Annotated in this window: 44 protein-coding genes and 1 pseudogene (1 of these 45 running past the window's edge); 15 read left to right on the forward strand and 30 right to left on the reverse strand. The window is 71.8% G+C overall.

Going from position 1 to position 57671, the window contains the following annotated elements:
* Positions 1–251 precede the first annotated feature (251 nt).
* The 7 genes from ACK4UM_RS08575 to acnA all read right to left on the reverse strand — a co-directional run bounded on the left by ACK4UM_RS08575 (position 252) and on the right by acnA (position 10327).
* A complete protein-coding gene (locus tag ACK4UM_RS08575) occupies positions 252–1643 on the reverse strand; it encodes an amidase (protein ID WP_409797799.1) in 1392 nt (463 codons plus the stop codon).
* A complete protein-coding gene (locus ACK4UM_RS08580) occupies positions 1640–2494 on the reverse strand; it encodes an ATP-binding cassette domain-containing protein (protein ID WP_409797801.1) in 855 nt (284 codons plus the stop codon). Before ACK4UM_RS08580 ends, ACK4UM_RS08575 begins: the two co-directional genes overlap by 4 nt.
* Positions 2491–3534 carry an ABC transporter ATP-binding protein gene (locus ACK4UM_RS08585; protein WP_409797803.1) on the reverse strand — a complete coding sequence of 348 codons (1044 nt, stop codon included), beginning with the start codon at positions 3532–3534 and terminating at the stop codon, positions 2491–2493. Before ACK4UM_RS08585 ends, ACK4UM_RS08580 begins: the two co-directional genes overlap by 4 nt.
* The gene (locus tag ACK4UM_RS08590) at positions 3531–4391 is read right to left on the reverse strand and encodes an ABC transporter permease (RefSeq protein ID WP_409797805.1); all 861 of its coding nucleotides are present in this window, start codon (positions 4389–4391) and stop codon (positions 3531–3533) included. Before ACK4UM_RS08590 ends, ACK4UM_RS08585 begins: the two co-directional genes overlap by 4 nt.
* The gene (locus ACK4UM_RS08595) at positions 4388–5341 is read right to left on the reverse strand and encodes an ABC transporter permease (RefSeq protein WP_409797807.1); all 954 of its coding nucleotides are present in this window, start codon (positions 5339–5341) and stop codon (positions 4388–4390) included. Before ACK4UM_RS08595 ends, ACK4UM_RS08590 begins: the two co-directional genes overlap by 4 nt.
* Positions 5342–5515: 174 nt before the next feature.
* Positions 5516–7036, reverse strand: coding sequence for an ABC transporter substrate-binding protein (locus ACK4UM_RS08600; RefSeq protein WP_409797809.1), 1521 nt, complete (start codon positions 7034–7036; stop codon positions 5516–5518).
* Positions 7037–7624: 588 nt separating this feature from the next.
* Complete coding sequence (gene acnA / locus ACK4UM_RS08605; protein ID WP_409797811.1) at positions 7625–10327, reverse strand: aconitate hydratase AcnA; 2703 nt, start codon at positions 10325–10327, stop codon at positions 7625–7627.
* A gap of 219 nt (positions 10328–10546) precedes the next feature.
* Here acnA and ccmA point away from each other — a divergent pair, with 219 nt between their 5' ends.
* Positions 10547–11179, forward strand: coding sequence for a heme ABC exporter ATP-binding protein CcmA (gene ccmA, locus ACK4UM_RS08610; RefSeq protein ID WP_409797813.1), 633 nt, complete (start codon positions 10547–10549; stop codon positions 11177–11179).
* Positions 11176–11841 (forward strand): heme exporter protein CcmB, encoded by a 666-nt coding sequence (gene ccmB / locus ACK4UM_RS08615; protein WP_409797815.1) that lies wholly within the window; start codon positions 11176–11178, stop codon positions 11839–11841. Before ccmA ends, ccmB begins: the two co-directional genes overlap by 4 nt.
* Positions 11842–11845: 4 nt before the next feature.
* Here the strand turns inward: ccmB and ACK4UM_RS08620 are convergent, their stop codons facing one another.
* From ACK4UM_RS08620 to ACK4UM_RS08640, 5 genes are all read right to left on the reverse strand, one after another.
* The gene (locus tag ACK4UM_RS08620; RefSeq protein ID WP_409797817.1) at positions 11846–12877 is read right to left on the reverse strand and encodes a trans-3-hydroxy-L-proline dehydratase; all 1032 of its coding nucleotides are present in this window, start codon (positions 12875–12877) and stop codon (positions 11846–11848) included.
* A 34-nt stretch (positions 12878–12911) separates the two neighbouring features.
* Positions 12912–13931, reverse strand: a complete 1020-nt coding sequence (locus ACK4UM_RS08625; protein ID WP_409797819.1) for a 4-hydroxyproline epimerase — start codon at positions 13929–13931, stop codon at positions 12912–12914.
* Positions 13932–13951: 20 nt separating this feature from the next.
* Entirely contained in the window at positions 13952–14893 is a 942-nt protein-coding gene (locus ACK4UM_RS08630) for a dihydrodipicolinate synthase family protein (RefSeq protein WP_409797821.1), read from the reverse strand.
* Between the two features lie 103 nt (positions 14894–14996).
* Entirely contained in the window at positions 14997–16625 is a 1629-nt protein-coding gene (locus tag ACK4UM_RS08635) for a hypothetical protein (protein WP_409797823.1), read from the reverse strand.
* 129 nt (positions 16626–16754) lie between these two features.
* Positions 16755–17258 (reverse strand): DUF2269 family protein, encoded by a 504-nt coding sequence (locus ACK4UM_RS08640; protein ID WP_409797825.1) that lies wholly within the window; start codon positions 17256–17258, stop codon positions 16755–16757.
* A gap of 143 nt (positions 17259–17401) precedes the next feature.
* Here ACK4UM_RS08640 and ACK4UM_RS08645 point away from each other — a divergent pair, with 143 nt between their 5' ends.
* Positions 17402–18268 carry a YgfZ/GcvT domain-containing protein gene (locus tag ACK4UM_RS08645; RefSeq protein ID WP_409797827.1) on the forward strand — a complete coding sequence of 289 codons (867 nt, stop codon included), beginning with the start codon at positions 17402–17404 and terminating at the stop codon, positions 18266–18268.
* A 69-nt stretch (positions 18269–18337) separates the two neighbouring features.
* Positions 18338–19180: a MipA/OmpV family protein gene (locus ACK4UM_RS08650; protein ID WP_409797829.1), complete on the forward strand. Its 843-nt coding sequence runs from the start codon at positions 18338–18340 to the stop codon at positions 19178–19180.
* A gap of 249 nt (positions 19181–19429) precedes the next feature.
* Here ACK4UM_RS08650 and ACK4UM_RS08655 read toward each other — a convergent pair whose 3' ends face one another.
* Both ACK4UM_RS08655 and hydA read right to left on the reverse strand, forming a co-directional pair.
* A complete protein-coding gene (locus ACK4UM_RS08655; protein ID WP_409797831.1) occupies positions 19430–21625 on the reverse strand; it encodes a RelA/SpoT family protein in 2196 nt (731 codons plus the stop codon).
* 120 nt (positions 21626–21745) lie between these two features.
* On the reverse strand, positions 21746–23221 hold the full coding sequence (gene hydA / locus ACK4UM_RS08660) for a dihydropyrimidinase (protein WP_409797833.1): 1476 nt from the start codon (positions 23219–23221) through the stop codon (positions 21746–21748).
* 89 nt (positions 23222–23310) lie between these two features.
* On the opposite strand from hydA, the gene ACK4UM_RS08665 reads away from it, so the two are divergent.
* The gene (locus ACK4UM_RS08665; protein ID WP_409797835.1) at positions 23311–23967 is read left to right on the forward strand and encodes an aspartate/glutamate racemase family protein; all 657 of its coding nucleotides are present in this window, start codon (positions 23311–23313) and stop codon (positions 23965–23967) included.
* Between the two features lie 24 nt (positions 23968–23991).
* Here ACK4UM_RS08665 and ACK4UM_RS08670 read toward each other — a convergent pair whose 3' ends face one another.
* Positions 23992–24900, reverse strand: coding sequence for a LysR family transcriptional regulator (locus tag ACK4UM_RS08670; protein ID WP_409797837.1), 909 nt, complete (start codon positions 24898–24900; stop codon positions 23992–23994).
* A 189-nt stretch (positions 24901–25089) separates the two neighbouring features.
* Between ACK4UM_RS08670 and ACK4UM_RS08675 the strand changes: the two genes are divergently transcribed.
* The 3 genes from ACK4UM_RS08675 (at position 25090) to glcF (ending at position 29329) form a co-directional block, all read left to right on the forward strand.
* Positions 25090–26523: an FAD-linked oxidase C-terminal domain-containing protein gene (locus ACK4UM_RS08675; protein ID WP_409797839.1), complete on the forward strand. Its 1434-nt coding sequence runs from the start codon at positions 25090–25092 to the stop codon at positions 26521–26523.
* Positions 26524–26542: 19 nt separating this feature from the next.
* Positions 26543–27724, forward strand: a complete 1182-nt coding sequence (gene glcE, locus ACK4UM_RS08680; RefSeq protein ID WP_409797840.1) for a glycolate oxidase subunit GlcE — start codon at positions 26543–26545, stop codon at positions 27722–27724.
* 246 nt (positions 27725–27970) lie between these two features.
* Entirely contained in the window at positions 27971–29329 is a 1359-nt protein-coding gene (glcF, locus tag ACK4UM_RS08685) for a glycolate oxidase subunit GlcF (RefSeq protein WP_409797841.1), read from the forward strand.
* 49 nt (positions 29330–29378) lie between these two features.
* On the opposite strand, the gene ACK4UM_RS08690 is transcribed toward glcF, so the two are convergent.
* The 7 genes from ACK4UM_RS08690 to ACK4UM_RS08720 all read right to left on the reverse strand — a co-directional run bounded on the left by ACK4UM_RS08690 (position 29379) and on the right by ACK4UM_RS08720 (position 40344).
* Positions 29379–31091: a heparinase II/III family protein gene (locus tag ACK4UM_RS08690; protein WP_409797843.1), complete on the reverse strand. Its 1713-nt coding sequence runs from the start codon at positions 31089–31091 to the stop codon at positions 29379–29381.
* Between the two features lie 108 nt (positions 31092–31199).
* A complete protein-coding gene (locus ACK4UM_RS08695; protein WP_409797845.1) occupies positions 31200–32519 on the reverse strand; it encodes an RsmB/NOP family class I SAM-dependent RNA methyltransferase in 1320 nt (439 codons plus the stop codon).
* Between the two features lie 117 nt (positions 32520–32636).
* On the reverse strand, positions 32637–34355 hold the full coding sequence (locus tag ACK4UM_RS08700; protein ID WP_409797847.1) for a CHAD domain-containing protein: 1719 nt from the start codon (positions 34353–34355) through the stop codon (positions 32637–32639).
* A gap of 131 nt (positions 34356–34486) precedes the next feature.
* Complete coding sequence (locus tag ACK4UM_RS08705) at positions 34487–35398, reverse strand: diguanylate cyclase domain-containing protein (RefSeq protein WP_409797849.1); 912 nt, start codon at positions 35396–35398, stop codon at positions 34487–34489.
* A 95-nt stretch (positions 35399–35493) separates the two neighbouring features.
* Positions 35494–36192 (reverse strand): nucleotidyltransferase family protein, encoded by a 699-nt coding sequence (locus tag ACK4UM_RS08710; RefSeq protein WP_409797925.1) that lies wholly within the window; start codon positions 36190–36192, stop codon positions 35494–35496.
* Between the two features lie 20 nt (positions 36193–36212).
* Positions 36213–37811, reverse strand: a complete 1599-nt coding sequence (gene tsaE, locus ACK4UM_RS08715) for a tRNA (adenosine(37)-N6)-threonylcarbamoyltransferase complex ATPase subunit type 1 TsaE (protein ID WP_409797851.1) — start codon at positions 37809–37811, stop codon at positions 36213–36215.
* A gap of 16 nt (positions 37812–37827) precedes the next feature.
* Positions 37828–40344: an ATP-binding protein gene (locus tag ACK4UM_RS08720; protein ID WP_409797853.1), complete on the reverse strand. Its 2517-nt coding sequence runs from the start codon at positions 40342–40344 to the stop codon at positions 37828–37830.
* Between the two features lie 240 nt (positions 40345–40584).
* Between ACK4UM_RS08720 and ACK4UM_RS08725 the strand changes: the two genes are divergently transcribed.
* On the forward strand, positions 40585–41328 hold the full coding sequence (locus tag ACK4UM_RS08725; protein ID WP_409797855.1) for an SIMPL domain-containing protein: 744 nt from the start codon (positions 40585–40587) through the stop codon (positions 41326–41328).
* 9 nt (positions 41329–41337) lie between these two features.
* Here the strand turns inward: ACK4UM_RS08725 and ACK4UM_RS08730 are convergent, their stop codons facing one another.
* Positions 41338–41964, reverse strand: a complete 627-nt coding sequence (locus ACK4UM_RS08730; RefSeq protein WP_409797857.1) for an AraC family transcriptional regulator — start codon at positions 41962–41964, stop codon at positions 41338–41340.
* A 139-nt stretch (positions 41965–42103) separates the two neighbouring features.
* On the opposite strand from ACK4UM_RS08730, the gene ACK4UM_RS08735 reads away from it, so the two are divergent.
* Positions 42104–42991 carry a DMT family transporter gene (locus ACK4UM_RS08735; RefSeq protein ID WP_409797859.1) on the forward strand — a complete coding sequence of 296 codons (888 nt, stop codon included), beginning with the start codon at positions 42104–42106 and terminating at the stop codon, positions 42989–42991.
* Positions 42992–43108: 117 nt separating this feature from the next.
* Here the strand turns inward: ACK4UM_RS08735 and ACK4UM_RS08740 are convergent, their stop codons facing one another.
* The 6 genes from ACK4UM_RS08740 to ACK4UM_RS08765 all read right to left on the reverse strand — a co-directional run bounded on the left by ACK4UM_RS08740 (position 43109) and on the right by ACK4UM_RS08765 (position 46024).
* A complete protein-coding gene (locus ACK4UM_RS08740; protein WP_409797861.1) occupies positions 43109–43738 on the reverse strand; it encodes an HD domain-containing protein in 630 nt (209 codons plus the stop codon).
* Positions 43738–44349 (reverse strand): DNA-3-methyladenine glycosylase I, encoded by a 612-nt coding sequence (locus ACK4UM_RS08745; protein WP_409797927.1) that lies wholly within the window; start codon positions 44347–44349, stop codon positions 43738–43740. Before ACK4UM_RS08745 ends, ACK4UM_RS08740 begins: the two co-directional genes overlap by 1 nt.
* Before the next feature lie 89 nt (positions 44350–44438).
* Positions 44439–44819 (reverse strand): hypothetical protein, encoded by a 381-nt coding sequence (locus ACK4UM_RS08750; protein ID WP_409797862.1) that lies wholly within the window; start codon positions 44817–44819, stop codon positions 44439–44441.
* Between the two features lie 10 nt (positions 44820–44829).
* Positions 44830–45006: a hypothetical protein gene (locus tag ACK4UM_RS08755; RefSeq protein WP_409797864.1), complete on the reverse strand. Its 177-nt coding sequence runs from the start codon at positions 45004–45006 to the stop codon at positions 44830–44832.
* 87 nt (positions 45007–45093) lie between these two features.
* On the reverse strand, positions 45094–45405 hold the full coding sequence (locus ACK4UM_RS08760; protein ID WP_409797866.1) for a phage tail protein: 312 nt from the start codon (positions 45403–45405) through the stop codon (positions 45094–45096).
* A 124-nt stretch (positions 45406–45529) separates the two neighbouring features.
* Positions 45530–46024 carry a hypothetical protein gene (locus ACK4UM_RS08765; protein WP_409797933.1) on the reverse strand — a complete coding sequence of 165 codons (495 nt, stop codon included), beginning with the start codon at positions 46022–46024 and terminating at the stop codon, positions 45530–45532.
* Here ACK4UM_RS08765 and ACK4UM_RS08770 point away from each other — a divergent pair.
* Positions 45911–46303: pseudogene (locus ACK4UM_RS08770) on the forward strand (DUF4347 domain-containing protein); the annotation flags it as partial. The gene ACK4UM_RS08765 and the pseudogene ACK4UM_RS08770 overlap by 114 nt on opposite strands.
* Before the next feature lie 243 nt (positions 46304–46546).
* Here the strand turns inward: ACK4UM_RS08770 and ACK4UM_RS08775 are convergent.
* Complete coding sequence (locus tag ACK4UM_RS08775) at positions 46547–46876, reverse strand: hypothetical protein (protein WP_409797935.1); 330 nt, start codon at positions 46874–46876, stop codon at positions 46547–46549.
* An 87-nt stretch (positions 46877–46963) separates the two neighbouring features.
* Here ACK4UM_RS08775 and ACK4UM_RS08780 point away from each other — a divergent pair, with 87 nt between their 5' ends.
* The 4 genes from ACK4UM_RS08780 to ACK4UM_RS08795 form a co-directional block, all read left to right on the forward strand.
* Complete coding sequence (locus ACK4UM_RS08780; RefSeq protein WP_409797929.1) at positions 46964–53650, forward strand: cadherin-like domain-containing protein; 6687 nt, start codon at positions 46964–46966, stop codon at positions 53648–53650.
* A 158-nt stretch (positions 53651–53808) separates the two neighbouring features.
* Complete coding sequence (locus ACK4UM_RS08785; protein ID WP_409797868.1) at positions 53809–55434, forward strand: TolC family protein; 1626 nt, start codon at positions 53809–53811, stop codon at positions 55432–55434.
* Between the two features lie 88 nt (positions 55435–55522).
* Complete coding sequence (locus ACK4UM_RS08790) at positions 55523–56389, forward strand: efflux RND transporter periplasmic adaptor subunit (protein ID WP_409797869.1); 867 nt, start codon at positions 55523–55525, stop codon at positions 56387–56389.
* Positions 56386–57671: the 5' portion of an efflux RND transporter periplasmic adaptor subunit gene (locus tag ACK4UM_RS08795; protein ID WP_409797871.1), read on the forward strand. Its footprint extends 76 nt past the window's final position; 1286 of the gene's 1362 nt are visible here — the first part of the coding sequence; its start codon is at positions 56386–56388; its stop codon lies off the right edge, out of view. The genes ACK4UM_RS08790 and ACK4UM_RS08795 overlap by 4 nt, the downstream gene beginning before the upstream one ends.

The following is a 57671-nucleotide window of genomic DNA, read 5'->3' on the forward strand; positions in this document are numbered from 1 at the left end:
CATCCCCGGCCGGAGCACGCGTAGCGTGCGCAGGGGAAGGGGACCCAGCACCAAGACGTGTGCGAAGCACACGATCGCGCCGCCGACCAGGCGGCTCGACGCCGCCGCAAGTGCTTGCTTCGCAAGCGATTTTCGTGCTGGGTCCCCTTCCCCTCCGGTCGCAAGCGACCTCCGGCCGGGGATGACACCGGTGGAGCACTCACCCTGTCGGCGCGACTGACTTGATGACAGCTGCCGCTTTGTAGATCCCTTTACCCCACGCGCGGCCACGGCCTCTGCGGCGGGCGCAGGCGCTCGTAGGCGTGGGCGGCGCGCAGCACGCCGATGTCGTCGAAGCGTCGGCCGACGATCTGCAGGCCGATCGGGCGCCCGTCGGCGGTGTGCCCGCAATCGACCGAGATCGCCGGCTGCTCCGACATGTTGAAGGCGACCGTGAAGCCGATATGCTCGAAGGGCCGCGTCGGGTCGTTCAAGGGCGAGGCCCAATGCGCCGGATAGGTCGCCATAGGGGCGACGGGCGAGATCAGGAGATCGCAATCGCCGAGCGCCGAGAGGCCGGCGCGGCGCATGGCGTCGATCTGCGAAAAACCGCGATAGACGCTCGCCCCGTCGAGATCGCGCCCGCTCCGCGCCCAGGCGGCGATGTAGGGCAGGATCCTCGCGCGCTTCTCCTCCGAGAGCCTCTCGTAATCGCACCAGGCCCGCGCGCGCCAGAAGCGGTCGAGCCCGTCGAGCATCTCGCGCGCGAGGAAGGGGCCGCGCTCCTCGACGCGCGCCCCCGCCGCGGCGAAGGCGTCGGCGGCCGCGCGCACGGCGGCCGCCACCTCCGGGTCGACGGGCTCGCCGACGCCGCAATCCATCACGAGCGCGATGCGCAGGCCCGCGAGGTCGCGATCGAGGTCCATCCAGGGCAGATCGGCGGGCGGGAGCGCCATCGGGTCGCGCGGATCGGGACGGGCGAGCACGCTCATGGCGAGCGCCGTGTCGGCGACCGTTCGCGTCATCGGCCCGGCGACGCGGCCGAGGAAGGGCGGATCGATCGGAATGCGCCCGAAACTCGGCTTGAAGCCGACCACCCCGCACCAGCCCGCGGGCAGCCGGATCGAGCCGCCGATATCGGTGCCGACATGGATCGGGCCGTAGCCCGCCGCCGCCGCCGTCCCGGCCCCCGCGCTCGATCCGCCGGGATTGAGATCGGGGTTCCAGGGGTTGCGCGCGAGTTCGTGGAAGCTCGAGAGGCCAGACGACAGCATGCCCCAGTCGGGCATCGTGGTCTTGGCGAGGATCACCGCGCCCGTTTCGCGCAGCCGCGCGGCCGGCGGCGCGTCGGCGGGGGCGGGGACGAGATCGGTCGCCGCGGTGCCGAGCGGGCAGGGCACGCCCTTCGTCGCGATGTTCTCCTTCACCGTCACCGGCACCCCGTCGAGCGGCCCGGCCGGCTCGCCCGCGAGGAAGCGCCGCTCGGCGGCCTGCGCCTCTTCGAGCGCGCCTTGCGGATCGAAGGCGTAGAGGGCGTGGAGATGCGGCTCGGCGGCCTCGATCCGCGCGATCACGGCGCGCGTCGCCGCGACGGGGGAGAGGTCGCGCGCGCGATAGGCACGGGCGAGGTCGACGGCCGTGAGGTCGGCGAGGTCGGTGGTCATGACGGGGTTTCCTGTTCTCTCGGCTCGCCTGCCCGCGCGCGCCGGCGCCCGCTGCCGGGCACCGCGTCGAGGAGGCTCTTCGTGTAGTCGTGGCGCGGGGCGGTCAGCACGGCCTCGGTCGACCCCTCCTCGACGATCCGGCCCGCCTGCATCACGCAGACCCGGTCCGTGATGCAGCGCACGACCGACAGATCGTGGCTGATGAAGAGGTAGGCGAGGCCGAATTCCTCCTGCAGGTCCATCATCAGGTTGAGGACCTGCGCCTGCACCGACACGTCGAGCGCCGAGACCGGCTCGTCGGCGACGATCAGGGCGGGGCGCGTGACGAGCGCGCGGGCGATCGCGATGCGCTGGCGCTGGCCGCCGGAGAATTCGTGCGGATAGCGCTCGGCCGCCGCCCGCGGCAGCCCGACCGCGTCGAGCGCCTCGTGGATGCGCCGCGCGCGCGCTGCCGCATCGACTTCCGGTTCGAGCGAGCGGATCGGTTCGGCGACGATGCGGGAGACCGTATGCCGCGGGTCGAGCGAGCCGTAGGGGTCCTGGAAGATCGCCTGAAACCCCTTTCGCGCGGCGCGCAGATCGCGGCGCGAGAGGGCGAACACGTCGCGGCCCTCGATCAGGACCCGGCCGCCCTGCGGGCGCTCGAGCGCCATCACGCAGCGCGCGAGCGTCGACTTCCCGCAGCCCGATTCGCCGACGATGCCGAGGCTCTCCCCGCGCGCCAGCGTCAGCGAGACGCCCGCGAGCGCGGTCAGGACCGGTGCCTTCTCGAACAGCCCGCGCCGCGGCAGCGTGTATTCGCGCACGAGATCCCGGACCTCGAGCAGCGGCGGGCGCGCATGCGCGTTCATCGGAGGGCCTCCCCGGACGACGGCGCGGCGGCGGGCTCCGCCCCGGGCGGCATCGGATGGAGGCAGGCGGCGGCATGCGCCGCGCGCGTGGCGATGCCGAGCGGGCGCAAGGGCGGGGGCGCGGGCAGGCAATCGGCCTGCGCGTTGGGGCAGCGCGGGGCGAAGGCGCAGCCGGCGGGGCGCTCCAGCGGATCGGGAACCTGGCCGGGGATCGCCGAAAGCCGGATCTTGCGCCCGCCCGCCCGCCTGTCGAGCGCCCGGCGCGGCGAGGCGGAGAACAGGCCGTGGGTATAGGGATGCGCCATGTGGGCGAAGACGTCCGCCGTCGCGCCGGTCTCGACCACGCGGCCGGAATACATCACCACCATGCGCTGCGTCATCTCCTCGACGACCCCGAGATCGTGGGTGATGAGGAGGAGCGCCATGTTCCGCTCCGCGACGAGATCGGCGAGGAGATCGAGGATCTGGGCCTGGATCGTCACGTCGAGCGCGGTCGTCGGCTCGTCGGCGATCAGGATGTCGGGCGCGCAGGCGAGCGCGATCGCGATGACGACGCGCTGGCGCTGCCCGCCTGAGAGCTGGTGGGGGTAGAGGTCGAGCGAGAAGCGGGGCCCCGGCAGCCCGACGCGATCGAGGAGCGCGCGCGCGCGATCCTCCGCCTCGCGTTTAGACAGGCGCAGATGCAGGATCATGCCCTCCGCGATCTGCGCGCCGATGGTGCGCACCGGGTTGAGCGCCGTCATCGGCTCCTGGAAGACCATGGCGATGCGCCGCCCGCGCACGCGCTGCATCGCCCGATCGTCGAGCGCGAGGAGATCCTCCCCGTCGAGCCGGATCGTGCCCGTCGCGCGCGCGCCGACGGGGAGGAGGCCCATGAGCGCGAGCGCCGTGATCGACTTGCCGCAACCCGATTCGCCGACGAGCCCCACCCGCTCGCCGCGCGCGAGCGTGAGGTCGACGCCCTCGACGAGGGTCGCGATCGCGCCGGACGGCGTCGGCACGGTGACGGCGAGCCCTTCGATCTCGAGAAGCCGGCTCATCGCGCGCGCCTGATCTTTGGGTCGAGCGCGTCGCGCAAGCCGTCGCCGAGGAGATTGAGGCCGAGCACGGCGATCATGATGGCGAGCCCGGGGAAGATCGCGAGCCAGGGGGCGGAGAAGACGAAGGTCTGCGCGTCGAACAGCATCTTGCCCCAGGAGGGCTGGGGCGGCTGCACGCCGAGCCCGACATAGGAGAGCCCCGCCTCCGCCACGATCGCAAGCGCGAACTGGATCGTCGCCTGGACGACGAGGACGGCCGTGCAATTGGGCAGGACGTGCTCGATCGTGATCGAGAGATCGCTCTTTCCGGCGCAGCGCGCGGCGAGCACGAAGTCGCGCTTCCACAGGGAGAGAGCCGCGCCGCGGGTGAGCCGCGCGAAGACGGGAATGTTGAAGATCCCGATCGCCACGATGGCGTTGATCGCGCCAGGGCCGGCGAGCGCGGTGATGATCACGGCGGTGAGGAGCGCGGGGAAGGCGAAGGCGAGATCGGTCGAGCGCATCACGAGATCGTCGACGAGCCCGCCGCGGGCGGCAGCCAGCGCGCCGAGCGGCACGCCGAGCCCGGCGCCGACGAGCACCGCGACGACCGCCACCGCGATCGAGACCTGCGCGCCCGCCATCACCTGCGAGAGCACGTCGCGGCCGAGGAAATCCGTGCCGAAAGGATGCGGCGGCGAGGGTGGGCGCAGCCGGTTGAGCATGTCGAGCCCCGTCGGCGGATGCGGCGTCCAGACGAGCGAGAGGAGGGCGATCGCGACGAAGACGATGGTGATCGCCCCGCCGATCAGGAGCGAGGGCGTCGTGAGGCGGCGGGGGATGCGCCGGCTCTTCGCCGGGTGCGTGGGCGCGCTCATCGGGTGCCCCCGCGGGACAGTCGCGGATCGAGCGCCGCATAGGCGACGTCGACGAGGAAGTTCACGAGGATGACGGTGATCGCGACGAGGGTGACGAGGCTCTGGACCACGACGAGATCGCGCTGGGCGATCGCCTGGAAGATCAGCCGGCCGAGGCCCGGCAGCGTGAAGACGTTCTCGATGATGATCGTGCCCGCGATCAGAAAGGAGAATTGCAGGCCCATGATGGTGACGACGGGGATGAGCGCGTTCGGCACCGCATGGCGCCAGAGCGCCGCCTCGCCCGAGAGCCCCTTGGCGCGGGCGGTGCGCACGAAATCCTCGCCGAGCGTCTCGAGCACCGAGGAGCGGGTGACGCGCGCGAGGATCGCCGCCTGCGGCAGCGCGAGCGCGAATGCGGGCAGGAGCAGCGAGCGCAGGCCCGGCCAGATCCCCTGGTCCCAGCCGGGGAAGCCCGAGGCCGGCAGCCAGCCGAGCTGGAGCGAGAACAGGATGACGAGCATCAGCCCGAGCCAGAAATTCGGCACCGAGACGCCGATCTGGGCGAGCCCCATCGCGACCACGTCCCCCGCCCGCCCGCGCCGGGAGGCCGCGAAGACGCCGACCGGGATCGCGATGAGCGTCGAGAGCTTCATCGCGAGGAGCGCGAGGGGCACGGAGAGGCCGATGCGCTGCACGACGAGGTCCGCCACCGGCACGCCGTAGGTGTAGCTGATGCCGAAATCGCCGACGACGAAGCCGCCGATCCAGCGGACATATTGCAGGAGGATCGGCTGATCGAGGCCCATCTGCGCGCGAAGCGCCGCGAGCGTGTCGGGCCGCGCGCCGACGCCGAGCATGATCGCCGCGGGGTCGCCCGGCAGGACCGCCATCGCCACGAACACGACGATCGAGGCCGCGAGCGCGGTCAGGATCAGCGCGATCGTGCGGCCGACGAGGAAACGGGCCAAGGTCTCTCACCTATCGGAAGAAGAAAGCGGCCGGGCGCGATAGAACCTTTCGACCTGATGAGATCAGATCGAAAGGCTCTAGGTCTTCGTTCTCGAGCATCATCTTGTCCACCAACCGGCATCCACTTGGTGGGATGATACTCTAGCACGCCCGGCTCGGGATCGCCTGCGCGATCACTGCGTCCAGCGCACGCGGGTGACGTCGTTCGCCGGGATCGGCTGGTTCGTCCACATGCCTTCGAGGCCCGCGCGCCAGACGCCGAGCTTCGGCAGAACGTAGAGGAACACCGCCGGCTGATCGCGCGAGAGGATGCGCTGCAGCTCGCCGAGGAGTTCGAGCTGCTCCGCCTCGTCGGTCGATTCGACCCAACGCTGGAACGTCTCGCGGTATTCCTCGCTCTCGTAATTGAAGTAGTAGTCCTCGCGCGCGAAGATGTCGAAGTCGCGCGGCTCGACGTGGGCGATGATGGTCGCGTCGAAATCGGTGTTGCGGAACACCTGCTCGAGCCATTGCGCCCATTCCATCGGAATGAGCTCCACGCGCAAGCCCACATTCTGCAGGAGCGCGGCGATCACCTCGCCGCCGCGGCGCGCGTAAGCGGGCGGCGGCAGCGTGATGCGGATCGTCGCGCCCTCCGCCCCCGCCTCCGCGAGGAGCGCGCGGGCGCGGTCCGGATCGAAGGGGAAGGCGTCGGCGAGATCGACGAAGCCGGGGTCGTTCGGCGTGAAATGCGAGCCGATCGGCGTGCCGATCCCCTCGTGCACGGCGTCGATCAGCACCTGCGCGTCGATGGCGTGGGCGAGCGCGTGGCGCACGCGCACGTCGTCGAAGGGCGCGCGGGCATTGTTGAGCGAGAGCAGCACCTCGCCCTGCGTGTCGCCGATCTCCACGACGAAGCGATCGTCGGCGCGGAATTGCGGCAGGGCTTCGGCCGCGGGGAAGTTCGGGAAGGCGTCGAGGTCGCCCGCGAGCATGGCGGAGGTCGCCGCCGCCGGATCGGAGACGAAGCGGAACGTCACCCGCGAGAGCGCGGCGGGCTCGCCCCAATAATCCTCGTTGCGCTCGAGCTCGATCCGGTCGCCCTGCACCCGGCTCGCGAAGCGGAAGGGGCCGGTGCCGACGGGGTTCGTGCGGTTGTCGGCGGCGGTATCGGGGTGGACCATGACCGCGTCGCCCCAGCCCATGTTGAAGAGGAAACGGGCGGTCGGGCGCGCGAGCGTGATCACGGCCGTGTGCTCGTCCGGGCACTCGGTCGAGACGATCGGCTCGAACAGGCCCTTCTGCGCGTTGGTCGAGTCGGGCGCGACCGCACGCTCGAAGGAGAATTGCACCACCGAGCAGTCGAAGGCCGCGCCGTCGTGGAAGCGCACGCCCTCCGCGAGCGCGAAGGTATAGACGGTCCCGTCCTCCGAAATCTCCCAGCTGCGCGCGAGCGCCGGCTGGATGGACCCGTCGGCGGCGATGCGCACGAGGCCCTCGAAGATGTTGGCGTAGGTGACCTCGCGGATCGCGGCCGCGGCGCCCGCCGTCGGATCGAGCATCGGCGGCTCGAGCGCCATGCCGATGACGAGCGTGTCGCGCGCTTGCGCGGCGGCGCTGCCCGGCGCGAGCGGCGCCGCGAGCGCGAGCGCGGCTGCCGCGACGAGCGGGGCCGCGGCTTTCGCGCGGCTCGTATCCGTTGACCCTGGCCTCATAGGCCTCCTCCTTCCCTGTTCCGACACCCGGTCGATCGCTCCCGTCGACCGCTTCGCGCGCGCGGACCCCGCCATCCTGGCGCAGCTCGGCCGTGACGGCCAGCCGGGAGGGGGTGCGCGCACGCGAGAGCATCCTGCGCGTCGCGCCACGCGGGTCAACCGCGACGTAGGGGCAGGGACGAATCGGGGGCAGGGGGCGGGGCTACGGCGAGCACGTGTCGGCGTTCGTGCATGCATTCGACGTCGATGAAGGCCGCTCTCGTCCTTCCCCCTTGGGGGAAGGTGGCCCGGCGGCGTAGCCGACGGGTCGGATGGGGGTCGTCGAGGAGGCACTCGATCGCTTTATTCTGCACATCGTGATCCCTGCACGCCTTCGACGCAAACAGGACGCGCCCTCTCCTTCCCCTGAGGGGAAGGAGAAGGTCGGCGCCTTGTCCTTTGTCTTGCGACCCGCAGATCGCGACGTGTGACTCTTGTTGGAACCGGGGCGGAAAGGGCACGGTCTTAGCAAGCGAAAAGCCCCGGCGTTCGGCACGCCGGGGCTTCGCGTCTTCGACGCTGTCGCGTTCTCGTCGCGTCGCGCGCCGATCAGGCGGCGAGCGAGCGCAGCACGTAGTGCAGGATGCCGCCGTGCTTGTAGTACTCGAGCTCGTCGAGCGTATCGATGCGGCAGACGAGCGGCACCTCGCGGGTGGCCCCGTCGGCGCCCGTGATCTTCGCGATCAGCTTCTGGCGCGGCTTGACGTCGGTCAGGCCCTCGATCGAGACGGTCTCGGCACCCGTGAGCCCGAGCGACTGCCAGGAGGTCCCCTCCTCGAACACGAGCGGCATCACGCCCATGCCGACGAGATTCGAGCGGTGGATGCGCTCGAAGCTCTGCGCGATGACCGCGCGCACCCCGAGCAGCTTCGTGCCCTTGGCCGCCCAGTCGCGCGAGGAGCCGGTGCCGTACTCCTTGCCGGCGAAGATGACGAGCGGCACGCCCTCTTCCTGGTAGCGCATCGCCGCGTCGTAGATGAACATCTTCTCGCCCGACGGCTGGTGGATGGCCCAGCCGCCCTCGACCACCGAGCCCGTCTCGTCGCGGACCATCTGGTTCTTGATGCGGATATTGGCGAAGGTGCCGCGCATCATGATCTCGTGGTTGCCGCGACGGGTGCCGTACTGGTTGAAGTCGGCGACCGCGACCTGACGCTCCTGGAGATACTTGCCCGCGGGCGAGGCGACGCGGATGTTGCCCGCCGGCGAGATGTGGTCCGTCGTGATCGAATCGAGGAAGAGGCCGAGCACGCGGGCGCCGACGATGTCCTCGATCGGGGTCGGATCCTTGGTGATCCCCTCGAAATAGGGCGGGTTCTGCACGTAGGTGGAGCCCATGTCCCATTCGTAGGTGAGACCGCCCTCGACCTCGACCTTGCGCCAATTGTCGTCGCCGGTGAAGACGTCGGCATAGCGCGAGCGGAACAGCTCCTTCGTCACCGTGCGCTCGATGAAGTCCTGGATCTCGCTCGTGGAGGGCCAGATGTCCTTCAGGAACACGGGCTTGCCGTCCTGATCATGGCCGAGCGGCTCGTTGACGATGTCGACGAGCATCGAGCCGGCGATCGCGTAGGCGACGACGAGCGGGGGCGAGGCGAGGTAGTTCGCGCGCACGTCCGGGTTGACGCGGCCCTCGAAATTGCGGTTGCCCGAGAGCACGGAGACCGCGATGAGGTCGTTGTCGTTGATCGCCTTCGAGATCTCGGCCGGCAGCGGGCCCGAATTGCCGATGCAGGTCGTGCAGCCGAAGCCGACGAGGTTGAAGCCGAGCGCGTCGAGGGAGGTCTGCAGGCCGGCATTCTCGAGATATTCGGCGACGACCTGCGATCCGGGCGCGAGCGAGGTCTTCACCCAGGGCTTCGCCTTGAGGCCCTTGGCGACGGCGTTGCGGGCGAGCAGCCCCGCGCCGATCATGACGCTCGGGTTCGAGGTGTTGGTGCAGGACGTGATCGCCGCGATGACGACGTCGCCGTGGCCGAGGTCGAAGTTCTTGCCCTCGACCTTGACGCGCTTGCCCATCTCGGCGGCCTTCTTGAACTCGCTCTCCATCGCGCCCTCGAAGGCGGGCTTCGAATTGGTGAGGAGCACGCGGTCCTGCGGGCGCTTCGGCCCGGCCATGGAGGGCACGACGTCGCCGAGATCGAGCGCGAGCGTGTCGGTGAAGACTGGATCGGGCGTGCTCGCATCGCGCCACATGCCCTGCGCCTTTGCGAAGGCCTCGACGAGCGCGATCCGGTCGTCCTTGCGGCCCGACACGGAGAGGTAGTTGATAGTGCGGGTGTCGATCGGGAAGAAGCCGCAGGTGGCGCCGTATTCGGGAGCCATGTTGCCGATCGTCGAGCGGTCGGCGACCGGCATGTCGGCGAGGCCCGGGCCGTAGAACTCGACGAACTTGCCGACCACGCCCTTCTTGCGCAGCATCTCGGTGACGGTGAGCACGAGGTCGGTCGCGGTCACGCCTTCCTTGAGCTTGCCGGTGAGCTTGAAGCCGATCACCTCGGGAATGAGCATCGACACCGGCTGGCCGAGCATGGCCGCCTCCGCCTCGATGCCGCCGACGCCCCAGCCGAGCACGGCGAGGCCGTTGACCATGGTCGTGTGCGAATCGGTGCCGACCAGCGTGTCCGGATAGGCGACGATCTCGCCGGTCTTCTCGTCCTTGCGGGTCCAGACCGTCTGCGAGAGGTATTCGAGGTTCACCTGGTGGCAGATGCCGGTGCCGGGCGGCACGACCGAGAAATTGTCGAAGGCCGACTGGCCCCACTTGAGGAAGCGGTAGCGCTCGCCGTTGCGCTGGTATTCCAGCTCGACGTTCTGCGCCTGGGCCCTGGGGGTGCCGAACTCGTCGACGATGACCGAATGGTCGATGACGAGGTCGACCGGCACGAGCGGGTTGATCCGGGCCGGATCGCCGCCGAGCGCCGCGAGGCCGTCGCGCATGGCGGCGAGGTCGACGACCGCCGGCACGCCGGTGAAGTCCTGCATCAGGACGCGGGCGGGGCGATAGGCGATCTCGCGCTCCGCCTTGCCGCGATTGTCGAGCCAGGCGGCGACGGCGGCGATGTCGTCCTTCGTGACCGTGCGCCCGTCCTCGTGACGAAGCAGGTTCTCGAGCAGGACCTTCAGCGAGAAGGGCAGGCGGGAGGCGCCCTCGAGGCCGTTCTTCTCGGCCTCGACGAGCGAGTAGATGGTGTAGGACTGGTCCCCGACCTGAAGGGTGCGGCGGGCCTTGAAGCTATCGAGCGACGTCACGGGCGAATCCTCGCGTGCGTGTTGAACGAACGGTTGGTTTCGGCCTAATGCGCGGATGCGCGCGCCGCTCCGGGAGCGCCCGGACTTCTCATGCGCGCGAAAACGGTTAGGACGTCGTTCACGCGACACGGCGCAGCCGAGCCGCATATAGTCGATTTCCTCGGGCTGCGCTACACGCTTCCGTCCAGTCCGGATTCAAACTGAAGTGGAATGCCGCGCGTGCGCCTAGAGGTCGACGAGCTCGCCTGTCGGAGATCCGGACGGCGCATCTTCGAGGGGCTGTCCTTCCGCCTCGGGGCGGGAGAGGCGCTGATCGTCACGGGCCGCAACGGTGCCGGCAAGTCGACGCTGCTCACGATTCTCGCCGGGCGCCTCGCGCCGGCGAGCGGCACCATCCGGGTGGAGGGGGTCGGCGAGAAGACGCTGCCCGAGACGCTCCACCTCGTCGGCCATCGCGACGGCCTGAAGAGCGCGCTCACCGCGAGCGAGAACCTCGCCTTCGCGCGCGACATCCTCGGCGATCCGGGGCTCGATCCGCGCGACGCGATGGAGGCGGTGGGGCTCGGCCACGCGGCGGACCTGCCGGTCGCCTATCTCTCGGCGGGCCAAAGGCGGCGCACCGCGCTCGCGCGCCTCCTCGTCGCCCGCCGCCCGCTCTGGCTCCTCGACGAGCCGACCTCAGCGCTCGACGTCGGCTCGCAGGACATGCTGCACGGGCTCATGCGCGCCCACCTCACCGAGGGCGGGATGATCGTCGTGGCGACGCATCAGCCGCTCGATCTGCCGGGAGCCCAGAGGCTCGCCATCGCGCCGGTCGCGAGCGCGGCGAGCGTGGAGGAGACGATCTGGTGAGCGCGTTCCTCTCCCTCCTGCGTCGCGACCTGAAGCTCGCCGCCCGCGTCGGCGGCTCGGGCGCGCTCTCGCTCATCTTCTTCCTGATGATCGTGACCCTCGTGCCCTTCGGGCTCGGGCCCGATCTCAACCTCCTCTCGCGGATCGGCCCGGCCATCCTCTGGATCGCGGCCGTGCTCGCGACGCTCATCGGTCTCGACCGGCTGTTCCAGGCCGACGAGGAAGACGGTTCGCTCGATCTGATGATCGCCTCGCCGCTGCCGCTCGAGGCGGTGGTGATCGCCAAGGTGACGGCGCATTGGCTGACGACGGGGCTGCCGCTCGCGATCGCCACCCCGCTCTTCGGCCTCCTCGTCGCGCTCGACGCGGTGGGCATGGCGGCGGTGAGCGCGACGCTCCTCGTCGGCACGCCGGCGCTCGCCTTCATCGGCGCGGTCGGCGCGGCGCTCACCGCCTCGATCCGCCGCGGCGGGCTGATCCTCGCGATCCTGGTGCTGCCGTTGATGATCCCCACCCTCATCTTCGGCGTCTCGGCCGCGAACGCCGCGCTCGGCGGGGACATCCCCTTCGTCACGCCGCTCGCGATCCTGTTCGCGCTCACCCTGATCTTCGGCGTGATCGGCACCTTCGCCGCAGCGATCGCGCTGCGGGCAGGGGAGTGAGGATCTAGCCGATCCGCGGCCAGGTGTCGGAGAGGCGGTAGCCCTCCGGGAAGGGGTCGTCGGGGTCGAGCATCAGCTGCGAGGTGCCGGTGATCCAGGCCCGGCCCGCGATCGAGGGCACGATCGCCGGGCGCCCGTCGACGCGCGTCTCCTCCTCGATCCGGCACGCGAAGCGCGAGCCGACGATGGAGAGGCCGACGAAGGGCTCGCCCGAAGCGAGGAGCCCGCGGGCGTGGAGCGCCGCCATCCGCGCCGAGCAGCCCGTGCCGCAGGGCGAACGGTCGATCTTGCCCGGCATGATCGCGACCGCGTTCGCCCCCGTCAGGACGCCGTCCACGCGCGCGACGGGGGCCGCGATCTGGCAGAAGGAGACGTGGTCCCAGCCCGTCGCGCCCGGATGGCGGAAGCCGAGCTGCTCGTTCGCCGCGCGCGTGATCCGGATGCCGATCTCGGCGAGGTCGCGCGCCTCGTCGGGCGCGATGGCGAAACCGAGGGCGCTGGCGTCCGCGATGACGAAGCTGTCGCCGCCATAGGCGATGTCGACGGCGAGCGTGCCGAGGCCTGCGACCTCGAGCGGGGCGTCGAGCCGATCGACGAAGGAGGGCAGGTTGCGGATGCGCACGCGCTCGGCCTTGCCGTCGCGGCACTGCGCCTCGACCGCGACGACCCCGCCGGGCGCTTCGAGCAGGAGCCGGGTGACCGGCTCCTCCATCGGCACGAGACCGGTGTCGAGGAGCACGGTCGCGACGCACATCGCGTTCGAGCCCGACATCGGCGGCGTGTCCTCGGGCTCCATCACGATGAAACCGGCGGCGGCGCGGGGATCCTTCGGCGGCACGAGGAGGCTCACGTGCCGAAACACGCCCCCGCGCGGCTCGTTCAGGAGAAAACGCCGCAGCGCCCCGTCGCGCGCGAGAAAACGCGACTGCTCCCACACGCTCTCCCCCGGAGGCGGCGCCACTCCGCCCACCACCACGTCCCCGACCTCGCCCTCCGCATGGGCGTGGACGACGTGGACGAGCCTGTGCGTGCGCATGAAGACGGCCTCCCCCGATCCCTCCCGACCCCCCTCACCCCCGCGCCTCGTCCGCCACCTGGAACCCCTTCACGAAGGGGTCGCGGTCGTCGAGGGTGATGACGTTCTGGCCGGTCACGCGGGCCCAGCCTTCGATCGAGGGGACGATCGCGTCGCGATCGCCCACGCGGGTGCGGGCCTCGATGCGGCCGGTGAAGGTCGAGCCGATGATGCTCTCGTGGACGAAGGCCTCGCCCTCGGCGAGGCGCCCCGTCGCGGCGAGCTGGGCCATGCGGGCGGAGGTGCCGGTGCCGCAGGGCGAGCGGTCGATCGCCTTGTCGCCGTAGAAGACCGCGTTGCGGGCGCTCGATCCGGGCCGGCGCGGCCGCCCCGTCCAGAGGACGTGGGTGAGCCGGTCGATGCCGGGATTCTCCGGATGCACGATCGCATGGGCGGCGTTGAAGGCCGCGCGCAGGCGCGGGCTTAAGCGAAGGACGTCGGAGGGCTGCAGATCGGCGAGGTCGGCATAGCCCGGCTGCGGCTCGACGATCGCGTAGAAGTTCCCGCCATAGGCGACGTCCACGGACAGGGTGCCGAACCCCTCCACCGCGACCTCGTAGCCGCGGCCGAGGAGGAAGGACGGCACGTTCGTCAGCCGCACGGAGGCGACGTAGGGTCCCTCCATCACGTAGCGCGCCTCGACGAGGCCCGCCGGCGTGTCGAGCCGCAAGAGGCCCGGCTCGCGGGGCGTGACGAGGCCGTGCTCGACGATCGTCGTCACCGTGCCGATGGTGCCGTGGCCGCACATCGGCAGGCAGCCCGAGGTCTCGATGAACAGGATGCCGACGTCGCAATCCGCCCGCGTCGGCGGATAGAGGATCGCGCCCGACATCATGTCGTGCCCGCGCGGCTCGAACATCAGGCCGGTGCGGACGAAATCGAACTCGGCGAGGAAGTGCCGGCGCCGCTCGAACATGCTCGCGCCGTCGAGGCGCGGCACGCTGCCGCCGGCGACGACGCGCACCGGATTGCCGCAGGTATGCCCGTCGATGCAGTAGAAGGTGTGGCGCGCCATCTGAGGCCCCCTCCTCCGGCTCAGGCCGGCTCCTCGCGCCAACGCGCGTACCAGGTGCGGAACAGGTGCCATTGCGCGGTCGCGTAATGGCGCTGGCTGTCGGAGAGGGCGTCGCTCGCGTTGAAATGGAGCGCATACGCCTCGTCCCCCGCGAGCGTCGCGAGATGTTTGTAATAGAGGACGAGGTCTGGCCCCTCGTCGAAGGAGGAGAGGACGGCGAGCGCCTCGTCGAGCGCCTTGGCGCGCGCCCGCGCCGTCACGTCGCCCGCGGCCGCCTCCCGGCACAGGGCGACGAGGTGGAGCACTTCCGCCGGCAGCACGTTGCCGATCCCGGTGATCGCCCCGCGCGCCCCGCAATTCACGAAGCCGTGGTAGACGGCGGTGTCGACGCCCACGACGAGCAGCACCTGCGGATCGCGGCTCGTGATGAACTCGGCCGCGTAGCGCATGTCGGCGGGCCCGCCGAATTCCTTGAAGCCGACGAGGTTGCGGTGCTCGGCGCGCAGCGCGAAGAACAGGTCGGCGCGGGTGGCGAAGCCGTAATAGGGGCTGTTGTAGATGATCGCCGGCAGATCCGGCGCCGCCTCGAGGATCGCGGAGAAATGCGCCCGCTGGGCGCTCGCCGAGGTGCCGCGCGAGAGCACGCGCGGGATCACCATCAGCCCCTTCGCGCCGACGCGCGCCGCATGCGCCGCGTGCGCCACCGCGCTCGCCGTGTTGACGGCGCCCGTCCCGACGATGACCGGCACCCCCGCCTCGACGAGCCGCGCGACGCCCTCCATGCGCTCGGCATCCGTGAGGAGCGGCCAATCGCCCATCGAGCCGCAATAGACGACGCCCGCCATCCCCGCCTCGACGAGGGCGCGGCCCTTGGCGACGAGGGCGTCGTAATCGGGCTTCCGATCGCCGGTGCAGGGGGTCATCAGAGCGGGGACGCAGCCCTCGAAGATCGTGGTGTCCATGGCGTGCCAGCCTCGCGATCGCCTCGTCGGTCTCCTTTCAGACCATGCCGGAGGGGCGGCTGGCAAGGCGAGGCCGTGCGCATGCGGGCGGGCGCCGTCTCGCCTAGGGGGTCGGCTCCTCGCGCGCGCGTCGGCTCGCGAGCCCCAGGAGGCGGGCGGCGAGGCGGTTGAAGGCGTGCTCGGTCGCGGTGTCGCGCCCCCCGAGGAGCGGGATGCGCGCGCCGGTGCGGGTGAGCGTGTCGACAACGACGAAGCGGGCGACGTCGTCGCGCTCCCCGCCCGCCGACCACAGCATCTGGGCCGGGTAGGCGAGCGAGCCGAACAGCGGCACGAGCCCGACGAGAAGCGCGACGAAAGGCGGCTTCTGCCCGCGCGCGGCCGCGACGCTCGACCGGTAGAGCGTGTAGAGCGTGCGGTAGATCGGCCCGTCGATCGCGAAGACCAGGGCGAGGATCACGATCGGCACGCCGAGCAGCGAGAGCCCGCCGAGCACCACGATCTCGAGCACGAGGAAGCTCGCCTTCATGCCCAGATGCGAGCCGAAATCGGTGATGTAGGAGGAGCGCTCGCGCACGCTCGCCAGATCGCGCAGGAGCCGCTGCGCATCCGCCTCGCTCATCTGCCCGCGCTTGCGCCATTCGCCGATGCGATCGCGGACGTAGCCCTCGCCGATCTTGGTCCGGTAGCTCTGCGAGCTCACGAAGCGGCGCAGGCGGCGCAGGCGGCGCAGCGCCGCGCCCGGGCGGATCGCGCGCAGGCCTCGCCACAGGAGCCGCGGCAGCTTGACGGCGAGCCCCACCGCGAGCTTGCGCGCGGCCCGCCGCGCCTCGCGCAGGCGCCAGGCGAGGCGGTGGGCGCGATAATGCTCGGCCTCTTGCGGCGAGAGGCGCCCCTTGACGCGCTGATAATCGATCGCCCGGTCGTGGCGGGTCGTCTCCTTCCAGGCGCGCTGGTGCGCATCGAGCCGCGCGACCCGCGCCCGCAGCGCCGCGAGTCCCTCGGCCCCGAGCCGGTCGCGCAGGGCGCCCTCCTGCGCGTCGAGATAGGCGGCGAGCCGGGGCACGTCGACGTCGTCGAAGAGCGGACGACCATAGGCGAGCGCCTTGCGCAGATAGAAGCCGAACAGAGCCTGCGGCGTCACCGCGAAGAGCGCCGGCACTCCCGATTCGGCATCGACGAGCATGAAGCGGCCGGGCTCCGCGGCGCTCACGAGGAAATTGTTGAGCGCCACCGGATTGCCGCGCCCGGCCTGCCAGACGAGCCCGTCGAGCCCCGCTTCCTCGAGCTTCTCCTGGAGGCGCGGCATCAGATGGTCGCGCAGGCGCGGCATCGTCTCGTCGTGCGGGCGGAAGGGGTGGAGGAGCGGCACGAAGCCGCCCGGCACGTATTGCGTCGTGAGGACGAAGACCCGCGCCGCCTCGTCGAAGGAGACGCCGCAGGCATGGGCGATGCCCATCTCGCGGCCGAACCAGAGCGGCAGCAGCGCGGCGACGATCTCGCGGCGCTCGTGCGCGGCGCGCACCGCGTGCTCGTTCCAGATATAGGCGTTCGGCGCGCCGGTGGTGACGTAGTGGATGAGGTTGGCGAGCGTGTCCCCGTAGAACACCTTCACCGCGTAGGTTTCGCCGTCCCGCTCGACGCGCCAGACCTCGCCCGAGCGTCCCCGGCCGAGCCGTTTGCGGGTCTCGCCGTGCTCGGCGGATCTCGTCTCGTCGTCGCGCGTCGCGGTCACGGCCTGCGCTCTCCTCCCTCGTCGGTCGCGAGAAGGGCAAACCCGGCGGACGTGGCCCGCGTTCCGGCTTGCGCGCGCGATCGAGGCGCAGCCCATCCGCGGACGACGTGCCGCATCGACGGGGGCCTCTCACCCCGCGCGGCGCGGGGCGGCGTCGCTCGGGAGCGGGCGCATCAGCTTCGGCCGCCAGATGCCGAGCACGTAATTGGCGATCGCGATCGCGCCGACGGCGAGAAGGGTGCCCCATTCGAGCGCGAGGAGATCGGCGAGCGCGTCCGGGGGCGCCTCGCCCGTCGCCATCCGGGCGGCGACGCCCGCGGCGTAGTCCGCCTTCGCGCCGATGACGGTGAGCACCCCCTTGAACATCAGGATGCCGAGCGCCGCCTTCACCCACACCCAACCCATGTCGATGAAGGGCCGGTGCACCACCATCGCGACGAGGCCCGAGACGAGCGCGATCGCGAGCGAGGGCAGGAGCACGAGATTGCCGAGGAGCGCGATCGACGCGCGCAGATCCGCGTAGGCGGCAGGCGTCTCCTGCGGCGCGACGAGGAGGAGGACCGCGTAGGCCAAAAGCCCGCCGACGAGGCCGCCGGCGGCGATCGAGTGGAGGATCTTCACGGTCTTGCGCATGGGACGAGGCCTCGCGATCGGCGCATCCTCCGTTGTAGGGCGCTCCCGCGCGCGCGAAAAGAGACGCCGACGCGCGCGAGATCTCCCCGAGCGGGAAACCACGCCTTATCTTGGGGGCCCGCGCCGAACGAGGAGCCTCCCCCATGCCCGTCGCCCGTCTCGCCGATCGTGCCGTCATCGAGGTCGCGGGCGCGGACGCCGCGCGCTTCCTCGACGGTCTCGCGACGAGCGCGATCGGCATGACGCCGCCGACGCCGCGCTTCGCGGGGCTGCTGACGCCGCAGGGCAAGATCCTGTTCGACTTCATCGCCTTCCCGCTGGCGGAGACGTCCGAGCCGAGCTTCCTCCTCGATTGCGCCGCGGCCCAGGCGGAGGCGCTCACCAAGCGGCTGACCTTCTACAGGCTGCGCGCCAAGGTCGCGATCGCGCCCCGCGAAGACCTCGCCGTGCTCGCCGGCTGGGACGGCGCGGCGATCCCCGGGAGCGCGCGCGTCGGCGCGACCGATCCGCGGCTCTCCGCCCTCGGCTGGCGGGCGATCGTCGAGGCCAGCGAGGCAGAAGCCCTCGCGGACGCGTCGGCGGAGGCCTATCACGCCCACCGGATCGCGCTCGGCGTGCCCGAGGGCGGGCGCGACTTCCTGTTCGGCGAGGCCTTTCCGCACGAGGCTTTGATGGACCAGCTCGGCGGCGTCGATTTCGGCAAGGGCTGCTATGTCGGCCAGGAGGTCGTCTCGCGCATGCAGCACCGCGGCACCGCCCGCACCCGCATCCTGCCGGCGACCTATGCGGACGCGCTCGCGCCGGAGGTCGGCGTGGACGTGCTCGCGGGGGAGCGCGTGATCGGCCGCACCGGCAGCGCGGCGAACGGTCGCGGGCTCGTGATGGTGAGGCTCGACCGGATCGCCGACGCCCTCGCGGAAGGGCTGCCGATCGTCGCCGGGGGGCGTCCCTTGCGCGTCGCGCGGCCGCCCTTCGCGGCTTTCGAGACGCCCGGGATCGGGGCTGATTAACGAACCCTTGACCGCTCGGGTGCAAAGCTCCGCACGTTGTCGAGAGTTGCGTAACCGGAGCGTACCCCCATGTCCCTGCGTCAGCTGCGCGCGTCGCTCGCGGGCTCTGCCCTCGCGGGCTCGATCGCCGCTTGCGTCCTCGCCGCGAGCCCCGCCGCCGCCTTCCAGGCTCCCTCCGGCGGCTGGACCGTCACGATCGGCGTGATGGGGGCGGCCGTGCCGGTCTTCGAGGGCGCGGATTCGATGCGCTTCCGGCCGCTGCCGATCTTCTCCGTGCGGGCGGCGGGCACGAGCGCCCGCTGGCGCGCCCCCGACGATTCGATCCGCATCGGCTTGCTCGAGCACGACCGCCTGCGCGTCGGCGTCTCGGGCCGTCTGCGCGCCCCGCGCGAGGAGAAGGATTCGCACGCGCTGCAGGGGCTGCGCCGGGTCGGCTGGACGCCGGAGGTCGGCGTGTTCGCCGAGATCTGGGCTTCCGACGTGCTGCGCCTGTCGGTCGACGGGCGCCAGGGGATCGGCGGCCATCAGGGTTTCGTCGTCGATCTGGGCGCCGATTTCGTGGTGCGGCCGGAATCCTCCTACACGCTCTCGATCGGCCCGCGGCTCGCCTGGGCGAGCGAGAGCTACATGCGCTCGTATTTCGGGATCGACGCGGCCCATTCCGCCCTGACGGGGCTCCCGGTCTACCAGCCGTCCTACGGCCTGCGCTCGGTCGGCATCGTCGCCTCCGCCCAGGTGGCTCTGACGCAGGCGGTCACCGTCCACGCCTATGCGCGCTACGACCGGCTCGTCGGCCCGGTCGCCGAGGCGCCGCTCGTGCGCTTCCGCGGCTCGCGCAACCAGTTCGGCATCGGCGCGGGCATCTCCTACACCTTCGACTTCGGCGGCCCCCCGGCCCCGCGCTGGGATTGAGCGTTTGGGATCGTATGGATCGAGGGAGTGGTGTCATCCCCGGCCGGAGCACGCGTAGCGTGCGCAGGGGAAGGGGACCCAGCGATTCAGTTGCGCCGTAGGCGCTCCTGCCGCCGCCGTCCAGGCGGCTAGTCGCCGCCACGAGCGCTTGCTCCGCAAGCATCTTCTCATGCTGGGTCCCCTTCCCCGGGCGCGCCTTCGGCGCCCCGGCCGGGGATGACACAGGTGGTGAAGAAAACCTGCCGACGCTCACCCCATCACGCGCTCGAGGTGGCTCACCACGCGCTTGGCGCGCAGCTCGGCGACGATGCCGTTGAGGTGCTTCAGGTCCCAGACCGAGAGGTCGATCACGATCTCGGTGAAGTCCGGCGTGCGGCGGTTCATCGAGAGGTTGTCGATGTTGCCGTCGTGATCGGCGACGACCTGGGCGACCTGGGCGAGCGAGCCCGGCTCGTTGATGGTCTGGAGCCGGATGCGGGCGGGGAAGCGCTTCGTCGCGATCGCCTCGACGTCCCAGCGCACGTCGACCCAGCGCTCGGGCTCGTTCTCGAAGGCGGCGAGCGCCTGGGACTGGATCGGGTAGATCGTCATGCCCTCCCCGGGCGTGAGGATGCCGACGATCCGATCCCCCGGCACGGCGCCCGATTCGGGGGCGAAGCGCACGGGGAGGTCGGCGTTGAGCCCGCGGATCGGGATGGCGCCTTGCGAGCCGGAGCCGTCGGGGAGCTTCATCTTCAAGGGATCGTCGCCGATCGCCACCCAGCCCGCGCCGTTCGCGGCGGCGCCGGAGCTGGGCCGCGGCGCGTCCTTGAAGTCGGAATAGACGGCGCGCACCACGTCGCCCGAGAACATCTCGCCGCGCCCCACCGCCGCGAGCACGTCCTCGACCGAGCTGCGCGCGAGCCGCGGCAGGGCGGCTTTCAGCTTCTCCTCGGAAAAGGCCTTGCCGGCGCGCTCGAAGGCGCGCTCGAGGATCTGCAGGCCGAGCCCCGCATATTGCTTGCGCACCGCGGTTCGGGTCGCGCGCCGGATCGCCGCGCGCGCCTTCCCGGTCACGACGAGGCTCTCCCAGGCGGCGGGGGGCACCTGGCTGCCGCCGGCGCGGATGATCTCGACCTCGTCGCCATTGGCGAGCTCGGTGAGGAGCGGCGCCATCCGGCCGTTGATCTTGACGCCCACCGCCGTGTTGCCGACGTCGGTGTGGACGGCGTAGGCGAAATCGATCGGCGTCGCCCCGCGCGGCAGCGCGATGAGCCGCCCCTTCGGCGTGAAGCAGAACACCTGGTCGTGGAACAATTCGAGCTTCGTGTGCTCGAGGAAGTCTTCCGGATTGTCCGCCTCGGTGAGGAGGTCGATCGTGCGACGCAGCCATTGATAGGCGCGGCTCTCGGTCACCGAGCGGGAGAAATCGGAATTGTCCTTGTAGAGCGCATGCGCGGCGATGCCGTATTCGGCGATGTCGTGCATCGCCCGCGTGCGGATCTGCAGCTCGACGCGCTGGTGTCCGGGACCGACGACGGTCGTGTGGATCGAGCGGTAGTCGTTCTGCTTGGGCGTCGAGATGTAGTCCTTGTAGCGCCCGGGCACCATCGGCCAGGTCGTGTGCACGACGCCGAGCGCCGCGTAGCAGGCATCGACGTCGTCGACGACGACGCGAAACCCGAAGATGTCGGAGAGCTGCTCGAAGGCGACGGATTTGCGCTCCATCTTTTTCCAGATGGAATAGGGTCGCTTGCGGCGCCCGCTGACCTCCGCCGTGATGCCCTTGGCGGCGAGGCGGGCGGCGAGCTCGCGCTCGATCTCCTCGACGAGCCGCTCCGAGCGCGCCGAGAGCGCCTCGAGCCGCTTGAGGATGGTGTCGAAGGCGTCCGGGCGCAGGTTGTGGAAGGCGAGGTCCTCGAGCTCCTCGCGCATCTCCTGCATGCCCATGCGTCCGGCGAGCGGCGCATAGATGTCGAGCGTCTCCTCGGCGATGCGCGCGCGCTTCTCCTGCGGCATGTGATGCAGGGTTCGCATGTTGTGCAGCCGGTCGGCGAGCTTGACGAGCAGCACCCGCACGTCCTGCGAGATGGCGAGAAGCAGCTTGCGGAAATTCTCCCCCTGCGCCGCGCGCTTCGAGACGAGATCGAGCCGCTTGATCTTGGTGAGCCCGTCGACGAGCGCGGCGATCTCCGGGTTGAAGGTCGAGGCGAGCTCGTCGAGCGTCGCCGCGGTGTCCTCCACCGTGTCGTGCAGGACCGCGGCGACGATCGTCGAATCGTCGAGCTTCAGATCGGTGAGGATCGCGGCGACTTCGAGCGGATGGGCGAAGAACGGATCGCCGGAGGCGCGCTTCTGGGTGCCGTGCGCGCGCATGGCATAGACATAGGCACGGTTGAGGAGCGTCTCGTCCGTGCCGGGATTGTAGCGACGCACCCGCTCGACGAGCTCGTATTGCCGCATCATGGGGGTTGGTGGAACCTCGATCTCACGCCGCGCACCTGTTCATATAGAGATAGCGCGGGAAGACTTCCACGGGGTTACGATCGGGGAGGCACCATGCCTCTCCCCCCCTTTTTCCCCCTCTCACAACACCTCGAACCCGCCGTTTCGCGCCGGGTCGAGCTCCGCCGGCAGCCGTCCCGTCGGGGCCGCGCAGGGGCCGCCCGCGCGCAGCATCAGGCGCCCCGAGCCGGGCTCGGCGAGGAGGCGCTCGCTCTCGACGATCACGGCGCCCCGGCGGATCAATGTCGTCGGCCAGCCGCGGACCTTGCGCCCGGCATAGGGCGTGAAGCCGACCGCGTCGCGCATGCCCTCGTCGGTGAAGGTGACCTCGCGCGAGGGGTCCCAGATCGCGATGTCGGCGTCGCGGCCGATCTCGATCGCGCCCTTGCGCGGCAGATTGTAGATCCGCGCGGGCGCGGTCGCGGTCAGCTCGACGAACGCCTCGAGCCCGAGCGCCCCGGCCGGGCCGTCCTCGCGCGCCATCGCGTCGAACAGGAGCGGCAGGCGCGCTTCGAGCCCCGGCACGCCGTTGGCGATCTCCTTGAAGGTGGGCGAAGCGCCGGCCGCGAGCTTGCCGGTCTCGTCGAAGCGGTAGGGCGCGTGGTCGGAGGAGATCGTCTGCAGATCGCCGAGCGCGAGCGCGCGCCAGAGCGCCTCCTGGTCGGCGGCGGCGCGGGCGGGGGGCGAGAACATCCATTTGGCGCCCTCCAAACCCGGCTTGTCGAGATCGTCGGCCGTGAAGAACAGATATTGCGGGCAGGTCTCGGCGAAGATCTTGGCGCCCTCCCCGCGCAGCCGCCGGATCGTCGCGGCGCCCTCGGCGGTCGAGACGTGGAAGATCATCACCGGCTGGTCGAGCAGCAGCGAGAAGCGCCCGAGCCGCTCGAAGGCCTCCACCTCCGAGAGCCGCGGGTGGGATAGCGCGTGGAAGCGCGGCGCCGTGTGCCCGCGCGCGAGGAGGCGCTTGACCACGAAGGAGATCATCCCGTGGTTCTCGGCGTGCACGCAGACCATCGCCCCGTGCGCCCGCGCGACCGCCATCACCTCCAGCAATTGCTCGTCCGAGAGCCTGATCCGATCGTAGGTCATGAAGGCCTTGATCGAGGAATGCCCGCGCGCGATCAGCCCCGGCAATTGCGCGAGGGCGCGCTCGCTCGGATCGGCGACGATCATGTGGAAGGCGTAGTCGATCATCGCGCCGCGGGCCGCGCGCGCCTCGTAATCGGCGACCACCTCCTCGAGATCGAGGCCGACATGCTGGGCGGCGAAGGCGATCACGCTCGTCGTGCCGCCGAAGGCCGCCGAGCGGGTGGCGCTCTCCCAGGTGTCGGCGTTCATGAGCCCGCCGGCCGAGACCTGCTCGATATGGGCGTGGCTGTCGATGCCGCCGGGCATGACGTAGCGCCCGCGCGCGTCGATCTCGCGCCGCCCGGCGGGCAGGCCGCGGCCGATCGCGACGATGCGCTCGCCCGCGACCGCCACGTCCGCCTCGAAGCGGCCGGAGGACGTGACGACGGTGCCGCCGCGGACGACGAGATCGTGGATCGGCTCGGACATGCGCTTTCCCCTTCGCGTTCGGGCGCTACTGGACAACGACGCGGGACGGGTTTCAATGCCCGCGACGGCGACGAGGGAGACGAAAGCGAATGGGCGCGCGCGCACGCATCCTGGTGATCAACCCCAACAGCAACGACGTGGTCACGCAGGGCCTCGCCGAAGCCGTGGCGCCGCTCGCGAGCCCGGAGGGGCCGGCGATCGACTGCGTCACGCTGGCCGAGGGGCCCTTCGGCATCGAGAGCCAGGCGGACGTGGAGAGCGTCACGCTCCCCCTCGCCCGCCGCGTGGCGCGCGATCCCGCCGACGCCTACGTGATCGCCTGCTATTCCGACCCCGGCCTCGCGGTGTGTCGCGAGGCGACGAGCCGGCCCGTGCTCGGCATCGCCGAATGCGGCATCCTCACCGCGATGGCGCGGGGGGACCGGTTCGGCGTGATCGCGATCCGCACCCGCTCGATCCCCCGCCATCTGCGCGGCCTGCGGCAGATGGGCGTCGTCTCGCGGCTCGCGGGCGAGCGCGCGCTCGAGATGTCGGTCGCCGAGACCGCGTCCGGCGAGGGCACCTTCGCGCGCCTCGTCGAGGTGGGGACGGCGCTTCGCGACGTCGACGGCGCGGACGCGATCGTGCTCGGCTGCGCCGGCATGGCCCGCCACCGCGCGCCGCTCGAGGACGCGCTCGGCATCGCCGTGATCGACCCGACGCAGGCCGCCGTCGCGATGGCCTTGGGGATCTTGGCGCGGGGGTGATCGGCGCGGGGTTGAGGGGGGGGCTCAGCCCATGCCCAACCCCGCGTCCCAATAGGGCGTCTCCCCGTAGAGCTCCACCAGGAACGCCACGAAGGCCCGCGTCTTCTGCTCGAGGTGCCGCCGGCTCGGATAGACCGCGTGGACCGCGACGCGGGGTGAGGAGCGGTAGGCGGGCAGCACGCGGGCGAGCTTGCCCGATTGCAGCTCGGGCCCGACGTCCCAGGTCGAGCGCAGCGCGATGCCCGCGCCCGCGAGCACCGCCTCGCGCACCACCTCGCTCGAATTGGTGCGCAGCGGCGTCGTCACCTTGACGCTCACCGGCCCGTCCGGCCCCTCGAGCCGCCATTCCCCGCCGCCATGGACGAGGAGCGTGTGGCGCGCGAGGTCGTCGAGGGAGGCGGGGAGCCCGTGCGCGGCGAGATAGGACGGGCTCGCGACGAGGATGCGGTGATTGGGCGCGAGCTTGCGCGCGATCAGGCTCGAATCAGTGAGATCGGCGATGCGCACCGCGACGTCGAAGCCTTCGCCGACGATGTCGACGAAGGCGTCGGACAAGACGAGCTCCACCTCGAGCTTCGGATTGGCCTCGAGGAAGCGCACGAGATGGGGCGCGACGTGCATGCGCCCGAACGAGGTCGGCGCCGAGACGCGCAAGAGCCCGCGCACCTCCGCCGAGCCGCTCATCGCCCAGGCCTCCGCCTCCTCCACCGCCGCGAGGATCGCCGCGACGCGCTCGTGGAAGCCGCGGCCGACCTCCGTCAGGGCGAGCTGGCGCGTCGTCCTCTGGAGGAGCCGCACGCCGAGCCGCTCTTCGAGCCGGCGCATGCGCTTCGACACCACCGCCGGCGAGAGCCCCAGCTCCCGCCCCGCCGCCGACATCGAGCGCGCGGCGACGATGCGCGCGAAGACGTCGAGATCTCCCAGCTTGTCCATGAACGAACTCGATTGTTTCCGTGGGAGAAACAATCTACCGCACCCGGCGCGCCTGTTAAGTCTCGAAAAAGCGGCTACATTGGAATTCACGAATGGAAGGGGGCGCCCGCGCTCGTGCGCGCCCGGGCGGAGCCCGCCCGCGCCCGGGCGAAGCCCGCCGCAGAAGACGAGTGACCGAGGAGGACGCCCATGACGATCGCCTTCCCCGTGCCGGACAGGGACATCCTCGCGCGCCGCGAGGCGATCCTCGAGGGGCTGTCGCGCCTCGTCGCGCCCGACGCGCTGATCGCGAGCGAGGACGAGCGCCGCGCCTTCGACACGGACGCGCTGACCGCCTATCGCAAGATGCCGCTCGCGGTGGTGCTCCCCTCCTCGACGCGGGAGGTGGCGGACGTGATGCGCTTCTGCCACGAGAACGGCGTCAAGGTGGTGGCGCGCGGAGCGGGCACCTCGCTCGCCGGCGGCGCCATCCCGCAGGAGGACGCGGTGGTGCTCGGCGTCTCGAAGCTCAACCGGGTGATTTCCGTCGATTACGCCAATCGCGCCATGCGGGTCGAGGCCGGCATCACCAACCTCGCGATCAGCCAGGCGGTGGCCCACGAGGGCTTCTTCTACGCGCCCGACCCGTCGAGCCAGCTCGCCTGCACGATCGCCGGCAACGTCGCCATGAATTCCGGCGGCGCGCATTGCCTGAAATACGGCGTCACCACGAACAACCTCCTCGGCCTCACCGTGGTGCTCGTCGACGGCACCGTCGTCGAGATCGGCGGCGACATGCTCGATGCCGCGGGCTACGACCTCCTCGGCCTCATGACGGGCTCGGAGGGCCAGCTCGGCATCGTGACGGAGGCGACGGTGCGCATCCTGCGCGCGGCCGAGGGCGCGCGCCCGGCGCTGATGGGCTTCGAGACGGTGGAAGCGGCGGGCGCCTGCGTCGCGGCGATCATCGCGGCGGGCATCATCCCCGTCGCGCTCGAATACATGGACCGCCCGGCGATCCGCATCTGCGAGGATTTCGCCAAAGCCGGCTATCCGCTCGACGTCGACGCGCTCCTCATCATCGAGGTCGAGGGCTCGGAGGAGGAGATCGAGGACGCGCTCGCGCGCATCGTGAAGGTCGCCGAGCCCTTCGCGCCGAAGGTGATGAAGGTCGCGCAGTCGGAGGCCGAGGCCGCGGCGATCTGGAAGGGCCGCAAATCCGCCTTCGGCGCGACCGGCCGCGTCGCCGACTACATCTGCATGGACGGCACCATCCCCACGGGCCGGCTGCCGGAGGTGCTCGCGGGCATCGACCGGATCGTGAAATCCTACGGGCTCGGCGTCGCCAACGTCTTCCATGCCGGCGACGGCAATCTCCACCCGCTCGTGATGTTCGACACCGCGAAGCCCGGCGAGATGGAGAAGGCGGAGGCCGCGGGCGCGGACATACTCAAGCTGTGCGTCGAGGTCGGCGGCTGCCTCACCGGCGAGCACGGCGTCGGCATCGAGAAACGCGATCTGATGACGACGCAGTACACGCGCGAGGATCTCCACCAGCAGATGCGCGTGCGCGGCGTCTTCGACCCGCTCTGGCTGCTCAACCCCGCCAAGGTCTTCCCGCTCGACGGGCGGATCGCCGCCTGATCCGCCAGAGGACGCTTCGATGACGCTCCACGTCCCGACGAGCGAAGACGAGGTCGCAGGCCTCGTCGCCGAGGCGGTCGCCTCGCGCACGCTGCTCTGCGTCTGCGGCGGCGACACCAAGGCCGGGATCGGCCGCCCGGCCCAGACGCAAGCGACCCTCTCGACCCGCGCGCTCGCCGGGATCACGCTCTACGAGCCGGCCGAGCTCGTGATCGGCGCGCGCGCCGGCACGCCCGTCGCCGAGGTCGAGGCCGCGCTCGGGGAGAAGGGCCAGCGTCTCGCCTTCGAGCCGCCCGATCTTCGCGCGCTGATGGGGAGCGCGGGGACGCCGACGATCGGCGCGCTCGCCGCCGCGAACCTGTCGGGCCCGCGCCGCATCCAGGCCGGCGCGGCGCGCGACGCGCTGATCGGCGTGCGCTTCGTCAACGGGCGCGGCGAGGCGATCAAGAATGGCGGGCGGGTGATGAAGAACGTCACCGGGCTCGACCTCGTCAAGCTCCAGGCCGGCGCCTACGGCACGTTGGGCGTCCTCACCGAGGTGATCTTCAAGGTGCTGCCGGTGCCGCAGCGCACGGCGACGCTCGTCTATTCCGGCCTCGACGACGTGAGCGGGGTCGCGGCGCTCTGCGCGGCGCTGGGCTCGCCCTTCGAGGCGACAGGCGCGGCGCATCTGCCGGGCGCGGACGGGGAGGGCGCGCGCACGCTCGTGCGCATCGAGGGCTTCGACGCCTCGGTGACCTATCGCCTCGGCGAGCTGCGCCGCCTGCTCGCGGATTACGGCGAGCCGGCAATCGTCGAGGGCGCGGACGGCGAGGGGATTTGGCGCGGCGTGCGCGACGTGGCGCCCCTCGTCACGCCCGCCGATCGCGCCGTGTGGCGGATCTCGACGGCGCCGACCCGCGGCCCCGCTCTGGTCGCCGCGATCGCGGCCGAGACGGACGCGCGCGCGCTCTACGATTGGGGCGGCGGGCTCGTCTGGCTCGCCGTCGAGGCGAGCGCGGCCGCAGCCGACCTCGTGCGCCGCGCGACGCGCGCGCATGGCGGCTACGCGACCCTGATCCGCGCGCCCGCCGACCTGCGCGCCGCGATCGACGTCTTCGAGCCGCTCTCCGAGCCGTTGATGCGGATCACCAAGGGCATCAAGACGAGCATCGACCCGCATGGGATCTTCAATCCCGGGCGGATGTATGCGGGGGTGTGAGGGGATGGATCGTCTCACGTGTGTCATCCCGGACGCCGAAGGCGATCCGGGAACCAGATCCGCGACGGTTCAGTCGCAGCCTGTAGGCTGCGTTTCTCGGGGGTGACCCGCTCATCCGTCGAGACGCGAGCGCGGCATGCGCGCTCGGGCAAACGTCGAGTTGATGGGTCCCGGATCGCCTTCGGCGTCCGGGATGACAGCGGTGGGAATTTCGTAACGGCGTGCAAAAAGGCGAAGGTTCAGGCGATGCAGACCAACTTCACCCCCGAGCAGCTCGCCGATCCCGCCATGCGGGAATCGGAGAAGATCCTGCGCACCTGCGTGCATTGCGGCTTCTGCACCGCGACCTGCCCGACCTATCTCCTGCTCGGCGACGAGCTCGACAGCCCGCGCGGGCGCATCTACCTGATGAAGGACATGCTCGAGAACGGCAAGCCGGCGACGGCGGAAGTCGTCAAGCATGTCGACCGCTGCCTGTCCTGCCTCTCCTGCATGACGACCTGTCCGTCCGGCGTGCATTACATGCACCTCGTCGGCCATGCCCGCGCCTATATCGAGGAGACGCATACCCGCTCCTGGCACGACCGGCTGGTGCGCACGATTCTCGCCAAGGTGCTGCCCTACCCGAACCGCTTCCGCCTCGCTTTGATGGGCGCGACGCTCGGGCGGCCGCTCGCGGGGTTCTTGGCCGCGATTCCCGGCGTGGGCCCGCGGCTTGCCGCGATGCTCTCGCTCGCCCCCTTCCCGCTGCCGGGCCGCGCGGCGAGCGACGGGGCGATGGTTCATGCCGCGCAAGGCGAGCGGCGCGGGCGCGTCGCGATCCTGCAGGGCTGCGCCCAGCGCGTCCTCGATCCCGGCATCAACGAGGCGACCGTGCGCCTCCTCACCCGCGCGGGCATCGAGGTCGTGCAGGCGAAGGACGAGGGCTGCTGCGGCGCCATCGTCCACCATATGGGCCGCGCGCATGACGGCCACGCGCTCGCCAAGCAGGCGATCGAGGCGTGGACGCGCGAGATCGAGGGCGAGGGGCTCGACGCGATCGTGATCACGGCGTCGGGCTGCGGCACCACGATCAAGGATTACGGCTTCATGTTCCGCGACGACCCGGCCTGGGCGGACAAGGCCGCCCGCGTCTCGGCGCTGGCCCGCGACGTGAGCGAATACGTGACGAGCCTGAAGATCGTCGACCCCGCGCGCGACGTCTCGCACCTCACGGTCGCCTATCATTCCGCCTGCTCGATGCAGCACGGCCAGCAGATCCGCACCGAGCCGAAGACGCTCCTCAAGAAGGCGGGCTTCGTCGTCAAGGACGTGCCCGAGGGCCATATCTGCTGCGGCTCGGCCGGGACCTACAACATCCTTCAACCGGAGATCGCGGCGCAGCTGCGCGCCCGCAAGGTCGCCAATATCGAGCGCACGAAGCCCGACCTGATCGCCACCGGCAATATCGGCTGCATGACCCAGATCGGGAAGGGCACCGACATCCCCATCGTCCACACCGCAGAATTGCTCGACTGGGCGACGGGCGGGCCGATCCCGCAGGCGCTCGAGGCGGCGGGGATCGCCGAGCGCGCGCCCCGGCGCGCCCGCGCAGCGGCGGAGTGAGCGCGACCGCGCGCGCCGAGCCGTCGACCGGCGTCGCGCGAGAGGCCCGTCACCGCCCCGACGTCGTGAGCCGCTCGAAGCGCCAGGCGAGGCGGGTGGTCGCGCGCGGGTCGAAGGCGACGACGATCTGGCGGGCGCGGCGGGCGCCGTCCGTCGCGGAGAGGTAGAGGCTGTCTTCGAGGGCTGCCGCGACGCCCGCCTCGGGCTCCTCCAGCACGAATTGCCAGGTCTCTCCGTTGGCGAGCGCGAGCAGGACCACGCGGCCGCCCTGGGCGAGGCTCGCGCGCACCGAGGGGTGCAGATGGAAGCGCGCCTGCGCGCGGCCGGCCTTGCCGTTCCCCACGAGCGTGTCGCTGCCGGCGACGCGGGAGCCGTCCGCCGCCGCGCTCCAGCGCCGCTCGTGGACGAGCCCGAAGGCGCGCGCATAGCCGTCGTGACGGGCTTCGAGCACGTGCGGGCCGGGGCGCGCGACGTGGACCTCGGAGGGCCCGTCGACCACGACCGGACCGAGGCGCCGGACGGCATAGGCGGCGGCGAGCCGGCCGATCGCACCGCGGGCCTGCGTCGCGAAGGTCGCGCTCGAGGCGTCTTCCAGGGTGATCGTCGAATGCGCGGGGGTGGTGCGGGCGGGCTGCGCGAGAGGGTCCGTGAGGTCGCGCGGCAGGCCGATATTGACGACGATCCGCGCCTCCCCGCTCGACAGCTCGAAGGAGAGCGCGCCCGCGGTCGCGTCGGCGGCGAAGACCGGCGGCGGCGGCGCGCCGACATCGGCGACGAGGACGAGCCGCCCCGCCTCCATCCGCTCGTAGCCCGACAGGAGCCCGCGCTGGAGCGGGCTCGCGCGGCCCTCGTCGTAGAACAGGAGCATCGTCAGGTGGTCGACGGGCGTCGAGCCCATGCCGTTGAAATGGCTGAGCGTGCCGTCCCCGTGGCGCAGGAGCCGCAGCATCGGCGGCATCCGGTCGATCGCCTTGATCAGCGCATCGGGGGGCTCGAGGCCGCGGGCGAGGTAGACCTGCTTGAGGGGTAGGAGATCGAGGAGGAGGTCCAGCACCGCACGGGGGTTGCGTCCGACATGACCGCCGTCGGCGAGGATCTGCGCGTCGAGCTCGCGCCGGACGAGCTTCGTCGCCTGCCGCCCCATGGTCGCGCAGCCCTCGCAGGTGAGCCCGGCATAAGCGAGCGCGATCGAGGCCTGCAGCCGCACGATCGGGCGCGGATGGGCCGTCGCGGCGCGCGCGACGATGCGCAGGTCGCGGGCGATCTGGCGCATGAAGCGCTGGTAGAAGGCGTGGTCCGCGCCGTCGAGCACGAGCGGCGACTGGCTGAGGAAGGAGATCACCCGCCGCGCCGCGACCTCCGGCTTGCGCAGCCGCGGCCCCCGCGCGAGGCGCAGGAACTCGTCGACGAGGGCGCGGGCATTGGCGCGCGCCAGGGCGGTGTCGGCGGCGCTCAGATGACGCAGCCAGGAGAAGCCCCACAGCGTGTCCGCCCAGCCGTCGGAGGGCGGCTCGGCGAGAAAGGGCGAGCGCCCGCCGGTCGCGACGGCCCGGCCCGCGAAGACGTAGGAGCCCGCATAGATGTCGTCGGCGATGGTGGCGTCGCTCGTGCGCAGGTCGGGGGGCACGATCAGGAGCCGATCGGGCGTGCGCGGTCGCACCGCCCCGAGCCCGATCAGGCCCGCGGCGCCGATGCGCAGCGTCCGGCCCGCTTCCCCGAGCGCGATCCGGATGAGCCGCCAAACGTCCGGCGTGTTGGTCACGTCGTCCCCTCGTCTGGCCCCGATACGAGAATGAGCGTCCTCAGGGTTAACGGCGGGTCAACGCGAAAGCCTCCATCCTCCGAAATTTCGCGGGAGACGTCCCGTCGATCAGGTCGAGGCGCGTCGGAAGCGGGCGGCGAAGAAGCCGTCGAGCCCCGGCGCCTCGGGCAGGAGCGCATGGCTCGGTAGGATGCGCAGGTCGCCCTTGCGCGTCACGGCGGCGGCGAGGCCGCCGACCTCCTCGGGCCGGATCGGCTCGCGGACGAGACCCGGATGCTGCTCGAGCGCGGTGCGCGCCTGCGCCTCGCCCTCCTCCGGCTCGAGCGAGCAGGTGCAGTACACGATCCGCCCTCCGGGCCGCACGAGCGCGATCGCGGCGTCGATCAGGCGCGTCTGGATCGCCGCGAGCGCCGCGATGTCCGCCTCGCTCTTCGTCCAGGCGACGTCGGGATGCCGGCGCAGCGTGCCGGTCGAGGAGCAGGGCGCGTCGACGAGGACGGCGTCGAAGGCCTCGCGCTCGGGCAGAGCGGTGGCGTCGGCGACGCGGATCTCGGCTTCGAGCCGCAGCCGCGCGAGGTTCTCCTCGAGCCGCGCGAGCCGCTCGCGGGAGCGGTCGACGGCGAGGACCCGCGCGCCGGCGGCGGCGAGCTGCGCCGTCTTGCCGCCGGGCGCGGCGCACAGATCGGCGATCCGCTCGCCCGGCCGCGGCGCGAGCAGCCGCGCGGGCATCGCGGCGGCGGCGTCCTGCACCCACCAGGCGCCCTCCGCATAGCCGGGCAGATCCGGCACCGGCGTGCGTTGGCGCAGGCGCAGGCTCCCCGTCGGCAGGAGGATCGCGTCGAGCGGGGCGACCCATTCGGCGGGGTCCCCGCGGGTCGTGAGGTCGAGATCGGCCTCCGCTCGGCAGGCGCGCGCGATCGCTCCGGCGACGTCCGCGCCGTAGGTCTTGCGCCAGCGCGCGGCGAGCCAATCGGGAGTATCGCGCATCGGATCGGCCGCCGCCTCGGCGCGGATCGCCTCCGCCTCGCGCGCGATCCGGCGCAGCACCGCGTTGACGAGGCCCCCCGCCCGCGCGAGCCGCCGATCCGCGCTCGCGATGGCGACGGCCGTGCCGACGGCGGCATGGTCGGGCACGTCGAGGAACAGGATCTGCGCGGCGCCGATCGCGAGGAGCGCCTCGAGGCGGGGATCCTCCACCGGACGGTCGAGCCGCTGCGCGATCGCCGTGCGGATCGTGCCGAGCCGGCGCATCGTGGCGACCGCGATCGCGCGGGCGAGCGCCCGGTCGCGCGGCTCCATCGCGAGGCGGGCGCCGCGGGCGGCGAGGACGTCGTCGAGCGACGTCTTCGCGCGCAGCGTCTCGGCGACGCCGTCGAGGGCGAGCCGGCGCGGCGCGAGGCCGGCGGTCGCGTCGTCTGCGGGGGACATCGATCGGCTCCTCGTCGGCGGCCTCTCGCGGCGCGAATCGCGACGGCGCGAGGGATCGTCGTGCGCCGCCGGGCCTCTATAGAGCCTCGCGCCGTCCGATGGAAACGCCTCCGGCGCTCACGCCCAGAAGGGTTTCGCGGAAGCCAGCCGCTTCACCGCCTTCGCCGCCGCGGCGAGATGCTCGGCGGCCGCGTCCTCGGCGTCCGGCCGGGCGAGCCGCGCGAGGCCCTCGGCGAGGAGCGGGTCCGGCTCTGGGAAGCTCGCCGCGAGCCGATCCCCGACCGCGAGATCGTTGAGCGCGCCGAGATCCTCCTGGAGCGCCTCGAGCGCGTCGAGCGTCGCCTCGTGGCGCGCGCCCGCCGCCTTGGCGGAGAGATCGCCGGCCTCGCCGCCGACGAAGATGCCGGCGAAGAACTCGGTCGCGTAGCGCAGCTTCTTCACCGCGATGCGCAGATCGTGCCGCGCCTCGATCGACAAAGCCGCGAGCGCGCGCCGGGCGGCGCCCTTGCCGATCGGCTCGGCGAGGGTGTCGCGCCGGCCGGGCTTGGCGGTGGGCGTGCAGCCGAGGCCCGCGAGCACCTTCGCCGCGCGCTTGCGCAGGCTGCGCCGGGCGAAGCGCGCGACGGGCTCGTCGCGGGTCGCGTTCGCCCCCTCGCGCCAATTGCCGGCCTCGACGAAGGCGGCCGCGTCGATCTGCATCAGCCGGTAGCGCGCGCTCGACGAGGCGGCGAGCGCACCGGCGAAGGCCTCCTCCCTCCGCGCGGCGAAGGCCTCCGACAGGCGCACGAGCGCGGGATCCTCGGGATCGCCGGCGCGCATCGGCTCCACCACGGTCGCGATCACGACGTCGAGATCGCGCGCGGCGCCGAGCTGGTCGGCCATCCATTTCAGCTCGGCCGAGAGGGCGCGGCGCGGCCCCTCCTCGAGGATCGGCGCGAACAGCGAGAGCGCCGCCCGCAGGCGCCGGAGCGCGACGCGCGACTGGTGCACGGCGCCCGGCGCGCGCTGCTCGCGCAAAGCCGCCTCGTTGCCGGCAAGCTGCTTCAGGCAGGCGCGGGCGATCGCCTGGAAGGCCTCGCCGGCGGACATGGCGGGTGTGAGGCCCGGCGGCACCTGCTTGACGATCCGCGGGCCCTCGCCCGCCGCGAGCGCCGCTCCGCGCTGCGCCTTCGAGCGCGTGCCGAGCGACAGGGGCGCCGCCTCGGCGAGGCCGCGCGCGATGCGGAAGAGATCGGCGTGGGTGCCCTGGACCAGCTCGAGCTCGATCTCGCAGAAGGGCTCGCTACGCTCGCCCACGCGGACCGTGCCCTCGTCGAGGACGAGGCGCGCCTGCGCGCCGGATTCGTCGAGGGAGAGGATGCGCCTGCGGGTCTCGACCGCGTAGAGCGGCGCGAGCGCGGCACGGACCTTGCGCTTCGCGAACAGCTTCGCGAGCGGCGTCGCGGCGAGGGCGTCGAAATCGAGCGTGTCGCCGGCGACCCGCACCTCCCATTCGTCGCGATCGAACAAGCCGGCCGCGGCGCCCGAGCCGATCTTCAGCGTCTGGATGCGGACGCGGCCCTCGCGGCGGATGCGCAGGCTCGCGCCGTGCGCGGCGAGCCGTCCGTCGGGCGTGTCGAAATAGGTGGCGAGGAGGCGCCGCGGCGCCTTCGCCTTCGCGAGCGCGGCGGCGAAGGCCGCGTGCCCGCGCAGGGCGTCGAGGGCGGTCCGGTCGAGATCGAGCTTCAGCTCGATCTCGCGCAGGGGCGCGATCGGGCTGTCGGTGGGCGCGGCGTCGCCGATCGCATCGGCAGCGCCCGCGTCGTCGATCGGGGCGTCTTGATCGGGGGGAGACATCGCGCGGCTCCGTGGACTTGGACACGGCGCCATCCAGATCCGATGCCGCGACGGATTGCAAACCTTTCCCGGAGAAAGGGGTTCCTGCGATGATCCACCCCCGGCTAAGGATCGGGGGCTGCGGCGGGCCGTCAACCCACGCGGGCGACGTGGAGATCGGCGAAGGCGCTCATCACGCGGTCGCGGCCGGAAGACTTGGCGTCGTAGAGCGCGATGTCGGCGCGCTTGAGGAGGCCCTCGACGGTCTCGCCGTCGGACCACTCGCTCACCCCGTAGCTCGCGGAGACGCGCAGGGGACCGGTGCGGCCGCGCACCCGCAGCTGGGACAGACGCTCGCGCAGGCCCTTCGCCACCTCGGCGCCTTCGAGCCCGCGCTTGCCCGGCAGACCGATGGCGAATTCCTCGCCGCCCATGCGCCCGGCGAAGCCCCCCGACGCAGCGGCGTATTCGGCGAGCAGCGCGCCCACCGCGCGGATGGTGGCGTCGCCGACATCGTGGCCGTGGCCGTCGTTGATCGTCTTGAAATGGTCCATGTCCATCAGGACGAGGGAGAGCCGGCCGTGGTCGCCCTGCCGACGCGCGGCATCGGCGAGCCGGCGCACGAAGGCGCCGTGATTGTAGAGGCCCGACAAGGAATCGGTCTCGGCGAGCTTGATCAGCTCGCGCTGCATGCCCGTGACGCGTTGGGCCGCGCGCAGGCGCGCCTGCAGCTCCTCGGCGACGGGCGGCTTCGAGATGAAGTCGTCGGCGCCCGAATCGAGCGCCTCGGAGAGGTTGCGCACGTTCTTGAGCGAGGACATCGCGATGATGTAGAGCGGACGGCGCTCCTCGGCCAGCAATCGGGCCGACCAGCACAGCTCGAAGCCGGCGATGGGGCGCGTCTCCAGGCTCGTGATCAGCGCGTCGACGCTCGGCGTGTCGGTCACGTGGGCGAGCGCCTCGCGGCTGTCGGTGAAGACGTCGACCCGGTGTCCGCGCGGCTCGAGCATGCCCGCGACGACCTTGAGAACGACACGGCTCGTGTCGACGACGACGATATGCATGGTTGCGTTCGCCCCAGCGGAAGACGAAGGCAAACTTAGCGACGTGCGTTTAAGAACCGCCTAACGACGCAGCGTCCAGCGCGGCTCTTGCCCCGTCATTCGCGGCCTTCGATCCGTTTTTGCGCCTGAGCATGGGCGTGCGGATCGCCGACATGCAGCCAGATCCCGTCGAGGCGCAGGCCGAAGAGGCGGCCGCGCGCGAGGGCGCGATCGAACAGCAGGTTGAGCGAGAAGGGCTCGTCGGGCGTGTCGGCGAAGAGCCCGGCGTGGAGGATCGCGACGCCGGCATAGGCGAAGGGCGTCACCCGCCGCTCGGCGCGGCGCGCCAGCCGCCCGTCGGCATCCATGTCGAAATCGCCGGGCTGGTCGAAGCCGACGCTCGTCACGGTCGCCGCGAGGAGGAGCGCGACGTCCATGCGGTCGGGATCGTAGAATTCGATCAGGCGCTCGATATTGGAGCGCGGGCCCTCGAGCCAGATCGAATCCGTGTTGTGCACGAGGAAGGGCCCCGCCCCGAGGCTCGGCAGCGCGCGCTTGGTACCGAGCCCGGTGTCGAGGAGCCGCTCGCGCTCGTTCGAGACGACGACGCGCGGCGCGGCGTCGCGGCGGGCGAGATGCGCCTCCATCAGGTCGGCGAGATAGTGCACGTTGACGATCGCGGTCTCGACGCCGGCCTGCGCCAGCCGATCGAGCGCATGATCGATCAGCGCGCGCCCGCCGACCTCGATCAGCGGCTTCGGCGCGGTGGTGGTGAGAGGGCGCAGGCGCCGTCCGTAGCCGGCTCCGAGCACCATGGCCGTGGTGGGGCGGACGTTCACGAGGGGTCTCCGGCGGCGTGCCCGGCGGCGTCGCCGCCCGCGAGGCGCGGCGCGTGCGTCGCGTACCAGGCCTTCACCCGCGCGAGCGCCGGATGGGCGAGGTTGCGGGTCAGGTAGGTCTCGACGCGGGGGATGTGGCCGAGATAGCCGCTCTTGCGGTCGCGCCTGTCGAGCCGCGTGAAGATGCCGAGGATCTTCGTCGCGCGCTGGGCGCCGAGGATGGCGTAGGACCGCGCGAAGGCGGCGACGTCGAAGCCGGGCTCGCGCACGCGCCGCTCGCGGGCGTAGAGCGAGAGGAGCTTCAATTCGAGATCGGGCGGCACCGTCACCCGCGCGTCCTGCAGGAGCGAGACGAGGTCGTAGGCCGGGTGGCCGAGGGTCGCGTCCTGGAAATCGATGAGGCCGACCCGGGCGACGCCCTCGCGCTCGGGGAGCCAGATCAGGTTCGGCGAGTGGAAGTCGCGCAGGGTCCAGGTGGTCGGCTGCGCGAGCACCTCCTCGATCGCCTCGCCCCAGGCATTGACGAAGTCGGCCCGGGCCGACCCGGAGATCTCGGTGCCGAGCGCGTGGCGCATGTACCAGTCGAGGAGGAGCTCGACCTCGATGGCGAGCGCCTGGGCATCGTAGGCGGGGATGACGTGCTCGATCTCGTCGGCGACGGGCAGCACGTGCGGCAGCGTCGTCGTGTGCAGACGCACGAGGAGCCGCACGGCCTCGGCATAGCGCTCGGGGATCGGTCCGGCGGCGTCGACGACGGGTCCCTCGCCGAGATCCTCGATGAGGAGCAATCCCTCGTCCAGGGCCTCGCCGTAGATCCGGGGTGCGGAGAAGCCGAGGGCGCGCAGCGCCCGGTCCATGGCCACGAAGGGGTGCACGCTCTCGGCCAGGCGCGCGATCTCGCTGTAGGTGCGACCCTGGCGGATCGGCGGGCCGTCGGGACGGCGCGGGGAGATCATCAGGATCGCGGTCTCGCCGTCGGGCTTCCTCAGGCGCTCGTAGGCGCGGCTCGACGCGTCGCCGTGGAGCGGCGTGCGGGTCGCGTCGAGCCAGCCGGTGCGCTCGAGCACGCCCTTGAGCGCGCGGGCCCGCAGGAGCCGCTCGCCGAAGGCGCCGGTGCCGACGAGGATGGCGACGCGCGCCTGCGGGGTCTCGGCCGAGACGACGTCGAGCGTCACGTCGAGCCGCGCCGTCCCGAGCGCGCCCGCCGCGCGGTCGGGCCATTCGACCAGCGTGATCGCCCCGTCGGTGGCCTCCTCCCAGCCCATCTCGACGAGCTCGGCCGTGCCGCCGATCCGGTAGAAATCGGCGTGGACGACGGGGCCCCTCGGCGTCTCGTAGGTCTGCATCAGGGTGAAGGTCGGGCTCGGCACCTCGAGGCGCGGATCGCCGGCGAGCGCGCGCACGATCGCCCGCGCGAGCGTCGTCTTGCCCGCGCCGAGCCCGCCCGAGAGCGTGACGAGGTCGCCCGGCCGCAGCTCGTCGGCGACGAAACGGGCGAGCGCGGCGGTCGCCGCCTCGTCGTCGAGCGCCACCTCCCAGACCGGGAGACGCGGATCCGGGCCGGGCGGGAGACCCAAGAGGCCTTGTTCGGGCATGTTCCTGTCCGTGTCGCTACTCGGCCGCGAGACGTTGCGGGCCGTCAGCGGGGAAAACGCAGGTCACCGTGGTCCCCGATCCGGGCTCGGAAATCAAGCTCACCCGCCCGCCATGCGCCTCGACGAAGGCGCGCACGATGGAGAGGCCGAGCCCGACGCCGCGATGGCGGGTGCCGAGCGTGTGGCTCTCGAAGCGGTCGAACACCTTCGCGGCGACCGCCTCGGGGATGCCGCGGCCCGAATCGACGACTTCGAGCACCACGTCGCCGGCCTGCCTGCGGGCGCGTACGCGGATCGTCTGCCCCGCCGACGAGAAGCCGATCGCGTTCGAGAGGAGGTTGAACAGCACCTGGCGGACGCGCTTGGGGTCGGCGACGAAGGTGCCGATGTCCTGCGGCGCGTCGATCTCGAGCACGATCTCCTGCTCGGCGATGCGGTCGTCGAGCCCGCGCGCGGCGGCCTCGATCGTCTCGCGGATGTCGACCGGCGCGGGCTCGAGCGCGAGCGATCCCGTGTCGATCGAGGCGAGGTCGAGGATGTCGTTGACGATGGCGAGCAGCGCGCCCGACGAGCGCATGATGTGCCCGGCATAGTCCTTCTGGCGCTCGTTGAGCTCGCCGACGGTACCGTCGCCCAGGAGTTGGGTGAAGCCGATGATGGTGGTGAGCGGCGAGCGCAGCTCGTAGGAGACGTGGTGGACGAAGTCCTCGCGCAGGCGCGCGGCGGCCTCGAGCGCCTCGTTCTTCTCGATGAGCGCGCGCTCGACGTTGACGCTCGCGGTGACGTCGACGAAGGCGACGAGGGTGCCGCCGTCCGGCAGCGGCTGGATCGCGCAATCGAGATGCAGGCCGTCGCGGCGCGCGAGGCGCAGGGCGAGCCCGTCGCGCGAGTCGGGCTGGCCGGCGACGGCGGCGCGGATCTCGCTCCAGGCCTCGTCTCCGGGAGCGAGCGCGGCGCAGGCGGCGATCACCGCCTCGACATGCGGCTCCTCCTCCGTCTGCGGCTCGAGCCGCCAGAGCGCGCGGAAGGCGCGGTTGGCGAGCTTGAGCCGGCCGTCCGAGCCGAACACGGCGACGCCTTCCTCCAGCGCGTCGAGCGTCTCGCCCTGGACGCGGATGAGGGCGTTGTAGCGGGATTCGAGCAGGATGTGCTCGGAGACGTCCTCGAACAGATAGGTGAGCCCGCCCTGCGGATTGGGGTTGGCGACGACGTGGAGCGTGCGCCGATCGGGCAGGTGCCACCAGGATTCCTGCGGCTCGATCGCCCGGTAGGCGGAGAGGAGATCGGCCTTCCAGCGGCGGAAATCCACCTGCTCGGGCAGCTTGCGGTCGGCGCGCAGCCGGTCGAGGATCTCGCCCTCGGCGGGGCCGCTCTCGAGGAAGGTCTGGTCCAATCCCCACAGCCGACGATAGGCGGCGTTGTGGAAGACGAGCGTCTGGCGGGCGTCGAAGATCGCGACCGCGCTCGGCAGGTAGTCGAGCGTGCGCACGTGCGCCTGCATCTGGCGGACGAGATCGCCGCGGACCTCCTCGAGTTCGGTGACGTCGACGGCGATGCCCGCGCTGCCGGCGCCGCTCGGCGTCTCGGCGATGTCGACGACGCGGCGGGCGCCGGCGACGATCGCGGCGGCGCGGGCGCGGAAGGCCTGGTTCTGCGCGCGCGCGGTCGCCGCGGCCTCGCGGGTGCCGCGGTCGAGGAGGTCGAGGCCGCGGGCGCGCGCGTCGGCGAGATCGCGCGCCTCGACGGCCGCGAGCCAGGCGCCGTTCGCCCAGGCGACGCGCCCCTCGGCGTCCCGCAGCCAGACCGGCTGGGCGAGGCCCTCGATCAGCCCGCGCAGGCTGTCGAGCTCGGCGCCCTGGCGCGCCAGCCGGTCGTCGGCCTCGCGCACCGCGCGGCGATCGCCGGTGACCTCGCGCAGGCGCAGGATCGCCTGCCCGCCGAGCGCCCGGCCCAGCGCGTCGACATAGCCGCCGCCCTGGGTCTTGAGAACCGCCTGGAAGGCCTCGCCGCGCTCGCGCAGGCGCACGAGGGCGGCCTCCAGCGTCCCGGCGTCGCTCGGCGCGAGCCAGGCGCCGAAGGCGAGGAGCTTGCGGCCGGCGGCGGCGGGGCCGAGGGCGGCGCGATCGCCCTCGATGCGGGGCTCGGCGTCGCGCCCGTCCCAGGAGACGACGATCTGGCTCTCCGCGCCGATCACGATCTCGGCACGATCGTTGGCGCCGCGCAGCTCGGCGATCTCGCCGCGCAGAGCCGTCTCGCGCGCGGTCCAGCGGCGCTGCTCGATCCGGTAGAAGAGGGCGGTGGTGAGCGCGAAGATGAGCGAGCCGGCGACGACCGCGAAGGACAGCGCGCTCTGCGGGTCGATGCGGGCGACGAGCGGCTCGAGCGGGTCCGCCGCCGCCGTGCCGCCCCAGAGGCCCGCGACCAGGCCTCCGGCGAGCGCGGTGGCCGCGAGCGCGACCGATCTCAGGCGGGCGACGGGACGCGGATCGCGCGCGCCCTCCGCATCCCGACCCCCGCTCCCGCCCCCGTCCATTCTCGCGACGTCCCTTCGCTCGAGATCGCAATGCGGGCGATCCGGGGCACGAGCCCGCCGGACGCCTCACCTTGCGACGAATCGTTCGCAGTGTACCCTCCCCGCGACTCCGCCAGGAAGAGGGTTAAGGTTCGTTTAAGCGGACCCGTGGCATGCGAGTCACGCAAGCGCGCCATCAGCCCGCCACGATCGCGGCGCGACCTCGCGCAACCTCCGAATCCTCATCGGGAACTCTTCGTCATGACCAGCCGCAGACCGCTCCGTGCCGCCCGAATCCTCCTCCTCGCGGGGCTCGCCGCGACGGCGCCCTTCGCCGCCGCCTCGGCGCAGGAGACGCCCGCCCGGCCCGGCTCCGTGACGGTGACCGGGACGGGCGAGGTCGAGCGCGCGCCGGACCGCGCCCGCATCCTCGTCGCGGTCGTGAACCGGGGCGCGAGCGTGGCCGAAGTCGTCGCCGCGAACCGGGAGGCGAGCGAAGCGGCGCTCGCGCGCATCGAGGAGCTCGGCATCGCGCGAGAGGACGTCGCGACGGTCGATTTCCAGGTCTTCGAGACGCCGGAGGAATTCACCCGCGACGGGCAGCCGCGCGAGCGTCCGCCCTTCACCGCGAGCCATCGCCTGTCGATTCTCCTCGACGACGTCGACCGCGCGGGCGAGGTCGCGGGGGCGATCCTCGACGGGCAGGCGATGACCTTCCAGGGCATCTCCTTCGAGCTCGAGCGCTCGGAGGAAGCGCAGGACGAGGCGTTGCGGCGCGCCGTCGCCGACGCGCGGCGTCAGGCGCAGGTGCTTGCGGAGGCCGCGGACGTCGCGCTCGGGCGGATCCTGCGCATCGGCGACGCGCAGCCCTCCTTCCCCCGTCCCGAAATGGCCTTCCGCGCCGCCGCCGCCGATGCGCGCGCCCTGCCGATCGTGCCCCCCTCGCGGCTGACCTGGAGCGCGTCGACGACGCTCACCTTCGAGCTCGAGGAGAGCGCGCCCTGAGCCGCGCGCTCATTTCGGAAAGAGATAGATCGCCACCCGCAGGCTCGGATCGTCCTCGTCCTTCGCGTCGGTGAGGAATTCCTCCAGGATGACGTCCTCGACGATCAGCCCGTCGCGGTCGAGCGCCGCGGTCAGCGCCTCGTAGGTGGCGTCGATCTCGGCATAGGGGCCCTCGTGCAGCGCGCGCAGGGCGTAGCCGCCGCGGGTCGCGCCGAAGCCGATCGCGGGCTCGGTCTCCTGCGCGGCGGCGACCTCCTCGGGCGTCGGGGCGCGGGCGAGCGGCAGGAGCACCTCGAAGCCGAACCCGGCATCGTCCCCCGTGAGATAGGCCGCGAGCGGGCGGCCGGCGGCGGCGATGCCGGCGTCGGCGAGGGCCTGCGCGAGCCGCGTGCCGGCCTCGGCGAGCGCGGCATGGGCGTCCTCCCAGGGCGCCTGGCCTTCGAGCCGGGCGGCGGGGCGGGCCTCGAGGCGCACGGTGGCGAGGGTCGGCAGGTCCTCGCCGTCCTCGATCGGGGCGAGGACGGAGGGCGCCGGCGGTGCGATCTCGGGCAGCACGCGCGAGGCCGCGGCCGGGCCGGACGCGAGGAGAAGCCCCGCGAGCACGAGCGCCGCACGCCGATATCCACCCGCCGCCATGCCCGTCTCCCCCTCGCGTGCCGCACGCGGGGCGGAGCCTAATCGATCCGCGGGCGCGCCGCCACACGCTCCCTTTGACACGGCCCCCCGACGGCGCCATCGTGCGCGCCCTTCGCCACGGATCCCCGAGCGCTCCGCTTTGTCCCCCGCCTTCGCCACCCTGATCGGCCTCGCCGCGATCGCCCTGTGGGGGCTGCTCGCCCTGTTCACCGCGGCGTCGGGGGCGATCCCGCCGTTTCAGATGAACGCGATGTGCTTCCTCGTCGGCGGGCTCGTCGGCTGCGTCGCGCTCGCGCGCAAGCCGAAGGCGGTCCGCGCGCTGGTGCAGCCGTGGCCGGTCTGGGCGCTGGGGGTGGGCGGCCTGTTCGGCTATCACGCGCTCTATTTCGGCGCCTTGCGCCTCGCGCCGCCGGCGGAGGCCTCCCTCGTCGCCTATCTGTGGCCGCTCCTGATCGTGGTCTTCTCCGGGCTCCTGCCGGGGGAGCGGCTGCGGGCGATCCATGTCGCGGGCGCGCTCGTCGGCCTCTGCGGCGTCGTCGTCCTCTCGACGGGACAGGGCCTCGCCGCGCGGCCCGAGCACCTGCCGGGCTACCTCCTCGCGCTCGCGGCGGCTCTGTTCTGGGCCGGCTATTCGGTGCTCTCGCGGCGCGTGGCGGACGTGCCGACGCAGGTCGTGGCGGGGTTCTGCCTCGCGACCGCCGCGCTCTCGCTCGCCGTCCATCTCGCCTTCGAGACGACGGTGTGGCCGACGGGCGCGACGCAATGGCTCGCGATCCTCGCGCTCGGGCTCGGCCCGGTGGGAGCCGCCTTCTACGCCTGGGACGTGGGCGTCAAGCGCGGCGACATCCGCCTCCTCGGCGTCGCCTCCTACGCCGCCCCGGTGATCTCGACGCTCGCCCTCGTCGTCGCGGGCTTCGCCGATCCGACCCCGGCTCTCGCGCTCGCCTGCGCGCTGATCGTGGCGGGCGCCCTCGTCGCTTCGAGCGACAAGCTGTTTTCCGGCCGACGGCCCAATCCCTCCCCGTAGGGGAGGGTGGCCCCCGAGCGGAGCGAGGGGGTCGGGTGGGGCCCGGGTCGTGATTTCGCGACAGGCGTCGGGCCCCACCCGGCCTTTCTCGCTCGACGCTCGAAAGACCACCCTCCCCTACGGGGAGGGATGCGCCAATTCCTTGCAGCGCTCCTTGAAGCGGCGGGCGGCGTCGTCGGCGGGCCAGGGGGGGAGCCAGGCTTCGAGATCCGGCGGCGCGCCCTCGGGCGTGCCGAAGAAGCGGCGCGCCTCCGCCTCCGAGAAGCCGGCGAGCCGCGTCGCCTCGAGGAAGGCGGCGGTGCGGTCGGCGCGCTTGGCGAGCGCGGCCTCCGCGCGCGGCGGCGCGGCGGACAGGCCGAAATGCAGGCGCACGGCCGCCGCGAGGCGCCGCTCGGTGTCCTTGTAGACGTCGCCGATCACGGCCTTGAAGGGCGAGATCATGTCGCCGATCACGTATTCGGGCGCGTCGTGAAGGAGGATTCCGAGCCGCGTTTCGCGCGTCGTCTCCGGCGCGAGGCGGCGGGCGACGGCCTCCACGAGGAGCGAGTGCTGGGCGACCGAGAAGACGTGCGCCCCGCGCGTCTGCCCGTTCCAGCGCGCGACGCGGGCGAGGCCGTGGGCGATGTCCTCGAGCTCGACGTCGATGGGCGAGGGATCGAGGAGATCGAGCCGCCGGCCGGACAGCATGCGCTGCCAAGCCCGCGGCGGCGCTTTCGATCCCCGCGGCGCGCTCGCCACGCGTGCCATCAGAACCCCTCCGCCAACGCCGCGCATTCCGCGTGGCGGAAGCAGCCGACGAGGTGGTCGTTCGTCAGCCCGCAGGCCTGCATGAAGGCGTAGACGATGGTGGGGCCGCAGAAGCCGAAGCCGCGGGCCTTCAAGTCCTTCGACAGAGCCCGCGCGGCCGCGCTCTCGGTGGGCGCCTCGGCGCGCGAGCGCAGGTTCGTCTGCACGGGACGCCCGTCGACGAAGCCCCAGACGTAATCGGAAAAGGAGCCCCTCTCCGCGATCGCGAGATAGGCGCGCGCCCCGCGGATCGTCGCCTCGATCTTCGCGCGGTTCCTCACGATCCCCGCATTCCCCATCAGCCGCGCGACGTCGGCCTCCGTGAAGCGCGCGATCGCCTCCGGGTCGAAGCCGGCGAAGGCGTCGCGAAACGCCTCGCGCTTGCGCAGGATGGTGATCCAGGAGAGCCCGGCCTGAAAACCGTCGAGGATCAGCTTCTCGAACAGGGCGCGAGACTCGCGCTCGGGCACGCCCCAATCGGTGTCGTGATAGGCGACGTAGAGCGGGTCCGTCGCCGGCCACCAGCAGCGCGCGCGCCCGTCCGCGTGGAGGACGAGCGAGCCGTCCGCGATCGCATCGTCGAATGTGGTCACGAAACGCCCCCCGCGCGTGCCTCGTCTACCGGTGAGGTAGAGGATTCGCGCGCGGGAGGCCAGGGGGGTCAGAGCGGGCCGGCGGCGCGGGCGAGGAGGGCGGCGAGGCGTGCCGCGACGGCGTCGTGCGCGGCGATCGCCGCCGCGACGCCCGATGCGTCGCCGTTCTTCTCGGCTTTGGAGCGGGCGTGATCGGCCGCGCCGACGGCCGCGTCGAGCGCCTGCCATTCCGCGAGATCGGCCTCGGCGCCGTCCGCGCCGCGTGCGGCGCGCGCCTCGAGCACCGCGCGCAGGCGGTAGCGCGCCATGGTGTGGGCGCAGGCGAGATTGCCCGCCCGCGCCTCCTTCGCGCAGAACAGCGACGCGCCCGGCCGCCCTCGCCAGCCCTCGTGCGCGAGCCCGCAGGCGCGCACGTGGAGCTCGTCGAGGGAGGCGGGCGCGGCGTTCATTGCGGGCGCGTCACGGCCGCGGCGGGAAGATGCCCGTCACGGCGATGATGAAGCTCACGCCGGTGAAGGGCATCCGGTTCTCGTGGGGCATGCCGCTCCCGGCAAAGCCGACTTGGACGGCGACGCTGCCAGGGGCGAGCGTGACGGCATCGCCGTCCGCGGCGGCATACGCGTTCACGTTGGTCACGTTCGGCCCGCTCTGGAACCGTGCCGCTCCGAGGACTTGCCCAGCTTGGGGCTGATTCGACGTTGCGGGCGTATTCCTAACGACGACCTAGCCGGCGGCCGGATGATTGTGCTGCGGCATCTGCGTCGCGATGAGAGTGACGTCCTCGACACCGGCCATCATCCCAAGCGAATACGTGCTCAACCCGGGACCCTGACCCATTCCGGCGCCCATCGGCGCGCGCGAGCGCAGGTCCGGCAGGCCGAACGTCTGCGTGCCGTTGCCGCCGTAGGTGGTGCCCAACAGCGCGAACAGAGCCTGGTTCTGCGCGATCGCGACGAGGGCTCCGTTGCAATATGACCAGCCCAACGGCGCGAAATTCGGCGCCCACATCATGATCGTCCCAATGTAAACGTCCATCTCCCCCTCCTCGGCGCCGCCGCCGCGGGCCCTCGCCCGCTGATTGATTCGGCGACCGTCGGCCGAAAGAGAGCACAGGGCGGCATTTTTTCCAACATCTAATCGTCAGTTGTTTCCCTATCGTTCACGGGTCGCGCCCGATTCTGTTAGACTTTTCTTGCGTGCAGGCATTCGCCGTTAAGAGGCGCGCGATTGTTGCGCGTTCGCCACTTTGCAGGCTGAGCAATTGGAGGCATGGTGTCGATCGACGATCGTCGATGCGGAGAGGATTCGCGACATGGCTTGGCGGCATCGGTCGGGCACCGACCCGTGGTCTCGGGCACCGCTCGCGCTCGCGCTCGAGCCGCGGATCATGTTCGACGCGGCCGGCGCGGCGACCTATGCCGATGCCGTGGATGATCAGGGTGACCAGCCTGCGCTGTCTGTGGCGATCGACGAGCCGACGATGCTCGGCGGTGAGCGCCATGTCGTCGTGATCGATACCGGGATCGCGAATTGGGAAACCATCCGAGCCGCAGTCGTCCCCGACGCAAACATCGTTTTGATCTCGCCTGACGCGGATGGGCTCGAACAGCTCCGCGACCACCTGTCTGCAATGCGAGACGTATCGGCGATTCACATTGTGTCTCACGGCGCCGAAGGGCTTTTGCGGCTCGGGACGAGCGTGCTGACCGCAGGCGATCTCGCAAGCCGCATCGCCGACCTCCAGGCGATCGGAGCGGCTCTAGCCGCCGACGGCGACATTCATCTGTATGGCTGCCGAATCGGTGCCGGTGCAGCTGGCGAGATGTTTCTGTCGGAGCTCGCGCGACTGACCGGAGCCGATATCGCGGCGTCGGTGGACGATACAGGGTCTGAACACCTCGGCGGCAACTGGGACTTGGAGAAGACTGTCGGTGACGTAAACACCGGCAGCGCATTCTTCGCCGAGCTTTCGCTGTCCTACACAGGGCTACTTCCGCAAGCGGTCATCAGTTTCGACGGAAACGGCTTCAGCGCCGGCGATGCGATCGACAATGCGACGTTCAACGCGAACGGCCTCACATTCGAGATCTTTTTAGCAAACGCAGCAGGTACTAAGCTGCCGAGCTTCAGCAACGGCGGAGCGAGTCTGTTCTTTGACGACTCGATGAGGAGTTTTTCAGGGGGAACGAATGTCATCGGTGACGGCGGTGCTGCCTACATATATTCGCAGAATACGAATTTCGGATGGCCAATCGACGCAATAAATCTCGTACTTAGAACTAACAATGGAGCTGAGTTCAGCTTCGTCAGCTTCAAATCGCACACGATCGATTTCGGCGCATATGGAAGCCATCTTCTGGTCGAAGGGTTTCGTGACGGGGCGTCCGTCGTCACCCAGGCCGTGACGATCAACTCGGAGAACAGCCCCTTCCATTCGACCGTCACCTTGACGAACCAGGGATTTCAGTTCGTCGATGAAATCAGGATTCGGCTGAATACCGCGCATCCGAGTTTCCAATCAGCCTTTCCCGGGCTGAACCATGTCTTCGATACTTTCGTCATCAACGATGCGGTTCTGCCCAACACCCCGCCCGTGCTCGTCGGCACCCCCGCCAACCCCACCATCCTCGACACCGCCACCGCCACCCCCTTCTCCGCCCTCTCCTTCACCGATGCGGAGAGCAATGGCGGCACGATCACGATCACCTTCACAGCCGCCAACGGCGCGCTCTCCGGCACGGGGCTCACCGGATCGGCGGGCAATTACACGCTGTCGGGCGCGAACCCGGCCGAGCTCACCGCCCGCCTCCAGGCACTCGTCTTCACGCCGGCGCAGAACCAGGTCGCGCCGGGCTCCAACGTCGTCACCACCTTCACGCTGACCCCCAACGACGGCAGCGCGAACGGCAGCGCCGTCACCGCGCAGGTCACCGCCACCTCGGTCAACGACGCGCCCGTGCTCGGCGGCCTGCCGGGCACGCCCGTGGGCGTGTTCGACAACGCGACCGTGTCGCCCTTCGCGAACGCGACGATCGCCGATCCGGACCCCGGCCAGACGATCGTCGTGAGCGTCGCGCTCGACGACGCGGCCAAGGGCACGCTCGCGGGCGGCGGCTTCGTCCACCAGGGCGGGGGCGTCTACACATTCTCCGCCGCGAGCGCGGCCGCGGCCCAGACGGCTTTGCGCGCCCTCGTCTTCACGCCCGCCGCCAACCGCGTCGCCGGCGGCGCGACCGAGACGACGACCTTCTCCGTCACCGTGTCGGACGGGACCGCCCAGGCCTCCGGCAGCGCGCAGGTCCTCGCGACCGGCGTCAACGACGCGCCGACGCTGACCCCAGGCTCGGTCGTCGCGATGATCGGCACGGACGAGAACGACACGTGGCCGACGGGCACGCTCGTCTCCGCTCTCCTGGCGGGCGCGGGCTATGCCGATGCCGATCCCGGCGCGTTCGCCGGCATCGCCGTGACGGCGCAGACGATCGTCGGCAGCGGCACCTGGTTCTATTCCCCCAATGGCGGCGCGACGTGGATCAACATCGCCTCGGTCTCCTCGACGAGCTCGCTCCTCCTCGCCTCGACGGCGCAGCTGCGTTTCGTGCCGGACGGCGTCGTCGGCGGCACCGCCACCCTCACCTTCCGCGCCTGGGACGGGACGACGGGCACGGCCTCGGACACGATCTCGCGCTTCGCCGACACCACCACGAACGGCGGCACCACGGCCTTCTCCGCGGCGGTCGCGACGGCGACGAAGGCGATCGTCGACATCAACGACCCGCCGACCCTCGCCGCCACCGGCACGAACCCGACCTTCACCGAAGGCGGCACCGCGGCGACCCTGTTCTCCGGCGTGACGATCTCGACGATCGAGCCGGGCGAGACCATCGTCGCCCTCACGCTCACGGTGTCGGGCTTGGCCGACGGCGCGGCCGAGCGGCTCCTCATCGGCGGGCAGGCGCTCGCTCTGACCCACGGCACCACGCTCGCCCTGACCGGCGGCGGCACGGCGAGCGTGAGCGTGGCGGGCGGCGTCGCGACCGTCTCGATAACCGGCCTGTCGCGCACCCCCGCCGAGGCGCAGACGCTCGTCCAGAGCCTCGCCTACGAGAACACGAGCGATGATCCGACGGTGGCCGGCGGCCGCACCGTCACGCTGATCTCGATCCGCGATTCCGGCGGCACCGCCAATGGCGGGCAGGACACGACGAGCGTCACGATCGCCTCCGCCGTGACGCTCGAGGCGGTGAACGACGCGCCGAGCCTCGGCCAGACGAGCTTCGCGCTGCCGCCCACCGACGAGAACACGACCGCAGCGACCACGGTGTTCGACATCACCTCGGGTCTTGGCTTCGCCGATCCGGACGGGCCCGGCCGCGGCATCGCCGTGATCGGGTCGACGGGGCTCGGGACGTGGCAATTCTCGACCGACGGCGGCGTCGCTTGGTCTGCGATCGGCTTCGTCGCGGCCGGCAACGCGCTCCTCCTGTCGGACGCGGTGCAGATCCGTTACGTGCCGAACGGCGTCCAGGGCGAGACCGCGACGCTCACCGTGCGCGGCTGGGATCGCTCCTCGGGCGTCGTCGGCGACCGGGTGGACGCGACCACGGTGGGCACCGCGACGACGTTCTCGACGCAGGTCGGCACCGCCACCCTCGTCGTCGCCGCGATCAACGACCCGCCCGTGCTCACCGGGACCGTCGGCGGGACGTTCACGGAGACGGTGGCGAATGCCGGTGCGGCGGCGAGCGGCGCCTCGGTTTTCCTCGTCTCCTCCGACGCCACCGTGACCGATCCGGATCAGCCCGCGGCGTTCCCCGGCGCCACGCTGACGGTGTCTTTTGCCAGCTACCAGACCGGCGATCGAATCAGCTTCGCGGCGACCTTCGGCCCCTACACCTACGATTCCGGGACGGGCGAGATCCGCGTCGGCGGCACGGCCGTGGCGAGCGTCGCGGGCGGCGTCGGCGGCGCCCTCGTGGTGACCTTCACCGGCGCCGCGACGAACGCGGTCGTCACCGACGTCCTGCGCAACGTGGTCTATTTCCACGTCGGCGACGACCCGACCGCCGGCGGCACCGCGACGACGCGCGCGGTCAGCGTCGTCTTCAACGACGGCGGCAATACCGGCGCGGGCGGGCCGCTCTCGTCGGACGCGCTCACCGGCGACCTGACCATCGTCGCCCTCAACGATCCGGAGGGCTTCGCCGGCACGATCGCGCCGACCTTCGCGGAGGGCGCCCTCCCGGTCCCGCTCGCGCCCGGCGCGACCGTCACCCGCGTCGACGCCGCGAGCTTCGACGGCGGCAGCCTCACCGTGGCGCTCGGCACTTACAGCGCGGGCGACGTGCTTTCGATCTTGGAGAGCGGCGGCATCACGGTGTCGGGCGGGGTCGTGTCCTTCGGCGGCGCCCGCATCGGCACCGTGAGCGGCGGGGCGGGGGCCGATCTCGTCGTGTCCTTCGACCGCCCCGAGGCGACCCACGCGGCGGTGCAGGCGCTCGCCCGCGCCATCGTCTTCGACAACGCGTCCGGCAACCCCGCCGATTTCGGCGCCGCGCCGACCCGCGCCGTCACCATGACGCTCGACGACGGCGGCAATTCCGGCGTCGCCGGCTCGACGACGAGCACGCTCACGGGCACGATCGCGATCGTCGCCGTCGACACCCCGCCCAGCGTGACGCCGAGCGCGGACATGACCTTCTTCGACCCCAATGGCGGGTCGATCAGGATCGATCCCGGTCTCGTCGTCGCCGATCCGGACAGCCTCACGCTCGTGCGCGCGATCGTGACGCTCCCGGTGTCGCCCGACAACAACTTCGAATCGATCGGTTTCACGACCGCGGGTCTGACCGCGTTGTTCGGCAACGGAATGACCGCGAACTACAATTCCGGCACGCGCAGTCTCACCATCAACGGCGCGGCGAGCGTCGAGGTCTACCAGACGATCCTGCGCAACGTGACCTATTCGAACTTGAGCGGCACGCCCGACGCCACGCCGCGCGAGATCGCGTTCACGGTGCGCGACGCGACCGGCCTCGACAGCGTCGTCGTCACCCGCACGGTCGTGATCGCGAACACGATCGCGCCGACCTTCCAGGAGGGCGATCCGCCGCTCCTGCTCTCGCCGGCGACGCTCCTGTCCGCCACGGGCCTGACCTTCGACGGCGGCAGCGTCACGGCCGCTCTCGGCGCCTACGCGCCCGGCGACGTCCTCTCGATCCGCGAGATCGGCGGCATCACCGTCGTCGGCGGGGTGGTATTCTTCGAGGGCGCGCGCATCGGCACGGTCTCGGGGGGCGTCGGCGCGGCTCTCGTGGTGTCGCTCGATCGTCCCGAGGCGACGCGCGACGCCGTGCAGGCGCTCGGCCGCGCGATCGCCTTCCAGAACACGACCGCGAACCCGACGGATTTCGGCAACGCGCCGAACCGAGCCGTCACGCTGACGATCGTCGGCTCGGATCCGAGCCAGGACCGGACGATCGCCGGCACGCTCGCCATCGTCGCCGTGAACGACGCGCCGGTGGTGACGCCGTCGGCTGGCGATGCCGTCTTCACCATCGGCGGCGGGCGGATCGTGATCGATCCCGGCATCGTCGTGGCCGACGTCGACAGCACCAACCTGAACCGTGCGGTCGTCGTCCTGTCGGCGAGCACGGACTCCAACCTGGAAGTGCTCGGCTTCACGAATGCGGGCCTCGACGCCTTGATCGCCGCGGGGTTGTCGGCGAACTACAGCTCCGGAACGCGCGCGCTGACGATCACCGGCTCCGCGAGCGTCGAGGTCTACCAGACGCTCCTGCGCAACATCACCTTCGCGAATTCCGCGACCACGCCCGACACGACCCCGCGCACGCTCACCTTCACGGTGCGCGACGCGGCCGGCCTCGAGAGCACCGTGGCCGAGCGCTCCATCGTTCTCGTCGCCAACGCGCTGCCCGTCGTCACGATCGGCACCCTGCCGAGCGTCGCCGAGGGCGGCTCGGTGATCCTCACGCCCGCGATCGTCACGGCGACCGACGTGGAGACCACGGACCCCGCGCAGCTCGTCTTCACGATCACCGCCCTCTCGAACGGCATCGTGCGCCTCGACGGCACCGCGCTCGCGGTGGGGGGCACCTTCACCCAGGCCGACGTGAACGCGGGCCGCGTCACCTATCTCCACGACGCCTCGGAGACGACGACCGGCGGCTTCTCCTTCACGGTGCGCGACGCCGACAACGGCACCTCGGGCGCGCAGACGCTCGCCTTCGCGATCACGCCGGTCAACGACGCGCCGACCATCTCGGTCGCGGGCGTCCTCACCGCGCCGGAGGACGTGCCGACCGCGCTCGTCGGCATCTCCTTCGCCGATCCGGATGCGGGCTCGAGCCCGGTCTTCGTCACCCTCTCGGTCGCGCGCGGCACGCTGATCGCCACCTCCGGGTCGGGCGTCACCGTCGCAGGGTCCGGCACCGGCGCGATCACCCTTCTGGGCTCGGTCGCCGACATCAACGCCTTCGTGGCGGCATCGGGCGTCACCTTCCTCACGGCGCAGGACGACGACCAGAACGTGGCCCTCACGATCACGATCGACGACCTGGGCAATACCGGCTCCGGCGGGGCGCAGAGCGCGACCGCGACCGTCACGATCTTCGTCGACCCGGTGAACGACGTGCCCGTCGTCGACGGCTTGCCGGTTCTGCGTCCGACGACCGACAAGATCCCGATCGCCCCGTTCGCCACCGTGACGGTCGTCGATCCGGACGTCGGCCAGCCGCTCACGGTCACCGTGACGATCGGCCAGCCCGGTCAGGGCGGCTTCACCGCCGCATCGCTCGCGGCGAGCGGCTTTGCCGCGACGGGCGTGCCGGGCGTCTTCGCCCTTGTCGCGCCCGACGCGGCGGCGGCCCAGGCGGCCTTGCGCGCGCTGGTCTTCCAGCCGGTCGAGAACCGCATCCTTCCGGGGACGACGGAGACGACGACCTTCACCGTCTCGGTTTCGGACGGCGTCGCGCCGGCCGTCGAGCGGGTCGCCTCGGTCGTGGTCACGTCGATCAACGACGCGCCCGTCGTCGGCGGGCTCCCGCCGGGGCAGAGCGTCGCGCATGACGGCACGCTGCAGCCCTTCGCCGGAATGCTCGTCGCCGATCCGGATGCGGGGCAGACCCTGTCGGTGCGCATCGCGATCGGGAATCCGGGCACCGGCGGCCTCACCGCCGCCTCGCTCGCGGCCGCGGGCTTCGTGGAGATCGCGCCCGGGTTGTACGAGCGCAACGGTTTCGCGAATCCGGACGCTGCCGCGGCGGCGCTGCGCGGGCTCGTCTTCCAGCCGGTCGCGAACGCCGTCCCGCCGGGCGCGAGCGCGTCGGTCGCGATCACGGTGACCGTGAGCGACGGCACCGCCGCCGCGACGAGCACCGGCACCGTGACCATCGTGGGGCCGCAGCTCCAGGCTCCGATCCCGCCGCCGCCGCCGCCGGTGGTTCCGCCCGCGCCGCCGCCCGCGCCACCTCCGGTCGCGCCGCCGCCGATCATCTTCGTGCCGGGTCCGCCGATCGGCGGGCCCGCCCAGATCCCGACCTTCGGGGGCGCCGTCGTGTCGATCCTCGCCCCCGACCGGGGCGGCCCGGTCGCGGCGCCGGGCTTCTCGCCGATCTCGGCGACGAGCGGCTTCTTCCTCGCCCCGTCGGACGGCTCGGGCCTCGGCATCGCCATCCGCGCGTCGACGCCGGTCGGCGATTTCGTGATGCGCTCGGGCGGCGGCTCGGCGAGCTTCACGCTGCCGCCGGCCACCTTCGTGGTCGAGAGCGCCGGCGCGCAGGTGCTCGTCGGCGCGCTCCTCGCGGACGGCTCCCCGCTGCCGGCCTGGGTCCAGTTCGACCCGGCGACGGGCACGTTCCGCGTCGACGTCCCGCCGGGCTTCACGGGAACGCTCGACATCGTGTTGACGGCGAGGCTCGCGACGGGCGAATCGGCGAGCACGGGCTTCCGAATCGCGGTCGACGCTGAGAGCGAGCCGGCCGCGCCGCAGGACGCTCCCGCTCAAGAAGCGCCGACCCAAGAGGCGCCGCCGCAAGAGGCGCCGCCGCAGCGCCAGGGGGCCGCGCCGGCTCCGGAGCCGGTCCGTCTTATCGCTGAGGGCGGCAAGCCGGCCTTCAGCGACGCGGTGAAGGCCGCCAGCCGTGGCGCTTGGGCAACACAAGGACAGAGTTTCCTCGACGACTTGATTGCCACCTTGCCAGGCGGGCGACCTTCGGGCGAGATCGAGGGCGATTCGCGCAACGGAAGGGACGCGGCCTGATCGTCGCCGCGCGCGAGCATGGTCCGGGCCGTTCGCGGCCCGAAGACCGCACGATCCGGGCCGTCCGCGGCCGGAGCTGCGATTGTTCGGGCCGTCCGCGGCCTGGAGGGAGCGGGGGACGGTCGCTCCGAATCGGTGATCGGGGACGGGTGGGGCAAATGGCGGACAGAGCGGGACGACCGGGGAGAACGGGGGCGCGTCGTGCGGCCCTCGCGGCGAGCGTGGCGGGGGCGCTTCTCGTCGGCGGCTGCGCGATCACGCCCGAGCCGCTGTCTCTGGAGGAGCAGATCTCCCGCGCCGCGGCCGACCGAGCGATGCTCTACGCCTCGCAGGAGCCGGTTTCCGGGCCGATCTCGCTCGAGGAAGCGCTCGCCCGCGCGCTCAAGTACAATCTCGACCATCGCGTCGCTCTGATGGAGCGTGCGTTGGAGGAGCGGCTTCTCGACAGCGCGAGCGCGGACCTCCTGCCCACCCTCGCGGGCCGGGCGGGCCTGCGCACCCGCGACAACGTCCAGGCCTCGTCGAGCCGCTCGATCCTCTCGGGGCGGCAATCGCTCGAGCCCTCGACCAGCACGGATCGCGATCTCGGCACCGCCGATCTCCAGGTCTCGCTGAACGTGCTCGATTTCGGCCTGTCCTATTTCGGCGCGCAGGCCCAGGCGAACCGCTCGCTCGCCGCCGAGGAGCGCCGCCGCCGGGTGGTGCTCTCGATCGCCGATCAGGTCCGCTCCGCCTATTGGGAAGCCGTCACCGCCGAGCAGCTCGCGCCCCAGGTCCGCCGCGTGCTCGGCGAGGCGCGCTCGGCGCTCGATTTCGCCCGCCAGGCCGAGGCCGAGCGGCTCCTGCCGCCGCTGCAGGTGCTCCAGTTCCAGCGCGCGATGCTCGAGATCGTGCAGCAGCTCGAGATCCTCGAGAGCGAGCTCGCCATCGCCAAGGCCCAGCTCGCCGGGCTGATGAACCTGCCGCCGGGCACGAGCTTCCGCCTCGAGCCCCCGCGCCAGGCCGCGACCCGCCTGCCCTATCGCCTGCCCGATCTCGAGGCGGTGGCGATGGTCTCGCGGCCGGAGATCCGCGAGGAGCTGTACAATGCCCGCAACGTCGCGCTGGAGACGCGCTCGGCGATCCTGCGGCTTCTGCCCGGCGCAAACCTGTTCGCGGGCGTCAATTACGATTCGAACTCCTTCCTCGTGAACAATTCCTGGGCCGATGCGGGCGTGCAGGTGACGTGGAACCTGCTGCGGCTCCTGTCGGTGCCGGCGATCATGGCCGAGGGGGAGGCCCGCACCGATCTGTCCGAGACGCGCCGGCTCGCGTTGCGCATGACCATCCTGACGCAGGTCAATCTCGGCTATCGGCGCTTTCAGCGCGCGACGGCGCTCTACGAGCGCGCCGCCGCCATCCAGAACGTCGAGGCGCGAATCGCCGCGGCCACCCGCGACGCCGAGGAGGCGGATGCGCAATCGCGTCTCGAGCGCGTGCGCGCCGCCGCCTCCGCGGTTCTCGCCCAGCGCTCCCGCAACCGCGCCTTCGCGGAGGTGCAGAACTCGCTCGGTTCGCTCTACGCCGCCGCGGGCTTCGATCCCCTGCCGGAGATCGTGGAGGAGACGGACGTGACGAGCCTCGCGCGCGCCATCGCCGAGCGGACGGCGCAGGTCCAGGCCGGGCGCGTGCGTCTGCCCACCGTGCCGCAGCCCGCATCCGGGGGTGCGCCGACGGCGAGCCTCGACACGCCGCCGCGGGCGGCCTACGCTCAATTGCCGCCGCGGCGGCCCGATACCGAGTAGACGGCACGCGCATCGTCCCACCGGGTGGATGCCGTCCGAAGGCAGAGACGATGCTCCGGTTCGACGACCGGAGCCGGGGGTCGAGACGATGCGACACGCGTGGATCGAGCGCCGAGCGGCAGGCCTGACGGCGGCGGCCGGCCTGGTCGCGATCCTCCTCGCGGGCGCGGTCGCCGCGCCGGCAGCAGCCCAGGCGCCGCTTGCCGACAACCCGTTCGCCGCTCCGCTCGCCGCCCCGATCCCCGAAACGCGAGCCGCGCCGCGCGAGGCCGGCCCGACGATCCGCGCCCAGATCAGCCCGCGCCATCAGACCGTCCTCTCCGCCGAGATCGCCGGCAAGATCGTCTCGCTCGCCCTGCGCGAGGGCGAGGCCTTCGCCGCCGGCGATCGTCTCGTCGGGCTCGATTGCGGGGCGCACGTCGCCCGCCGCGACCGCGCAGCCGCCCAGGAGCTCGCCGCCCGCCGGCGCCTGGAGACCGCGGGGCGGCTCGATCGGCTCAGCTCCATCTCCCGGCTCGAACTCGACGAGGCCGCCGCCGCGCTGGCCGCGGCGCAGGCCGAGACGGCGCTGGCGGACGTCTTCGTCGCGCGCTGCGACGTGGTCGCCCCCTTCTCCGGCCGCATCGCCGAACGCTTCGCCGAGCCCCACCAATACGTCGCCGAGGGCGAGAAGCTCGTCGCCATCCTCGACGACAGCGCGCTCGAGGTCGAGCTGATCGTCCCCTCCCGCTGGCTTGTCTGGCTGGCGCCGGGGCACCGCTTCTCCGTCGCTGTGGACGAACTCGATGCGCGCATCGCCGCGCGCGTCGCTCGAATCGGCGCGCGCGTCGATCCGGTGAGCCAATCGGTCAAGATCTTCGCGGAGATCGAGGAGGGTGCGCCCGGCCTCTTCGCGGGCATGAGCGGCGCCGCCGAGATCGCCCCGCCGCTCGCGGCCGGAGCGCCGGGGGGATGAGCCCGCCCGATCGCGGCCTCGTCGCGCTCGCCGCCGTGCTCGAGCTCGAGAAGCGGGTGCGCGCCTGTGCGACCGCCGAGGAACTCGGCTTCCTGATGGTCAACGACACCCATCAGGTCGTGCCCTATCGGCAGGCCGCCTTCTGGCGCGTCGATCGCGGGCGCGTCGCCGCCCTGTCGGGCCTCGCGACCCCCGATCCGGACGCGCCCTTCACGCGGCGCCTCGCCGCCTGGTTCGCCCGCCGCGCCGAGGGCCCGGACGCCCTGCGGGCGGAGGCCGTCCCGGTCGCGGCCATGGGGGAGGCCTTCGGCGCGCCCGAGGGCGAGCCGGCGCGGGAGGCGGCCGCGCATTTCGCCGCTCACCTGCCGGGCCACGTCGCCTATGTCCCGCTCGTACGCAACGAGCGCCTCGTCGGCGCGCTCCTCCTCGCGCGGCCGGAGCCCTTCGCCCGCAACGAATTGTCCGTGCTCGGCCATCTCGCCGACGCCTATGCCCACGCGCTCGCGGCCCTCGTCGGCCCGCGCGTCGCGATGCGCCGCAAGACGCGGCGGCGGGCGATCGCCCTCGCGGCGCTCGTCGCGAGCGCGATCGTGCTCGCGCTGCCGGTCCGCCAATCCGTGCTCGCCCCGGCCGAGATCGTTCCCGAGGAGGCGATGCTCGTGCGCGCGCCGATCGCGGGCGTCGTCGAGGCCGTGCACGTGCGGCCGAACGCGCGCGTGGTCGAGGGCGAGCCGCTCGTGACGCTCGACGGACGCGAGCTCGTCGCGCGGCTCGAAGTCGCCCGCCAGCAGCTCGCCGTCGCCGAGGCGGAGCTGCGTCAGGCGCAGCAGCAGGCCGTCTTCGACGACCGCTCGCGCGCCCAGCTCGCCATCCTCCAGGGCCGCCGCGAGCAGCACGCCGCCGAGGTCGCCTTCGTCGAGGAGCGGCTGGCGCGCATCCGGGTCGGCGCGCCGCGCACCGGCATCGCCGTGTTCGACGACGTCGCCGATTGGGAGGGGCGGCCCGTCGCGCTCGGCGAGCGCATCATGCTCGTCGCCGATCCGCAGGCGCGCGAGCTCGAGATCCGGCTCTCGGTCTCCGACGCGATCGTGCTCGAGCCCGGCGCGGACGTGCGCTTCTTCCTCAACATCGACCCGGCCGACCCCGTCCCCGCCCGCCTCGTGCGCAGCGGCCATCGCGCCGCGCCGATGCCGGAGGGCACGATGGCCTACCGGCTGCGTGCCGCCTTCGAGGCGGACGATCCGCGCCTGCGCATCGGCCTGCGCGGCACGGCGAAGCTCTA

The organism is Salinarimonas sp. (assembly GCF_046292825.1).
Classification (GTDB): Bacteria; Pseudomonadota; Alphaproteobacteria; order Rhizobiales; family Beijerinckiaceae; genus Salinarimonas.

Excerpts from the sequence above, each read along its gene's own strand:
- ACK4UM_RS08575 (WP_409797799.1), bottom strand. The coding sequence starts at position 1,643 with ATGACCACCGACCTCGCCGACCTCACGGCCGTCGACCTCGCCCGTGCC.
- ACK4UM_RS08580 (WP_409797801.1), bottom strand. The coding sequence starts at position 2,494 with ATGAACGCGCATGCGCGCCCGCCGCTGCTCGAGGTCCGGGATCTCGTG.
- ACK4UM_RS08585 (WP_409797803.1), bottom strand. The coding sequence starts at position 3,534 with ATGAGCCGGCTTCTCGAGATCGAAGGGCTCGCCGTCACCGTGCCGACG.
- ACK4UM_RS08590 (WP_409797805.1), bottom strand. The coding sequence starts at position 4,391 with ATGAGCGCGCCCACGCACCCGGCGAAGAGCCGGCGCATCCCCCGCCGC.
- ACK4UM_RS08600 (WP_409797809.1), bottom strand. The coding sequence starts at position 7,036 with ATGAGGCCAGGGTCAACGGATACGAGCCGCGCGAAAGCCGCGGCCCCG.
- ACK4UM_RS08620 (WP_409797817.1), bottom strand. The coding sequence starts at position 12,877 with ATGCGCACGCACAGGCTCGTCCACGTCGTCCACGCCCATGCGGAGGGC.
- ACK4UM_RS08625 (WP_409797819.1), bottom strand. The coding sequence starts at position 13,931 with ATGGCGCGCCACACCTTCTACTGCATCGACGGGCATACCTGCGGCAAT.
- ACK4UM_RS08630 (WP_409797821.1), bottom strand. The coding sequence starts at position 14,893 with ATGGACACCACGATCTTCGAGGGCTGCGTCCCCGCTCTGATGACCCCC.
- ACK4UM_RS08640 (WP_409797825.1), bottom strand. The coding sequence starts at position 17,258 with ATGCGCAAGACCGTGAAGATCCTCCACTCGATCGCCGCCGGCGGCCTC.
- ACK4UM_RS08645 (WP_409797827.1), top strand. The coding sequence starts at position 17,402 with ATGCCCGTCGCCCGTCTCGCCGATCGTGCCGTCATCGAGGTCGCGGGC.
- ACK4UM_RS08650 (WP_409797829.1), top strand. The coding sequence starts at position 18,338 with ATGTCCCTGCGTCAGCTGCGCGCGTCGCTCGCGGGCTCTGCCCTCGCG.
- ACK4UM_RS08655 (WP_409797831.1), bottom strand. The coding sequence starts at position 21,625 with ATGATGCGGCAATACGAGCTCGTCGAGCGGGTGCGTCGCTACAATCCC.
- hydA (WP_409797833.1), bottom strand. The coding sequence starts at position 23,221 with ATGTCCGAGCCGATCCACGATCTCGTCGTCCGCGGCGGCACCGTCGTC.
- ACK4UM_RS08665 (WP_409797835.1), top strand. The coding sequence starts at position 23,311 with ATGGGCGCGCGCGCACGCATCCTGGTGATCAACCCCAACAGCAACGAC.
- ACK4UM_RS08670 (WP_409797837.1), bottom strand. The coding sequence starts at position 24,900 with ATGGACAAGCTGGGAGATCTCGACGTCTTCGCGCGCATCGTCGCCGCG.
- ACK4UM_RS08675 (WP_409797839.1), top strand. The coding sequence starts at position 25,090 with ATGACGATCGCCTTCCCCGTGCCGGACAGGGACATCCTCGCGCGCCGC.
- glcE (WP_409797840.1), top strand. The coding sequence starts at position 26,543 with ATGACGCTCCACGTCCCGACGAGCGAAGACGAGGTCGCAGGCCTCGTC.
- glcF (WP_409797841.1), top strand. The coding sequence starts at position 27,971 with ATGCAGACCAACTTCACCCCCGAGCAGCTCGCCGATCCCGCCATGCGG.
- ACK4UM_RS08695 (WP_409797845.1), bottom strand. The coding sequence starts at position 32,519 with ATGTCCCCCGCAGACGACGCGACCGCCGGCCTCGCGCCGCGCCGGCTC.
- ACK4UM_RS08700 (WP_409797847.1), bottom strand. The coding sequence starts at position 34,355 with ATGTCTCCCCCCGATCAAGACGCCCCGATCGACGACGCGGGCGCTGCC.
- ACK4UM_RS08705 (WP_409797849.1), bottom strand. The coding sequence starts at position 35,398 with ATGCATATCGTCGTCGTCGACACGAGCCGTGTCGTTCTCAAGGTCGTC.
- ACK4UM_RS08710 (WP_409797925.1), bottom strand. The coding sequence starts at position 36,192 with ATGGTGCTCGGAGCCGGCTACGGACGGCGCCTGCGCCCTCTCACCACC.
- tsaE (WP_409797851.1), bottom strand. The coding sequence starts at position 37,811 with ATGCCCGAACAAGGCCTCTTGGGTCTCCCGCCCGGCCCGGATCCGCGT.
- ACK4UM_RS08720 (WP_409797853.1), bottom strand. The coding sequence starts at position 40,344 with ATGGACGGGGGCGGGAGCGGGGGTCGGGATGCGGAGGGCGCGCGCGAT.
- ACK4UM_RS08725 (WP_409797855.1), top strand. The coding sequence starts at position 40,585 with ATGACCAGCCGCAGACCGCTCCGTGCCGCCCGAATCCTCCTCCTCGCG.
- ACK4UM_RS08730 (WP_409797857.1), bottom strand. The coding sequence starts at position 41,964 with ATGGCGGCGGGTGGATATCGGCGTGCGGCGCTCGTGCTCGCGGGGCTT.
- ACK4UM_RS08740 (WP_409797861.1), bottom strand. The coding sequence starts at position 43,738 with ATGGCACGCGTGGCGAGCGCGCCGCGGGGATCGAAAGCGCCGCCGCGG.
- ACK4UM_RS08750 (WP_409797862.1), bottom strand. The coding sequence starts at position 44,819 with ATGAACGCCGCGCCCGCCTCCCTCGACGAGCTCCACGTGCGCGCCTGC.
- ACK4UM_RS08760 (WP_409797866.1), bottom strand. The coding sequence starts at position 45,405 with ATGGACGTTTACATTGGGACGATCATGATGTGGGCGCCGAATTTCGCG.
- ACK4UM_RS08775 (WP_409797935.1), bottom strand. The coding sequence starts at position 46,876 with ATGCGCGGTATTCAGCCGAATCCTGATTTCATCGACGAACTGAAATCC.
- ACK4UM_RS08785 (WP_409797868.1), top strand. The coding sequence starts at position 53,809 with ATGGCGGACAGAGCGGGACGACCGGGGAGAACGGGGGCGCGTCGTGCG.
- ACK4UM_RS08790 (WP_409797869.1), top strand. The coding sequence starts at position 55,523 with ATGCGACACGCGTGGATCGAGCGCCGAGCGGCAGGCCTGACGGCGGCG.